Raw genomic sequence first — 57,671 nt, 5'->3', positions numbered from 1 at the left:
ATATTAAACAACGCGGACAATTGCCGGTATTTATTCCGAACTATTACCGTGGTTCCTATCGTCAAATCCCACGCACAGCCGGTCGCTCAAGTCATCTATTCAACACTGGAACTGTCTCATGGGTATATCGTACGTTAATCGATGGATTATTTGGTTTACAAGGGACAAAGGAAGGTCTTCGCATTAAGCCGCAACTTCCGTCTCATTGGGAGGAGGCTTCTATCCAACGCTCGTTTAGGGGAGTAGAACTCACAATTGATATAAAGAGAGAAGATAATGTTGATAGTATAGAAGTCTATTTAAATGGTGAATATGTTGAAGATGGAGTCATTAAAGATTTAAAATCCGATTCTGAATATAACATAAAGGTGAAAATTCCGTTAGCTAAATAAATGATAAACAGAGAAAGTGTGTGCATTCTATGTTCAGGTACAAACATGTGCAACATCAATTTTTATAAGAAGCTGTAATGTTAACTCATGCAGAGGGAAATTTTATGACCTCTGCTTTTGTATTAAAAGAACCGCCAGTTAAATAGGTGGGGTGATGCTTACCACACCGAACCATAAACAAATATTTATCGATTTTAGTTATTACGTAGAGTTTGTTCTGTATATGAAAAATGGTGTTATAACCAAAGTGAAGCGGTCTGTATGAAAGGCTAAAAGGTGACTTTATTAGGTCACCTTTTATTTGTGGTAGGGCTGATTATGTAAGATGCGATATGCTCGGTAAATCTGTTCAAACATAATCGTTGTCTTTAATCCAATATCAATTTCCATTGGACTATTGTTAAATATCTCATCAGCAGTTATATTCTCTGTTCCGATTATAATAACAACATCCGACTTTCCTGAAATACCAAGGATATCTATTTTCGCCGAAAGACCCTCAGAGCTAATCATCCCTTCCTTGTCAGTTGACACAAGGATTTTATAATATTTATTGGTGATTTTCTTTAAGAGTGATTCCTCATTTTTAAACTTCTGTAATTTTATTTTAAAGTACCTACTCAAACGCTTTTCATATTCCTTTATTCCTTCTTGATAAAACTTTTCTATATGGCACTTACGATATAAAGTTTAAAGTTCATCTGCAAAACCTCAAATATATTAAGAATTATTAAAATTTATGCTTTGTGCTTTCAATTATTATTCAGCATAGCCAAGATCATTTAATGTTAGATCTTGAAAGTTCTCTCCTAGTTTATAAGACGTAACTCGTTTGTTGCCACTTGCCGGTTGAATAATTCCATTTTCAATCCATTGGTTAGACCATTTAGAGATTGTCCTTGAATGAACTTGAAATAATTCTGCTATTTCTTTTGGTTTTACAGGCCTATTTTTTTCTATTAGATAACGCAACAATGTTTTTTCATTTGGTTCAAGACGGCTAATCTTAGGATCTATCTCATTATTAGCATAACGTTTTGATAGATTTGCAACTTTTTCAAATGCAAGGGCCATGATTCGAACAAAGTATTCAATCCACGGGGCCAGATCTTTAGGTGCATTTCTTCCATTATAATAAGTGGGGGGAAACCCCATTTGTAAATTTTGATAATATCCTTGTAGGTCTTCAACATAATATTCTTCCATAGAATGAAATCCTTTTACATCATAATCAGCTAAAGACAAAATGTAAGAAGCAAGTGCTCGGGCAGTTCTTCCGTTCCCATCTTCAAAAGGATGTATTGTTAAAAACTGATAGCTTGCAATAGCAGCTTTAATTGGAGCAGGCAGTTCGTTCTCAATTTTTATCCAATCTACAAATTCTGACATCAGGGAAGGAACATCCGAATATTCTGGTGGTATGTAATCTGGTTGTCCACTGATATTATCAAAAACTGCAAATAAAACACCAGGTGGAGTAGGCCCTCTATATTCACTTTTAAATGGCTTCCTTCCTACTCCTTGCTGAATAATAATAGAATGGAGTTTCTGTATAAAAGTTTCTGTAATTTGAGTTCCTTTTTGCTTTTCTCGGGTTAAATAGGAAAGAGCTTCCCAATAATTTCGTACTTCCTGTTCAGCAGGAATACGTGCTTGATTCTGTTTTTGTTTGACCACACGCGATACTTGTTCGATGTCTAAATTGTTTCCTTCAATTCTCGTGGAATAATGAGTCATTTTAAGCTTTGCTTGTTCTTTTAATTCACGCTCAATATGAGCTGGAATGGGCATTACTTCAACTATTGCACGAGAGTGTTGAATTGACATCAAATCTCTAACCATAATATTAGTATATGAAAACGACGGATGATACAATAGATTTCCCATCCTTTACAAAATTTTTTCTACACTAATTATACCTTATTGGTACTTAAAATGTCTTTAAATATTCCTTATTTGTTCCTTAATCATTCTCTATTCGTTCTCTAATTTTTCTTTAATTGTTCCTTAAAATTGAATTATATATCAATAATAATAGAAAACATTATTTCCAGTTCTTATGTCACGGTGATGCCTACCATAAATAGTGGTAAAGCAGAAAGCTAAAGTCGTCTTAGATAAGGAGTTATTATTTAGAATCTTTAAAAAACAAGGATACCGTACTTAATTAGTAAAATAGTAAGGTATCCTAAGTGAACTTGTTATACAAATTGGATTGAAATTAGCCTTCCGCAAACCTGCCATATTGTTAATTTTAAATGCTCTAATGTGAAATGACATAGATATGACCTTACCCAAAAGTCAGGGAATACTTCTTCAACTAGTATTCAGAGGTGGAAGAAAGAATTAGCACCTCTGAATAGAGATTCATTTTACTTATTCCAGCGCCTGAGATAAATCCTCCTTTAGATCATCCACATGCTCGAGTCCGATTGATAGGCGCAGGAGATTAGGCGGAGCCATCGTTGTGCTCCCTTCAACTGAAGCACGGTGCTCAATGAGACTGTGCGTTCCACCCAGACTTGTAGCACGGGTAATCAATTGCACCTTTGCAGCAACAGCCATTGCCTCATCCTGACCGCCTTTTACCTGAAAGGATAACATACCGCCGAATGAACTCATTTGCCGTGCTGCAATATGATGTCCCGGATGTTCATCAAGACCGGGATAATGAACGGCTTCGATATTCGGGTGCTGTTCCAAAAAATCCGCAATTGCCGATGTATTTGAACAGTGAGTCTCCATACGCTGGGCAAGCGTTTGAACGCCGCGCAGAGCAAGCCAGCATTCGAATGGAGAAGGCACAGCACCTTTTGAATGCTGCCAAGCCCGGAGATTGTCCAACATAGAGCTATCAGATTTTGCGATTGCTGCGCCAATCATTAAATCACTATGCCCCCCGATATATTTGGTCACAGCATGGAGTGAGAAATCAACTCCAAGGTTGAGCGGACGCTGTAGAACTGGAGTAGCCCACGTATTGTCAACAACGGTGTACGCACCGGCCTCTTGTGCTATCTGTGCCACTGCTTCAATATCGATAACTTTCAGAAGTGGATTAGAAGGTGTCTCCATCCAAACCAGCCCGGTTGGTGCACGTTTTATCACTTTCTCAACCTCATGAAGATCTGTTATATCAACAATCACAATGTCAAATTTTGATCCAATATCCGTTTTCGAAAGAAGGGAACGAATACCAAAATACATATCGTTTGGCATAATAACTCGACGTGGTTTATCCGAAGGAAGTGCCTCGATTAATGAAGTGATTGCTGCCATCCCTGATGCGAATGTGACGCAATCATACCCATCCTCGAGCGATGTGAGGCAGTCTTCCAGAGCATGACGATTGGGATTACTTTCACGGCTATATTCGAATTCATTTGGATATGAGCCATCTTGAGCTCTTTCGAATGTCGTAGAGAGATGGATTGGCATGGTGACTGAGCTCGTTGATTTGTCAATCGAACGCCCGGAGTGAATGGCTTTTGTTTCAAAACGCATACATATTCCTCGCTTTCAAAGATTATTGTCATGATGTGTTATCCATGAGCTTTGTTTGCTTCAATTGAGATAATTTAAAAAGTTTTGTTCAACCTTTAAGCTTTCTTTCTAAGAATAGTTTTCATATGAGATGCAATTTCCCTCTCATCCTCACTTGTGGATTGTTCAAGTTGTGAAATAACAAGCTTTAATCGCACAGGGGAATGATTTTGACTCAACTTTGCCTTTCCTTCGATTTTATCGATTTTGATTTTAAACCCAACAATGCCTTTTGCTTGTCCATCTAAAAAATGGGCATCCAATTGGTCCCATTGATATGAACTATTTGGATCTTCATATTTCAATACCTTATGATGAAGGGAATCCATCATTTCTTTCCCGTTTATGATTTCGACCTTTCCGTATACATGAGCTGTTATGTAATTCCATGTCGGAACAGCTTTATTTGTTTCATACCAGGAAGACGAGATATAACAATGCGGCCCCTGAAAAACGGCAAGTACCTCCTGTTCCTCTATATCTTTCCACTGCTTATTCGGTTTTGCAAAGTGACCGTACAAATATCTGTTTTCTTTATCTAAAATCAAAGGAAGGTGGGTCGCATACGGATGACCCTGATGTTGGGAAAATAGCGTAGCAAATCCATTTTCTTTCATAATCTCATAAATCACTTCTTCATCTTTGATTTCAAAGTGCTTTGGAATATAGATCATTATCACTCCTTATCTTAATTAATGTTTGAAAGTATATTATCGCTCATATAAAATATATTATGATATAAACTGACATTTATAAAGATACAATTTAAAATAACAAAGCATGTCAGGAGAGACATATATGAAAAATTATCTTTTTGCCTTAAACGAAAGATCTCCTAAATACAAACAAATCTACGAGCAGTTTAAATCAGTTATTGAACAGGGTAATGTGAAAGCTGATGAACAGCTACCATCCATTCGGCAACTTGCTGATTCTCTTCAAGTAAGTCGTAATACAACCCTAATGGCGTATAACCAACTTGTAGTGGAGGGTTATATACGCGGAGAAGGACGAAAAGGTTATTTTGTCAATCAATTAGAGCCATCGTTATACCAGGAATCACCAATCCTCCCTAACAAAAAGAGGGCGAGCAAGAAAGAGTCCGTTCGTGTCGATTTTAGGACAGATGCTGTTGATCAGTCCCATTTCCCCTTAAAAATATGGAGGCGAATAGCGAATCAGGTCTTAACGTTACCTGAGAGCTTTCGGTATGGAGAACCCTTTGGAGAGGTGAGTCTGCGCGAACAAATTGCCGCATACTTACTCCAATCACGTGGGGTAAGAACAGATGCAGATGCCATTATAATCGGTAGCAGTACACAACAAATGCTTATTAATCTAGGCCATATACTAAAGGAAGATTATTCATGTATTATCGTAGAAGATCCAGGGTTCCATGGTGCAAGGGAAGCTTTTCAATTCCATCACTTTTCACTTGAATATTTGCCGGTGTATGTAACAGGTGCAGATCTCTCGCAAATTAAACAAATGGATTCAGATTTAATCTATGTAACACCTTCTCATCACAGTCCGTACGGTGTGAACATGTCTATTCAACAACGACAAACGCTCATTTACTGGGCAAACAAGGTACAGGGATACATTATTGAAGACGATTATGATAGTGAGTTCCGATATACGCAACGGCCGTTTCCAGCGCTCGCTTCTATTGATGCAACAAGGGTCATTTATCTGGGAAATTTCTCAAAGTCTTTTCTACCGGGACTACGTATAAGCTATATGGTGTTACCAAAGCAACTTATAAATCGTTATAAAAATCAGTTCCTGAATTTCGAAAGCTCAACGTCACTTTTTAGCCAATTTACAATGGCTAAATTTATGGAAAATGGGGAATGGAATCGGCACATTAAGCGAATGCGCCTTGTTTATAAACGAAAAATGGAACACCTCGTCTCATTATTAAAAAAACATTTTGGGCAAAGTATATCCATTATTGGCGAACAGTCTGGTTTGTACGTTTTAATCAAGGTATATCTAGGGCATTCAGAAGAATGGCTAATCGAGCAGGCTTCCCTTTATGGTGTTAAAGTGCGTCCAACTTCGATCTATTTCATAAAAAATCATCCGGAAACTCCAATGATTAAATTAGGGTTTAGCGGTCTTTCTTATGATGAAATCGAACTTGGTGTAAATCTTTTAAGAAAAGCATGGTTATAAGAGTACCTTTTTAGAGATTCGTCAACTCACTCAAGGATGTTCTTCAGCAATACCAGCTTTAGAGCTTAATGGACTATATAATCCTACAGAGGAATAAAAATATTCGTTGTTTATATTCCAGAATAGAATTGTCACAAAGGCAATGAGTGGGTGTGGCAGAATTTTAGGATGCTTTACCATGAATGCAAAGTGAACCGTACCATAAATAGTGGTAAAACAAAAGGTTGAAATTGAGTTTATTAAAAAGTATTAGATCAAATTAGTATCAGTTAATAATTGGATGACACAAAAAGGAATAGCAGAGCTATTCCAAAAGGAGTAAATACGATTAATGAACACATTAAGAATATCCTTAAACACTTAGAAGAGCAAAGTTGTTTTATAGATCAGACCTAGCTGGAAGAATTGCAATGTGCTTTAATTTAAACTGAACCCTTTTTTAGAGGAGTGTTAACATGAGTTTCCAAAAAAATCAAACACATGAGGTTAAAAGAAATAAATCTTTTGAGGAAAAAGCAGAATCATTGAAACCAACTCTATTTCGCCATGTGATAGAACCAACAAACTTAATAGATGTTGTTGAAAATAAAGAAAAAATTCATAACTGGGAAGCAAAACCTCTAAAGCCAGCGAATGAATTATCGGAGGAAGTGCTAGGAAAAGGCGATAGAGTGATACTTGACTTTGGTGATCATCAAGTGGGCTATCTGCAACTTCATATTGTACCTGTTGGCAGCCCGCCCGATGCACCGCTTCATATGCGGCTTACTTTTGGTGAAATGCCTGTAGAGATGGCTGAGTCTTTTTCTAGTTATGACGGATGGATTAGTAGCTCATGGCTACAAGAGGAAACAATACATGTTGATGTGCTACCGAATCAACTGTCCTTACCAAGACGCTATAGTTTCCGCTATTTAAAAATTGAAGTACTTGACACCTCACCAAAATATAAAGTCTCATTTAAAAAGGCAACTGTTGAAGCTGTCACTTCGGCGGATGTATGTAAGGTAGGGAGCTTTAGTCATGACGATCCAGAGTTAGTTGAAATTGACCGGGTAAGTATAAAAACATTACAAGATTGCATGCAAGATGTATTTGAAGATGGCCCCAAACGTGACCGTAGATTGTGGTTAGGCGATTTACGTTTACAAGCTTTAGCAAATTATTCAACTTTTAAAAACAATGATTTGGTGAAGCGTAATTTGTATCAATTTGCCGCAGTACCTAATCAAGATGGACAAGTTTCTGCAAATCTGTTCAACGAGCCATTCTTGATCCCGGACGATACGTTTTTATATGATTATTCTTTGTTTTTTACCACAACGTTATATGACTATTTTCAAGCAACAAAGGATTATGAGACATTAGAAGAATTGTGGCCAACAGCTTATCGACAAGTGGAAATAGGATTAAAAAGGTTAGATAATCATGGGATTTTGAAAGATGATGAAAGTTGGTGGTCTTTTATTGACTGGCATCAGGATTTAAATAAACAAGCACCATCACAAGCCATTTTGATATATACCTTACGAAGAGCAATATCATTAGCAGATACACTTGGGAAAAAGGAAGAGCAAGAAAAGATGGAAAAGCACCTCAAACTAGTGCTAGAGGCAACGATTATACATTTATGGCAAGAGGACTTAGGCTTTTTTGTTAGTGGTGAAAATGCCCAGGTTTCTTGGGCAACACAAGTGTGGATGGTCTTAGCAGAAGTACTACAGCCAGAAAAGAATCAGGAACTATTAACAAGATTGTTAGAAAATAAACCTAATATTGAGATGAATACTCCGTATATGCATCACCATTTGGTAGAAGCGTTGTTAATGGTAGACATGAAGAAAGAAGCTTTAGATTGGATGAAAATGTATTGGGGCGGTATGCTTAAAGAAGGAGCAGATACATTCTGGGAGTTATACAATCCGAAAGATAAAGAATTCTCACCGTATGGTAACCATTTAATTAATAGTTATTGCCATGCTTGGAGCTGTACACCAACCTATTTGTTGAGAGAGTATCTATAAAATAATCTGTAGGTTTTAGGTGGAGACAGTTGCGGAGGTAGTTTTAAAAGAGGATGATTCCAACTAAATAGATTTAATCGTTAAAACAGGATTAGGTCTGCTATGAGCAATAATAGTGGTATAATAAAAAGAAGTATCCCAAAAACATTAGGGATACTTCTTTTCTATGTATAAAATAAATCAACTAGTTTTGTCTGATTCAAGAAGTGAGGGATATTATGAGAGCTTTTTGGCGGAAATGCTTGTCACGATTCCAAAGTGCATATATACGTACTCGTTTTCTTACGGTTATGATACCTTTAACAGTAATCCCATTAGTTTTGTTAGGTTTTATTTCTTTTAATATTGCTAAAAGTACCCTGATAGATAAGCATGTTGAAACCAATCAAGATTATTTACAGTCCACAAATGAACTAGCGGAATTAATGTTTGAAAATGTTATAAGATTACACCGGTTAATTCTTGGTAATCCCTCCATTCAAGAGGAATTACGATTAAGTGCCCAATCTGATTTGGGAGAAGAAGGTGTCATAAGTGAAGGGGATCAATCTTTTCACATTCAGCGGATTATGTCCCAATATTTCATTGACCAAAATAACATTAGCTCCGTTTGTCTGTTAGATAATCGTCTTCGAGCGGTTTGTTATGGAAGATCGAACAATATTGGGAGATACGAGGGGAAGTCTTATGAAATTATTGACTCGGATTGGTATCAAAAAATTGTCGATGCAGATGGAAAAGAAATATTCTTTCATTATAATGTACTAGAAGATACTGGCGATTCAATCCATACGTTTTCATCAGTAAAGCTGCTACTAGATCCAAATAACTTTCCACATCAAAGATTAGGGATTTTAATTGTTAACCTTAAAAAAGATATGTTCGCAAAGATGCTACCGAGGGGACCAAATAGTAACTTTATTGTTCAACATGATAATAATGCAAAGTCACCAGTTTTTTATTCGCGGAGTAGTACGGATATTGGGGATGACATACAAAGCTTAGAAAAATTAAATGATAATGGCTACTTAATTACTAGAATTCGCAATCAAACAACGGGATGGACATTTGCTACAGCTGTTGCTCCTGATGTATTTTTTAAAGAAACAAATGAAATAAGCGGGTTAACGATAACAATCGTCTTAGTGATCTCAATCGTATCCATTTTGCTATCGCTAATTTTATCTAAATCAATTACCCAGCCATTGAAAAAAATAAGAAAGATGATGCTAGACTGGGCGAAAGGAAAGAGTACATTTGATGATAAATTCAGTAATGATGAAATTGGAACTATTGCAAATACCTTTAAGACAGTTTCAAAAGAAAATGATGAATTAAATAAACGGGTTACTGCGCTGCAAGTAAAGGAAAGAGAAGCTGAATTGCAAATATTACAATCACAAATTAATCCACATTTTTTATATAATACGTTAGATTCTATTTATTGGATGGCAATGATAGATGGTAATGATAAAATCGCTCAGATGTCCATTTCTTTATCAGAGAGTTTTAAATTGGCATTGAACAGAGGAAAAGAAACCATGCCAATCGAAAAAGAGTTAGAACATATCAAACATTATATAAATATTCAGAATATACGTTATGGAGACCGGTTTGAGTTTATTAAAGATATTGATCATGATTTATTGGATAAGGATATTCTAAAATTGCTACTGCAGCCACTTATCGAAAATGCTGTCTATCATGGAATTGAGCCAAAGGTAGGCAAGGGAACAGTAAAAGTTACCGGAAGATTAATTGACAATAGCGCAATATTTACGGTTTGCGACAATGGTGTAGGAATAAAAGATATGGACAGAGTCAACCAGGGTTTTGGTATGAGAAATGTTAGAGAACGATTGAAATTATACTATGGATCGGCAAGCATGTTTAAAGTGGAAAGTGAAGAAAACAAGGGTACAAAGATTACAATACGATTTCCACTGAAAGGAGGAGAGGATCGTGCTTAAGGCAGTAATATTTGATGATGCACCAATTGTCATTAAAGGCTTACAGCAAATGATTGATTGGTCGAAATATGGAATTGAAATCGTTGGAAGTGCAACTGATGGAAACACAGCAATGGACGTAGTGAAGAAGAAGCAACCTGAGATTATATTTACAGATATCCGTATGCCTGGATTAGATGGACTGCAGTTAATTGAATATGTAATGGATGTTGCACCAGAAACAATTTGCGTCGTGTTTAGTGGCTTTAAAGAGTATGATTACGTTAAAAAAGCACTTAAATTAGGTGTTATTGATTATTTAGAAAAGCCGATTACTATTAAGAATATAGAAGAGGTTATCGTCAAAACCTTAAATAAAATAGAAGAGCAAAAGCAATCTGAATTGAGTCAAACGGAGCAATTAGAAAGAGCAATGATAGAACTTTTATTTAAAGGTGACAAGGCAGAGGGCAAATGGCAAAAGCAAATTGACCAAATATCACTGAACCCTATTTTAGGCGTAACTGTTCTTTCCTCAACAAAAAAGCTTTCATGGAAAGATGGTGACCAAACCACTTATTTTGTACAAGAACTTTATCTTGAGAATTATTACATCTATGTAATCTTGGAGTATGATATCCTGACCTCGTACTCAGAGATACTCGCAGATGAACTTGATCTTGTGAAAGCAATTATAGGGGTGGGAAGAACATCAATCAAGAAAGAGGGAATAACGAGAAGTTATAATGAATCTGTTAAAGCACTTCGGTATGGCCAGTATATGAATCTGTACGGCTTTTATTATTACGAACAAATTAAAAGTGAGGACTATATTTCTGATGATAATGTAACCATTATTTCTAAGATTAGGGAAGGGGTTACGCAATTAGATAGGGAGAGTGTTTTACAATATTTTGATAGTTATATAAAAATGTTGGAAAATAAATGGTTAGAACCGGATATCGTCGAAAGAGAAGTCTTAAAGGTTATCTACATGGTTATTGAAACAGTTCAAGAAAAAGGGTTAGCAAAATCTAAATATCTTTTTATGAATTATTTTCCTCACGTAGAGATACGGCAAATCAAGACGAAGGAAGAAATGAAAGAGTGGTTTAGACTTCAGATTGAAGGAATCATGGCTGGATTAAACAATGAAAATATGAATATCCATCCATCTATTAAACAAGCGATCGATTATATAGAAAAAAATTTTGGCAAATCCATTACGTTAAGTGAAGTTTCTGAACAAGTTGACATGAATCCTACTTATTTTAGTTATTTGTTTAAGGAAGAACTGGGACTTTCTTATATTAAATATTTAACAGATATAAGAATTGAAAAAGCGAAAAAGATGCTGGAAAAAGGGGAGAAGGTAACAGAAGTTAGTGAAAAAGTAGGTTACCACACGTATAGACACTTTTCTGAAGTCTTTAAGAAAAAGGTTGGTGTAAGCCCTGGTCAGTATAAAAAGTGAAGATTATGAACGGAGTTGTGTCTTTGAATATCCAAAAATAGACACAGCTTTTTTTTCTAAAAAAAACGTATATTAAAGGGAAAAATCCAAAAAAAACAGACAAGATTCTAAATAATGAAGCGATTACATTTTAAAATAAATGCGCTTACAATTAAAAGTGTCATAATAAATAGAAAATTGAAAGGGGTAATCAAATGAATAAGAAATTACTTCAACTACTATTAGCAATGATGATTTCATTATTAATTGTTGGTTGTGGAAGTAACAATGAAGGCAACAATGCTGAAGGAAAAGAAGGATCATCTTCCAATGAAGCAAGTGACGATAGTGTTCATTACTTATCTACAAACAATGCAAGTGGCGGGGAAGTTCCAGTATATGTTTCATTAACAGAAGAAAAAACAGATTATGAATTAGACATAGAAACAGTGCCACAAACAGATTTAGTTAAGAAGATTCAATTGTTATCGGCAAGTGATGATTTACCGGAGGTTTTTGATTATGAATCTGGTAAACCTTTACAAGAACTAATCGATGCAGATGCAGTTCTTAACGTAGAAGATGCGTTTAAAGAATTAGGAATTTATGAACAATTAAATCCAGGTGCAGTTGATTTATTGAAGCGTTTAGCTGGCGGTAAGGGATTATATGCTGTTCCTACTGAGTTAAACCTTGAAGGATTTTGGTTTAACAAACAAATTTTTGAAGAAAATGGCCTAGAAGTACCTACTACTTGGGATGAAATGTTAAACGTTTCTGAAACCTTAAAACAAAATGGTGTTCAACCGTTTGCGGTTGCGGGAAAAGAAAAGTGGCCGATTACACGATTAATTAATGCGTATGTTATGCGTTATTATGGTGTAGAAGCTATGGAAAAAGTTAGTCGTGGTGAGCTTGATATCACAGAAGAAGGCTTTGTGAAGGCAGCTGAACAAGTGAAAAGCATGGCAGATAAAGGATACTTTGGAAAAGGTGCTAATACACTTGATGCTGATGCTGCTGTAGATATGTTCCTTCAAGGACAAGCTGCTATGTATTATATGGGAACATGGGCAATTGCAGACTTTAGTAATGAAGACCGAAATCAAATAGGTATAGATAACATTGGTTTCTTTAATGTTCCTACTGTTGAAGGCGGCGTTGGAACACTAGATGAATACAACATGAATGCTGGGTTAATCGTTGCTTTCTCTAAAGACAAGTACAATGACAAAATGAAGGAATGGACGAAAGCGGTATTCTCTGATTATGGTGACAGAGCGATGAAGGACCTAGGTTTAATTTCTGGTTTTGATGTGGCAGAAATGCCTGAAGATGTTAATCCATTAACTAAGTTAATTAGTGAAGAAATTGCAAATGTAAAAGATGGAGCATTATGGTTTGAAGCTAATTTCGATGCAAGAACAAAACAAGTTTCAGAAGATAATGCACAGTTATTAATCTCAGATGGTATAAGCCCGGAAGAGTATATGGAAGAATTAGCAAAAGAAATAGAGTAATAAAATATTAGAGGGAGGTCTGGGTATCGGACCTTCCTTGATTTACTAAAGTAAGAAGGAGGGATACTAATGCAAAAGGTTTTACGAGATAAACGAGCTATTTTTCTATTCATACTTCCATCATTATTAGTTTATATCGCAGCTGTATTAGTACCTACAGTATGGTCCATTGGTTATTCTTTTTATGAAGGGTCGCCAATTGGTGGATTTGAATTCATCGGATTAAACAACTATATTGAAATCTTTTCGGATCGGCAATTTTTTAGTAGTTTTTGGCTAAGTATAAAATATGCTTTGGTTGTAACTACGGGGCAAGTATTCTTAGGATTAATATTAGCTATTTTTTATGTTTTAGTACTAAAACGTTTTTCTGTCTTAATTCGAACGCTAATCTTTTTTCCGATTGTGTTGCCAGCGGTAGCCGTTGCACAATTGTTTTCTAAATTATTTGAAATCACCCCTCAACTTGGTTTGGTGAACAGCATACTAAGTGCATTGAATTTAGAAATGTGGGTGCAAGCTTGGCTTGGAAGTGGGGATACCGCCTTCTGGGTGATTGTTATTATGGATGTTTGGCGTTCCATGGGATTCTATGCTGTTTTATTATATGCTGGATTAATTGATATTCCAGAAGAACTTTTAGAAGCAGCTAGGTTAGATGGTGCAAGTGGCATTAAGCTATCCCGTTTCGTTATTATTCCAATGATCCGTCCAATCTTAATATCTGCAATTATCTTTAGTTTAAATGGTACACTTAAAGTTTTTGAATCGATTGTAGCCTTGACTAATGGGGGTCCAGGAACAAGTACGTCGCCATTGACAGTATATATGTATCATTCTGCTTTCTCATATAACGAATACGGCTATGGTAGTACAGTAGCAGTATTTTTGTTAGTACTATGTTTAATTGTAACATTACTCATCTACAGATTTTCGCGTAAAGATATTGACTAAAAGGAGGGGAATAGAATGTTGCAGAAAGCGTTTAGTAACTTTATAGGAAAAGCGTTTATTTTTACGTTTTTGTTAATAACAGTTTATCCAATCGTTTGGTTAATACTATCATCGTTTAAAGACCCAGGTGAGTTTTCTAATCCAATGTATAGTTTACCTGACGGGGTTTATATTCAAAATTACATTGATGCATGGACAATCGGTAATATGGGTACTTATTTTAAAAATAGTATTCTCGTAACCTTTCCTTCTCTATTTTTTATATTGATATTTGGGGCAGCAGCAGCTTTTGCAATTGAAAAAATGAAATGGAAACTGAATAACGCAGTAATGCTACTTTTTCTTGCAGGGATTATGATTCCAATGCAAATCGTTTTATTGCCGTTGTTTTCGATTTATCATAGTACTGGTTTACTAAACAATCTATTAGGATTAATTATTGTTTATATTGCATTTGGATTACCTCTAACAATTTTTTTGTTTAGCGGTTATTATAAGACATTACCAAATGAATTAATTGAGGCAGCAATTATTGATGGTGCAAGTATTTATCAAATTTTCTTTAAAATATCGATACCAATGATTCTTAATGCCTTTGTTTCTGTCGCATTAGTACAATTCTTCTTTGTGTGGAATGACTTAATATTTGCTATGACATTTATTAGTGATTCTGAACTAAGGACAATCCAGACGGGCTTAATTAACTTTACAGGACAGTATGGACAGAGGCAATGGGGGCCAACATTTGCTTCTATCTCATTAGCGATTATCCCGACATTAGTCTTATATCTAGTTTTGAATAAGCTTGTTATGAAGGGTATGACAAGTGGGGCAGTAAAAGGTTAACATTCGTTTAAATAGAAAGAAATAGAGGCTGTCCCAAAAAACAAAGGGTCAGCCTCTCTAAAAATCTAGATGACATTTGGTATTTATGGGATTGCACATATCGAATGCGGATTAAGTCTGGCTATAAAAAGGAAGGTTAGTACAATGAAAATAAGTAACTATGAACTGTATAAGGTAACACCTAGATGGTTGTTTTTGAAAATTGAAACGGATAATGGAATTGTTGGCTGGGGAGAGCCTGTCATCGAAGGAAGAGCAGATACGGTTAATGCTGCGGTCAAGGAATTAATGGATTATTTAATTAATAAGGATCCATTACGAATTGAAGATCACTGGAACATGATGTATCGCTCTGGTTTTTATCGCGGAGGGCCAATCCTTATGAGTGCAATTGCTGGGATTGATCAGGCACTCTGGGATATTAAGGGTAAATATTATAATGCCCCTATTTATCAGCTAATAGGTGGTGCGGCTAGAGATTCTATTCGTGTATATTCATGGATTGGGGGTGACCGTCCTTCCGATGTTGGCCAGGCTGCTAGGAATGTAGTAGATTTAGGATTTACTGCTGTAAAAATGAATGGTACTGAGGAGCTACAATATATTGATTCCTACAAAAAGATAGATGAAACAGTGGAACGTATTGCAGCAGTACGAGAGGCTGTTGGTAATGACATCGGAATCGGTATTGATTTTCATGGCCGTGTACATAAGCCAATGGCAAAAATACTAGCAAAAGAACTTGAGCCATATAGACCGATGTTTATTGAAGAGCCGGTCCTGCCTGAAAATAATGAAGCACTACGGGATATTGCTAACCATACGCATATTCCTATCGCAACTGGGGAGAGGATGTTTTCTAGATGGGATTTTAAAACCATTTTATCAGATGGTTATGTCGATATAATCCAACCAGATTTATCCCATGCAGGTGGAATAACCGAAGTAAAGAAAATTGCTTCAATGGCTGAAGCTTACGATGTGGCGCTTGCACCACATTGTCCATTAGGGCCAATTGCTTTGGCTGCTTGTTTACAAGTCGATGCGACCTCGCATAACGCTTTTATTCAAGAGCAAAGCTTAGGCATTCACTACAACAAAGAAAATGACATCCTGGATTATGTGAAGGATCGAAGTGTGTTTGATTACAAGGACGGTTACGTGAAAATTCCACAAGGACCGGGACTTGGCATTGAAATCAATGAGGAATACGTTAAGGAAAAGGCTAAAGAAGGCCATAACTGGAAAAATCCAATTTGGAGACATAAAGACGGAAGCATCGCCGAATGGTAATTGATGAGAGACTGAGAAGTTAGATTAAGTTTAATCAAGTTGTCTATATAACATGCTAATTTGTCCGGATTAGCTATCTTATAGTTGTTTAATAAATACTATAATTTATTTAGATAAATTACTAATAAACTTGAAGGTTATTTATTGGGGAGGGAAAGGTTTGAATATACAAAAGGATAATTTAAAGAGCAAGGTAAAGATTAATAACTTGAAAGTTGAAGGTTCATACAACCCACTGGGCATTGATGAAGAAAAGCCACGATTTAGTTGGATGATGGAATCAGGTTTACATGGACAAAAACAAACCGCTTATCAAATACTTGTTGCGTCAAGTCCTTCAAAATTAAATGAAAATAGTGCAGATATATGGAATAGCGGTAAAGTAGTATCAGATGTTTCCGTAGCAATTAAATACAATGGGGGTTCCCTTAAGCCATCAATGAAATATTATTGGACAGTTATTGTGTGGAACCAAGATGATAAACCGATTCAGGCTGAGGAAAATGCTCAATTTGAAACAGGTTTGAAAAGCACGGATGGTGTGAAAGGCTGGAGTGGTGCCAAATGGATTTCAATGGATGGAAAAGCTTCTGATAGTCCTGGTGCTCCTTTTCTTAGAAAGCAAGAGAAGTTAACCGGTGCGGTTAAAAGAGCAAGACTATATATATCCGCATTAGGAGTCTATGATGCTTATATAAATGGTAATAAACTTGGGGTCATTAATGAAGGTAATGAGAGTCCTAAGATAGAATTCATGCCTCCAGGATGGACGAATTATGATTCCAATATAAATTATATGACCTATGATGTAACGCCTTATATGAAGGGTAACTCTGTAACCCTTGCAGCCGTACTGGGAAATGGCTGGTGGAATTGTCGTATATCAAAGGGAGACGTAAAAAGTGGCCAAACAAAGTATTATTCGGATGAAGGGAATGAACTCGCTTTATTTGCTAAGTTATTCATTACTTATGAAGATGATTCTGTTCATTCGGTGGTAACGGATATCAATTCTGGTTGGAAGGCGACAGATTCTGGCCCAATACGTTCAGACGATATATATGATGGAGAAACATATGATGCAACCATGGAGATTCAGGGTTGGAATGATAACGGATTTAATGATTCAGAATGGAATGAAGTTAAAGAACATGATTTTACAAAGGTATTCCCTAATGCAACCGTTACTGCATTTCATGGTGATACAGCACAAATTATCGATGAATTAGATCGATTTCCTCAATCCATTACTTATTATACAGACGTAATCAATAAAGGCTCTAGTAAAAATGGACGAGGAACGATCAATACTGATTCAAATCGGACAATTCTCGATTCAGAGCGAGCTAAGAAAAGCGATGTTACAATCTCTGATAAAGATACGGTTATTTTTGACCTTGGCCAAAACATGGTGGGAGTTCCGAAAATCACTGTTCAAGGAGAAAAGGGAAGTCAAGTAAAATTGCGTTTTGCCGAGATGTTAAATGACGATAGTGAAGGGGCTGATGGTCCTCAAGGGTCAATATATACCGCAAACTTACGGACAGCAAAAGCAACAGATTATTATACGCTAAAGGGAGACTTAGAAGGGGAAACATACCAACCTACTTTGACATTTCATGGTTTTAGATATGTTGAAGTTACAGTAGTTTCAACGAATACTACAATCCATGTGAAAAGCTTAACCGGTAAAGTTGTAATGTCTGCACTTGAGGAGACCGGAAGTGTCGTCACGTCACATCAAGATGTCAATAAACTATTTTCTAATATTTTATGGGGCCATCGAGGTAACTATCTATGGATTCCAACCGATTGCCCACAAAGAGACGAGAGAGTTGGATGGTCAGGAGATACACAACTTTTTGCGAATACTGCTTTATATAATATGGATGCTGCCATTTTCTTGGAAAATTGGATGGAGATGCTTACAGACTCTCAAGAAATTTATGGTGAGGGCAACTTCCATTCCGCTTCGCCAAGTGGAAGGTACTCAGATTTTATGGGTGTTGTCGGAAATAGTGGTTGGGCTGATGCTGGTGTCGTTGTTCCATGGACGGTATGGCAGATGACTGGTGATACGACGATTATCGAAAAAAACTACAATGCCATGGTTAAATATATGGATTGGATCTATCGCCAAACAGGAGAAACATATCGAGGGCCTGGTAGTATAGGAGATTGGTTGAATTTTGAGGGGACAGCTAAAGAGCTAATGAGTGATGCTTATTATGCTTATGATGCGAAACTGATGGAGAAAATGTCACTAGCCATTGATAAACAAACGGAAGCAGAAAAATATCGTAGGTTGTTTGAAAAGATTAAAAAAGAATTTATCAAGAACTACATTGAGATAGATGAAAATGGGAAATTAACTTTGAAGTCTACGAATGGTTCTCCATTTTATATGCCTAATTTTTATGCTTCCGCTGATGTAGCAGATAATAGTCAAGCTGGACTGCTTTGGAGTATAAAATTAGAGCTGTATGAAAACGAAGACCAGAAGCAGCAAATGGTTGATTTACTTGTTGAAAATATAAAAAATGATAAAGAATATAAGCGAACACATCCGAATAGTAATCGTGTAAATTATGCCGAAAATACATTGGCAGTTGGTTTTCTTGGGGTAAATGTGATTGCTCCAATATTATCAGAGGTTGGTCATTCGGAAGTTGCTTATTCCTTATTGTTACAGGATCAAATGCCTTCATGGTTATACTCTGTGAATAATGGGGCAACAACAGTTTGGGAACGCTGGAATTCATACTCTGTAGAGGATGGCTTTGGCGACGTAGGCATGAATTCATTTAACCACTACGCTTACGGAGCTATTGCCGAATGGATGTACAAATATATGGCGGGTATATCTAATGATGAGGAAAGACCTGGATTTAAGCATATACATTTACAACCAAATATTGATAAGAATAAGCGTCTTACATCAGTAAGTGGAGAGTACAAGTCAGTCTATGGCACCATAAAAAGTGAATGGAAGATTCAAGACGATACGCTTCATTATAATGTTTCCATTCCGGCGAATACAACTGCCACAGTTTGGTTGCCTACTAGTAATCAACATACGGTAAAAGTAGATGGAAAACTGGTTAGTGAGCATGATGAAATGGAAGTTATCGATTATAAGGAAGGAAAAGCAATTCTTCAAATAGAATCGGGGTATTATGTGTTTGAGTCAACTATTCAGAACAATAAAGTAACTAATTAATTTTTGCAAATTATATAAAACCCTTTCAAATAGTCATTAAAATAATGAAGATAATTAATCAAAGATTCTAATTTAGGCATGGTGGATTTCAATTAGCTGTTAATCGAACCTACAGTTATGTGCAAATTAGTAATTGAAAAATGGCATTGGTGAAAAAACACCAATGCCATTTTTGCCTTTTAAATAACTACGGTGTACAGAATACACCTGTACGTACGAGAAATTAGAAATAAGATTGATTCTATTATCATTTATAATGAATTTCATTCCACTTTAATCACTAAGTAATTAAATTAATGTGGGGAAGCTAAAAGGATTCTATAGAATCTTACAAATTTTGTTAGTCTATTATTGAGAAAATAGTAGATTTATAGTACTCTTATTTAGAGAAGTACTTGTTTATTAATTTTATGTAAGCGGTTCACTTCTTGTAAGTACGAATTATAAAAAAGGGGGTAGGATTTAGAAAGCATGTAACAAATGATGAAAAGAATGGCAATGTAAAACAATTGTAAGCGCATGTAAAGGCATCTGTTTTTCAGTTTCTTATATATAAGAATACTTGTTGTTCTCAACACCAAGAGATATTTCCTATCGGGACTTTCAAAAATTTTTTAGCCAAACGATAGGAATTTTTAAGATTTAAAATGGATGCGCTTTCACGTACTATAATGAAAGGGGAAATGAAATGTTGAAGAGTTTTACTAAAAAATGTTCATTGATTTTTCTTATATTACTCTTATTCATACCAAGTACTGTTCTTGGTAATGAGCAAGCTAGTAATTCGGAACCAATAGAATTTGAGCGTGCTTCTGTGCATGATCCATCTATTATTAAAGCAGATGATGGCTCCTATTATGTATTTGGTTCACATATTGCAGTTGCTGAATCAGAAGATTTAATTGATTGGAATTCTATAGTGGAAAGAGAATATCAAACTCCTGAAAATAACCCAATATACGGTGACTTATCCGCAAACCTTGCTGAGTCATTTGAATGGGCTGGAGAAGATGATGCAGATAGTACGGGTGGCTTTGCCGTATGGGCTCCTGATATTTTCTGGAACAAAGATTATGTATGGGAAGATGGTTCCACTGGTGCATACATGCTTTATTACAGTGCGTCCTCTACGTATATTCGTTCTGCAATAGGTGTTGCAGTATCCAAAGATGTTGAAGGCCCATATGAATATTTGGATACCATTATGTATTCTGGTTTTACTAATTATGAAGCTTATGACAACAACAGTGATGTTAATAAACATTGGGAAAATACGAATATTGCAGATCTAATTGATGAAGGTGTGATGGATGAGGCAAATCCGGATTGGTTTACGGATGAAGGTAATTTTAATAATGCGCTGTACACCAATGCGATTGATCCAAATATTCTTTACGATGAAAATGGCGATTTATGGATGACATATGGTTCTTGGTCTGGTGGTACATTTATTTTGCCATTGGAAAAAGATACTGGTCTACCTGTTTATCCTGGTGAAGACGGAGAAACTGCTGATGGCAGAATGATTGACAGATATTATGGTACAAAGATTGCTGGTGGTTATGGAAGATCAGGTGAGGGAACGTATGCAGTGTATGATGAGGAAACTGGCTATTACTATCTATATATCACATATGGTGGTCTAGCATCTGATGGTGGATATAATATGAGGCAGTTTAGGTCAGAAAATATCGAAGGCCCATATGTAGATGCAGAAGGAAATCAAGCTGTTTTCCCAGAAAGCTTTGATATTGGCGTAGGGAATTTCCCAGGCAATGACGATCATAAAGATATTGGGAACAAAATGATGGGGAATTTTTTATTTAAGAGAGATCTTGGGGAGGCAGGTACTGGAATCGGTACTGGTTACATGGCTCCAGGTCACAACTCTTATCTAATTGATGATGGATTAGGTAAAGAATTTATCGTTACGCACACTCGGTTCCCACAACAAGGAGAAATGCACCAGGTTCGTGTACACCAAACGTTTAAAAACAGTGATAACTGGCCAGTGCCAACACCATATCACTATGCTGGTGAAACAATTGAAATCGTTTCCGAAGCGGACGTAACAGGTGATTACAAGTACATTAACCATGGAAAAGAAATTACTGGTGAACTTACTGAATCAACATGGGTGAAATTAAATGCAGATAAAACGGTTTCTGGTGCTGTAACAGGTACATGGGAGCTATATGATGATTACAGAGTAGAGCTAACCATTGATGGTGAAGGTACTTATGATGGTGTATTCATTCGTCAATATGACCCTACTTCCGATAAATGGGTAATGACTTTAAGCGCAATGTCTAATGAAGGTGTCGTTATCTGGGGTAGTCATGTAGAAGCTAAGGCAGATCAAGAAGTTGTGGATGGCATGAAACAAGAGCTAAGTACTGCAATCCCAGAGAATGCCATTAATAACATTTCACTACCAACAGTGGCTACACAAGGAACGCAAATTACTTGGGAATCTTCTAATCCGGAAGTTATTTCTAATGAAGGTGTTGTTGTACAACCAGAGTATGGTTCTGGAGATGCGACTGTTGATTTAACAGCAACAATCTCACTAGGAGTTGTAACAGAGACACAAACGTTAACTGTTACTGTACCAGAACTAGCAAAAGCTGGCTTATCCGCATCCTATGACTTTAATGATGGATTCAAAGATAGCTCTGGTAATAGCGCTGATGCAACTGTAACCGGAAATCGTTTCAACAATGAAGGTGGAGAGATTACTTTCGCTGAGGGTGTTGTAGATCAAGCTGCTAAGTTTGATGGAAACGCAGGACTTCGTTTAGATGATGGGTTAATTACAAGGCACACTTATTCCGTATCCTTATGGGTGAAGCCTGAAGAGATTACTGATTTCACTACTACATTCTTTGGTAACAGAACCGAGAATAACTGGATTAGCATTGTTCCCAAAACAGGATTTGCACAAACAATGGTTTGGTCACACAATGGCGATGATTGGTATGATGCAATAACGGATATGACGATACCAGTAGGAGAATGGTCACATCTAGCATTTACAGTTGAAGACGGTGATGCAACATTTTATATCAATGGTGAAGAGAAATTCTCAGGGGACGGCTTCCCAAATGTATTTACTACGTTAGATGCAGGATTTGGTTTAGGTGTTAACTATTGGGATACACCTTTCAAAGGTCTAATGGACGAGGTACGTGTTTATGATGGAGTTGCTCTTCCTGCCGATGAAGTTGTCTCACTTTATGAAAAGCCAGAGGAAACTGAAAATCAAACAGAAGACGACAGTCAAACTGGAAATGATGGACAAGCAGGAGATGAGAACCAAACAGGAAATAATGAACAATCTGGAAATGACGATCAGCAAGGAGAAGAAGGTCAAACCCTGCCAGATACTTCTACAAACCAATATAATTGGTTAGCACTAGGACTATTATTAATAGTAATTGGTGGTGTTATCTTCTTTATAAGGAGTAGAAAAGGCACTATTAATTAAGAGCTAATTGAACCCCCTTTGTCTAATGATGGCAGGGGGTTCTTTTTTTGTTCTAGTATAGCCAGGAAATTATAAAATGGCTGGCTTGTGGATAATTGGCTTAGGTTAGCGACGTCCAGCTCCAGAGCCCAGTGAGACTTCCCTCGCTGTACGATAAGTCAACATCGGTTCCAACTTAAGGAAGGCCGACTAAAATCGGGCTCCTGAGCCCAACGTCGGCATACCCCTATGAAGGGGCATGTTTCCTTTATTACCTGCGGTTAAGTCCAAATGTTTTCGGTGGGACGAGTAACCGCAGTCCCAGTCCATACGTCGCTACCAGGGCGCTTGCGTTTTTGTTCTAGGATATAATCAAACGTATAACGATTAACTAAATTTGACGGGACAAAAATTACCAAATGGTCATTAAAAGATGCATTTCACCTTAAGTAGAGGCAAAAAAAACAATTTAGACGAAATTCATTAGAAATTTACATTGTTTTTTCATGATAATTTTATGATATAAGTCCCGGATAGATTACAGTTTTTGGTAATTATTTTAAATTCCCTTGTATGAATTTATGTTTATGTCATTTATGAATGCCCTTTCTTAATCAAGGAAAATATACTTTCTCCTACAACAATAAAAAAGATGAATTTTTACAATATATTTAAAAAAATTTTAAATATTAATGAAGGATTTGTAAATTGATTAAGTAAAGAAAAAATTGTTACAGCAAAAAAGATATAAAAAATGCATATTTTTTCATTTTCTAATTGTTCTACTCTATTAATGGTTCCGTTTTATTTAGTTATTAATTATTACAAGTTTATTGCATCCTTGTGATATGTATAAGCTTTTATTGGCTTTTCTACTATCAAAATGATAAGGGTAAATCACCTGCGTCAAATGGGGAGTTATCTGACTATCTGCATATTACTTTAGCACCTTTTTCCGTTATATAGAGTATGATAGGCTTGTTTTGCAATTGTCATCTACGTACTTAATAGAAAGAGAGGTGACGTATGGTATTAATTCCAAAATATTCACCGGATGAAATAACAGAAGTTATGCTTAGAGTGGTGAATATTCATTTGGATGATAATGATCTCAAAGAGAATGCTATTCCTTTCATACTGTATAAGAGAGAGGAGGGTTTTTCATTCTCGGAATTAACTCAGATTCATTATCATATGGATAACGATGAGAAAAGCCCTGGTATGCTACCTGTTTCTGCGGCTGTAGAGTTCTTAATTTTGGCTTTGGATATACTGGATGATTTGCAAGACCAGGATGATATGGAAAAACCTTGGTCAAAAACCCCATTTTCCACTTCAATGAATATATCAACAGGTTTTTTAATGCTAAGTGTGCTTATTCTAGAGCAAGCCCCTTATGAAGAAAAGTTGAAGTCGACTGCACTTCAGCATCTGCATGGACAGGTTTTGCAAGCAGTCAAGGGGCAGCATCAAGATCTTAAACGCTCCAATACTATCGAAGAAGATTTTTTACGAATGATTGAAGATAAGTCAGGGTCACTAATGGCTTGCTCGACTCTCATCGGAGCAACGCTTAATCATTCAACACAGCAAGAAACCATTCGTGATTACTCCCGTAGCTTTGGGGTTACAGCACAACTAGCCAATGACATAAATGGACTACTGCGTTTAGATACGAAGAATGATTTGCTGCAAAAGCAATGGACGCTTCCAATTATGCTACTTTCTAAAGAAAAAGATGAAAAAGCGCAATGGATACGAGATTATTACAATAACAAGGTAAATCAAAAGTTTTTGGTAGAGAGAGAAGAGTCTTTGTTTCAGTGGATACATCAATCTCCAGTTATATCATACGTGCGCATAATAAAACGATTGTATCAAAGAAAAGCAATTGATAGAATGAGAGATTTGCATGTAAGTCAGGAATGGAAGTCCTGTATGGAAGAGTATTTAGAACATTTATAAAAGATATTCTAACAGTAAGGAGGATAATAATAATGTTACAGAAAGTAGTTGAAAAATTAATTGAACAACCGAATCTTTTGGAAGAGTTTAAAAAAGGTAAGCTTAATTTTGGAATTTCAGAAACAGAAAAAGCCGCTGTACTTGATGTGTTAGGTAAAGAGGATGTTCAAGGCATTGATGTACAAAAATGCTACTGGCAATAACGATTTGCGGTGCGATACCAGGCATTACTTCGACGGCATCTGGTTTAAATATAATAAGTATTTGATGTTAAAAAGCCAGAGTTACTCTGGCTTTTGTAGTTTTTGATAAATAAGGGGAAAGGAGAATTGCATGGAATTTATCAAATGCAATAAGTTTATTGTTTTTTTTTAATCATTATTAAACTAGTTGCTATATATATGGTTTATGTGACAGTGGCTGAAACCTATGTAGGACTAGATGTAAAGAAGAATACAAATGGAATGTGGGAAGTTACAAAAGTAGACTCTATTGGTTGGGCAGGACAAAGGAAGATTCAATTAGGAGATATCATTACAGAAGTTAATGAACAATCTCCCGACTTGTATCATTCTATTCAACAGTATGGAGTGATTGGTAACCTCGATCAAGTGAAGGTTCTGCGAAATGGAGATCAGCTTGAATATAAAGTTCAAATTCCAATTAACTACAATACTCTTTTGTACCATACGTTATTACCTTTGATTGTATTCATGGTGCTCTTTGGATTCTCGTTTTATATTTATTGGAAGGAACGAGAGAATAAGGTCGTTTTAATCTTAATTGCGTTTCTATTAGCGGTTGGACTTGGTTATTTGAGTGCGGGAGCTTCAGCTCGGGCAGATCCATTCGCCCGCTTTATTAATAGTCTCTCTCTAATGATGGTACCTTTACTATTTATTCATTTCCATTATCGTTATTTTTTGAAGTATCAGTTCCAATTAATTAAACGAAAAATTCTTGCGATGCTTTATGCGGTAAACTTGTTCGTGGTTTTAATCGGCATGCTAGCGAGTTATTTATATATCGGCGGTATGTATGAATTTATTAGGAATGCGCAATTAATCCTATTTTCTTTAGAATTTTTATTTGGTTTCTTTGTACTTATTCACTATTATATAAAGTTCCGAAAAACGGTTCATAAGCCGATTTTTCAGAATGCGATTTTTGGTATTGCAGTCTCATTCTTCCCATTTATCTTTTTAACTGCATTACCAAGCACTATATTTGGAGTGGAATTGCTTCCTGCTCCAATTACGGCTGCATGCCTTGTTTTTTTACCAGTATTCTTTCTTTATTTAGCTTTGATGAATCAAGTGTTTGATATTGATTTTATTAATGGTCGGCTTCGGTACTATTCTTTTATTTCATTGATATTGACAGGAGTGATTATCGGATTAGTTATATTCTTTACAAATTTATCGTATTTGCAGTGGGCAAGACTAACGATGTTAACTTACGGATTGCTAATTCTATTTTTCTATTTAGAAGAGAAATTAAATGTTCGACGCAAATTATTTAAAGAACAATTCAATCTCGATCGTTTCTCTTATGATATAGCTAAAATAGTAAAGAAAGAAGAATTAGATGAGAGGTTAATCCAAGAAATCAAAGAAGTTATCCCTGTTGAAAATGTCTCTCTTGTAAGGTTTGATAAGGATGAGGCGATTGTGCACTCTTCTGCTGGTGATGAACATTATTCAAAAGACTTAATAGAGATGTATATGATTTATCACGAATCAATGTTATCAATAGGTTCTCAATTTTTAATTGAAGGTAATTTGTGCTACATCGTCAGTGAGCAACATGATTCTATTCATATTTTATGGATTGAGCAGAAGGCGAATTATACTTCATTTAACCAAGATGAGCAACGATGGATAGAGACGCTTGTTCATTATACGAGCATTGTGTATGAAAACTTTCAGCTGATAGAAGGTGTTACTGAGGATTTGAATCAATCGTTACACAATGATCATGCTATGCCATCCTGGATTCTGAGGTTATTATTTAACCTATCTGAAAAAGAGCGAGCAAGATTATCTTCTGACTTGCATGATTCCGCTTTACAAGAGCAATTAATATGGTATCGCAAAGTGGAGGACTTATTGGAAGGAGATCAAATACCTATTCAAATTAGAGAACAATTAACTGATTTACGAGAAGGATTGCTGGGGGTTGTGGAGCAAATTCGAGAAACTTGTACACTATTAAGGCCACCATTTTTAAAAGAAACGGGTATTGTTGAAGCATTATCTTACTTGATTCAGCATTATCGGGCTCGTGAATGTTTTGACATTCAATTTATCTCTCGGGATTTTAAAGTTGATTTGGGAGATGATCAAGCTTTGGCCATTTATCGAATTGTCCAAGAATTATTAAATAACGCATCGAAACATTCGGAAGCAAGTCTCATTAACATTGAAATAAAGAGTGCAGGTGATCTTGTTATTATAAGTTATATAGATGACGGGGTAGGGCTGCCATCGAATAAGCAATACAGTCCTACTCAAAGTATGGGACTTGCAGGAATAAGGCAACGTGTCCATAGTATGCAGGGAAGTATGGAGATATATTCACCGGAAAATTCCGGTGTCGAAGTTGCCATTCTACTTCAATCAGAACTAGAAATTAGAAACTATTTTGAAGTAATGTAATGGGAGGAGCAGACATGATTAAAATTATGTTAGTGGATGATCACCCAGTCATTGGAGAAGGTTCTAAGCTAATTATTGAGAAAGAGGAAGATATGAAAGTGACCATCGTTGATAGTCCAGGAAAAGCCATCGATATTCTAAAAAATGAAGACTTTACGATTATGCTGTTTGATTTGCGTATGAAAGGGATGAATGGCATTGAATTGACAAAGCATGTTCGTTCGATGGGTAAAACTGCTCCCGTTTTAATTTATACTGGTCATGAAGTTGATCCATATTTTAATACATTAATTGATGCTGGGGTGTCTGGTTTTATTAGTAAAACATCTTCACGCGAAGAACTGATTCAAGCAATTCGTTATGGAGTGAAAGGAAAAGCAATTGTTCCTGTTTCTTTGTTTGAACAATTGAGGAAAAGTGAAGTGCGGGTAGATGAAACGGAAACAACCTCTGATGAAGTGGCAAGTGAAGTTTCAATCAATCCAAAAGAGCAAGAGATTCTAAAAGAAGTTGCCAAGGGGAAGAGCAATAAAGAAATTGCTGAACTCTTTTATAAGAGTCCTCGTACGATTGAGTATAATTTGACAGAAATATTTAAAAAGCTTCGTGTGAAAACAAGAGCGGAGGCTGTGTTGAAATCAAAGCAATGGGGCATTATTACAGATGAAATCCAATGAACTACTCATCTATTCAACACTGGTTTTTTCATCCTTTCATGATTGATTGGATCTACTCACACTTAACAGATAAAAAAGAAGCAGCCAGAGAAGAAAAGTAACTTCCCTTGGCTGCCTTTTTTTATTGGTTTTTCCAATAGCGATAGGCGTGAACGGTATAGCCATTATATGCGGAATTAGAGTTTAACTCTTTGTCCACGATTTGTAACTGTTCTTCCATTTTAGCTTCTCCTTCTTCATGAAAGGAGATGTGTGGGTTGTCTCTGTTTTCTTTTAATTCCACAGAGATAATGATATTTTTATCGATGCTTTCTGCAAAATCAGTTTCATTTTGAGCCATGTCTAGTATACCACCGGATCCTTTGGCATAATCGCGAAAGGCCATTATTGAAGTATGGTCCATTTGATTGATTACCCATTCGTGAAAGGGGGTGTCGGGATAACCTGGAGTTTCCGTGTCATCAAACCACATGGCTAAGTCCATACTGGCTTCCAAATTCGATTCTCGTTTGGTTTCTTTAACAAACAACTCGATATTGTCCATCCATTCAGATAGCACCTCATTTTGATTTTCGGTCCATGATGGTGTGACGTAGGGTTCGATATCAAGGTGGATTCCTGCAAATTTCTGATTTTCATTGGCCGAATCATTATATTTTTTGACGTAGTCTACGAGTCTTAGCACGCGCGATTCTTCTTCCTTGAGTGCCCAGGCTGGGTGACCTCCCATAGCATGAACCTCAATACCAGCTGCATTTGCCTTTTCAACAAAGTCAGAATATGCACCGAATGGTTGAGTTAGGTCTAGTCGTGTGTATAAGAGGTTAATATTTTTATCGATCGCGAACTGAATAATTTTGTCTTTTTCATTGATTAGTGTTTCAGCTTCCCAAATATACGTACCTCGATATTTCTTTTTGTCTTCTGACTGTGTTGAAAGCTGTTCTTCTTGATCTTTCCAACTGGATAAGTCATCAACTGCTGTTCCTATATACGAGTTGTACTCAGCTAGGTGCTTATCAATAAGCCTTAAATGCATATTCATATCAACAATGCCTTCTTCGAAAAAAGTGGTATGATCTTGTCCTGTATCTGCTATTGTCACTCCAATGATAATTTGTTTATTGTGCTTATCAGCGGTTTGAAATTCACTTTTTGTTAGATTCACAATGCCATTTGGACCCTCTAACGTATCGCGATAAGCGAGAATGGTAGTATGGTCAAATTGACGTATCAACCACGTATTAAATGGCGTATCCGGGTCACCTGGTGTCTCAACATTGTCTAGCCAGAAAGGAATGGAGCTACTTATTTCTAGCTGACTGTCTTCTGGTATAGCATTTAAAGAAGCGGTCAGGTTTTGTTTCCATTCCCTAATAACGGATGTTTGATCATCGTACCATTCAGGTAGATATTGTGGCTGTATTTTTAGATGAATTCCAACGAATTGTTCCTCTTTAGAAACCCCTTCATTGTATGTTTTTACCCATTGAATAAAGTTAAGAATTTGTTGTTGATTTTCCTCTTGTGTCCAGGATGGCTCCCCGCCTAAAGCATGGATTTGAATTCCTTCTTCATTCGCCTGCCGGATGAAATCAGTATAAAATTCAGTGGCTTTTTCTTGATCAATGTTTAGATATAAGACGTTAAACTCATTTTCCTTTGCAGTTTTAATGATTGCTTCACTACTTTTATTTATGTCTGAATTTTCTACCCACATGACTTTCTTCAATTCATTAGAATTTGAGAACCCTGTGATTAATATAAGGGCGGTAATAGCCAGTACGAATAGAGATAATTGTTGCTGCTTCATTTATAGACCTCCCATGTTTTTTGCTACATTGTATTAATTTTGTCCTATTTTCTTATTAGGCAAAAATAAAAAACTAAACAAATCCAGGGGTGTGAACCCAGGGATTTTAGGGGATTCCGCAATTCCGAAACTAAATAATATGGAAGCGTTTTATACATCCTTAGTGTCTACGTTTTTTATAAAGACCTAGTAAGTAAAGTTCGGGGTAAATGTTTATTCATGTAAGAGAAATACTGTGGTACCACAAATAGAAATTCGTTCTTCCGAAATATAGTTTTCGATGAACATTGGTAAACTCCGTGTTACTGTAAATGGCGAGGAAAACAAATCACATTTTTAAATTAACTGTTTGAACCAATTTTTGCAAGTGGTAAAATATTTTTCCTTAATACAAAAAATAAAATATAAGGAGGGATGATACAGAATGAAATGGAAAGGTAAAGGGCTTCTGATGCTATGTTTAATGACAATTCTGGGGGGATGTGTATTTTACTCAACAACACACTCAATGAATCAAGCAGAAAGTAAAGAACTAGAGAATGGAGCACAAATAAAATTCCGGACGAAGAAAGATCAGGTCGAAATTTACAAAGATGAAAGGTGGTCCCCCTTTTTTGTTAAAGGTGTTAATTTAGGAGCTTCTTTACCTGGACATTTTCCTGGTGAGCTATCAATTAAGAAGGAGGATTATCTGCGTTGGTTTGAGATGATCCAGGAAATGGGGGCCAATACCATTCGTATTTATACGATTCTCAATCCTGAATTTTATCAAGCATTAGTTGAGTACAATCAGGAGAATGTCAAAAATCCCCTCTTCTTTATGCAAGGGGTATGGTCACCAGTCAATTTACTGCATAAGACAAATGATGCATGGTCTCCTGAAGTAACAAAACAATTCGAAAAAGAAATATCCGACGCCATAGGGGCCGTTAACGGAGAAATAACACTTCCAGACCAACCTGGAAAGGCAAGTGGCAAATACACAGCAGACGCCAGCTCATATTTAGTTGCCTGGCATATAGGAACGGAATGGGATCCGGAAATGGTGGAAAACACGAATAATCAACATAGCGATGATCCAGTTTTTCAAGGCGACTTTTTTAAAAGTAATAAAGATGCTTCTCCTTTTGAAAGCTGGTTAGCTCATCTAATGAATCATACAGCAAAAGAAGAAGAGAAAGCAGGTTGGCAGCATCCGATCACATTTACCAATTGGATTACAACAGATCCACTGGAGCATCCAGATGAACCACTTGTGATGGAAGATCTTGTAAGTGTTGATGCAACCAATATTCAGCGTATAAATGGAGAAGCTGGTTATTTTGCTTCCTTTCATGCTTACCCATACTATCCGGATTTTTTAAGATATACCGACAAGTATAAAGATGTGAAGAATGATAAGGGACAAATGGATACATATAAAGGGTATCTTCGTGAACTCAAAAATTATCACAGAGAGATGCCGGTTATGATTACGGAGTTTGGTGTGCCTGTATCACGTGGAAATGCGCACATTGGTCCACTTGGACGAGATCAAGGGGGACATACCGAAGTCGAGCAAGGTCGGCACATTACGGATATGCTTAAACATATCTACCGGGAAGGTCATGCGGGTGCTGTTATCTTTACTTGGCAGGATGAATGGTTTAAGAAAACATGGAACACGATGGCGTTTGAAAATCCTGATCGACGGCCTTTCTGGTATAACGCTTTATCTGTCGAAATGTCCTATGGCCTGTTAGGAATGTATCCAAATAAACATAACGATCTAAAGATAGATGGTAAGTTAGAAGACTGGTCAACGATTGATGGTAGTGAAATCAGAACAGTTTCAACTCCACTGGCTGATTTAAAGGTTACGAAGGATGAGGGTTATGTCTATATATCAAGCCGATTACCTGGAGATTTTAATCCTAAAGAAAACACATTCTACCTTGGTGTGGATACACTTTCCGGGGGTATAAAGAATCCTGATTTCCTAAAAGGGAAAATGCTTGATGAAGGACTAGAGACAGTGGTTCGGTTAGGTAATGACAACGAAAGTGAAGTACTGGTTGCTCCAAGTTACGATTTTCATCACCGTCTGTATGTTCATGCACCAAAAAGTAATCAGGACAATGCTATCCATTCGTGGAAGTTAGCGGTAAGTCGTAAACTTGAGTACCCCGATGCAAAAGTAGAATTACCTTTTGAAGAAGTGGTTGTAGGACATATGGAGCGAGCTTCACTATCTAATGATTCAATGGCCGAATGGGCTGTTCAAGGCAATGTCATTGAGATAAAAATTCCTTGGGCTTTACTTGGATTTTCAGATCCCAGCTCTAAACAGGTGGTGAGCTACAGTCCTATAAAAAAAGGAGATATAGAAATGCCTACAGAGAAAATAGACGGAATACGTTTTATTCCATGGATTATTGATAAAAGCTCTAAAACTGTCCACGGATTAAAAAGTGAATCTTCACTCATTGCTATAACAGATTATCCCCTTTATAACTGGGATGATTGGCAGGAAGTTGAATATGACGAACAAGTCAAAGAAAGCTACTACATTGTTCAAGACGCTTTTAATGATATTGAATAAGGAAGGGGGGAAACACCTTGTTTATCAATTTACAAGCTGCTTATTGGATGATAGGGATTTTACTTATGTTAATGCTCACCGTAGCTGTGATTACGTTAATCATTAAATTGAACAAAAAGAGATTTAAGAAAAAAGAAGAAAAATGCTTGTCCGGTTTTCGAAGTTATTTGGACTACCTTCAGATTCAGTTAGATAATGAAGCCCGTTTGCGATCACCAAGAAATCCATTAAGTTATTTTGAAAAAGAAGTCCTACAAAAAACATTATTACAATGGGTGGACCGGTTGGATGGAATTCATAGACAAAAGCTTCTCACATTATGTGAAGATATAGGTTTAATTGAACATAACAGAAAGCGGTTGAGAAGTCGTTGGACGATAACTCGTATTGATGCCGCATATCATTTAGGAATATTAAGAGATAGTGGATCAACACCAGAATTATTTTCAATGCTATATCAGGAAAAGTTTAAATCTTCCGTTTATATTATCGCTCGTTCGATTGCTCAAACATCAAAGGAACCAAATGAAATAAAAGGTCTTATTCAATATCTTGTTGAGAATGGGAACGAGAATATTCACCTGATTGCAGATATCTCGAAAGAATCATCATTGGACTTAAGATCGGTTTACGTCAGTTTCCTTTATGAAGAACAAGCACAATTAAATAAAGTAGGCTTAATAAGTTTACAAGATCAAATTGAACTTGATCTACCGGAAAACATTCATTCGTTCGTTCAATCCGATGACAAAGGGATAAGAATTCTTGCTGCCAAACTATTAATGACCTCCATGGTTCTAAAGGAGCAAGATATTCGTGAATATCTTCAGTTTCCGGATTGGGAGATTCGTAATCTTTTTACTGAGTGGATCGGAAACTCGGAACTCATACAATATGCTGAATTATTGAAAGATCGAGTTCAGGATTCCAATTGGTTAGTTTCCCGTTCTAGTGCAAAAAGTCTCGTTCAACTAGGATCTCGAGGTTTTGAAATTCTCTGCGAAATAGCAGTCGGTCTCTATGGAGAGCGTGGAAGAAAAGTGGCTAACGAATTTATTGAAGAAGATCTGAAACAATCAATCGATAGGTTTTCGCAATTAAATGATATGACTGTTTATAACAACAAATTATATACCTATCAAAAATACTTTGGAAAAAATGATGATTTAACAAAGGCGATATAGAAAGGGGGGGCAGTAGTGAGAGAGTTACTACTAGCTTATGGGATATTTGCTATGTATTACGTAATGACAATCAACACGATTTATTTAGGAATTATCACGTTTTCCTTCAAGAAAATTGTTGAAATCATTAAGGAAACCTTTTATTCAAGGTATGAACCTCTATCAGGTTCTAAGTATGTGCCGCCCATTTCGGTTCTTGTGCCGGCATTTAATGAGGAGCTTACTATTAAAGAAAACGTTCGTTCTTTGTTAGCTTTACATTATCCAACTCATGAAGTCATTGTGGTTAATGATGGTTCTGAAGATGACACGTTGAAGGTTTTAATTGATGAATTTCGATTGAATTACTATAAACCGACTTTTATGAAAGACACCATTGCTACAGCAGAAGTCAAGGGGGTTTATTACAACCCTGAATATCCTAATTTATATCTTGTTGATAAAGAAAATGGAGGAAAAGCAGACTCCTTGAATGCAGGTATTAACTTGTCCCATTATTCACTTATTTCTTCGATTGATGCGGATTCGCTTCTGGAAAATGATGCACTTATTCGAATTGCTAGGAAATATATGGAGAGGCCAGATGAATACGTAGCGATTGGTGGAAATGTCCGAATTGCAAACGGCTGTGAAATTGCAAATGGTATGGTGAAGAAAGTCCAATTACCAAAAAAATTGTTGCCGATGATGCAGACCGTTGAATATATTAAGGCATTCCTTGGAGGAAGAATCGGCTGGAGTGAAATCAATGGATTAATTATTGTATCTGGCGCATTCGGTGTTTTCAAAAAAGAATATGTTATTAAAGTAGGAGGCTACCGCGGAGGTTATCCAGGTGAAGATATGAATATAATTATCAAGCTACATCGCTATATGCTGGATAACGACCTCTCTTATAAAATTGACTTTTGTCCGGATGCGGTGTGCTGGACACAGGCCCCCGATACCTTCAAAATTTTGGGAAGCCAGCGAAAACGTTGGGGTAGAGGGAATCTGAAGAACATGATTGAAGAGGGAATGTACATGTTCATGCGCCCGAAATACAAAATAATGGGTTGGCTTACAATTCCTTATAATATTATTTTTGAAACATTAAGTCCTTATTTTAGAATTACTGGTTTTCTATCTCTTATTGGCTATAGTTTGTTAGATATGACGGGATGGAAGATTATAGCTGTCTTTATGCTGATTAATGTATTGTATGGAACATTGCTGGGACTAGGGTCATTATTGCTTGAAGAAATGGCCTTCCAACGTTATCCGAGAATTAGAGACTACTTTAAAATGGTACTCTATACCATTCTAATGTTTTTTGGGTACCGACAACTCGGTATTGTGTGGAGGTTCCTCGGACACATTGATTTCATGCGAAAGAATAACACCTGGGGAACGATGACGAGGACCAGTTGGAATGAAGGTGTCGAAAAAGATCAAGCTGCGTAAAGCATTTATTTATTAGGAGGAATCAGAAAATGACTGAAGCACATATTGATTCTAGTATTTTACAATCCTTTCATCACTTTCTTTATTATTATCAAGCGAGTAATTTACCTTGTGGAGTAATTGTCGCACGTGCAGACCTTGATAAATCGTGGATTAGTAAGCTAAAAGAACATTTGGAAAAGGAAGAGCCTGCTACGGCTGTTCAAGTTAACTATGACGCGAAGAAAGGTATTATTGGATTATTGTTGGATGGTTGTAACCTTGGTTACACTCACTTTTACGCCTTATACGTAAAAGAATTCTTAAAGGAACATGATCGATTAACGGGAACCATGATTGTGGGGAGTTTTCCTGAAAACAGTGATGACGCTGAACAAATGCTTTTCCATATGATTAAGGAAATTATAGATAATAAGCGTGATGGAAAAGAAATTCAGGTTTTTAAAAATCCAACCCTAAAGAAAACTGAAACAAGTTCCATACTCATTGTAGATCAAGATGTTCACATTCTTCAGCTTTTGAAAAAATATTTAGAGCATCATACAAAATATACCGTCCATACGGCAACAGACGGAAAGAGTGGTCTTGATCTATATAAGAAACTGCTGCCTGATTTAGTCATTACAGAAATCAATCTGTCTGCTGTAGATGGCTATCAATTTATTAAACAAATAAAAAATATGGATGAACAAACTCGTGGTCACTCAGAAATTATCGTTTTAACTAATAAACATTTGGAAGAAGACATTAAACGAACCTTTGAATATGGGGTTGCGGAATACATGACTAAACCCTTTTCACTCATTGAGCTTCAAGCTCGAATCAAAAGACTCGTTAAAGTGACTGAATAAATTCTTTTAAAAGAGAGGGGAATTAATATGGGGTATTTTGAACAGTTAAGCCAAAAGATTGAAATGAAAAAAGCCAACATCGGGGTTATTGGTATGGGGTATGTCGGTTTACCACTCGCTGTTGAAATGGTAAGAGTAGGATTTTCAGTATGCGGAATAGATTTGAATGAGGGAAAAATTAAGTCCTTAAAGGAGGGAAATTCATACATTAATGATATTTCAGATCAAGATTTGCAAGAGTGTTTAGATACGAATCGTTTTTTCCCTACCAATAACTATGCAATTGTGAAGGAACTAGACGCCATAAGTATCTGTGTTCCGACTCCACTTAGTGAGAATCAAGATCCAGATACTTCTTATATCACTAGTGTAATAGAAAGTATTAAGCCGTATATGAAGAAAGGAATACTTGTCACCTTAGAAAGTACAACCTACCCAGGAACAACAGAAGAGTTAATCTTGAAAGAATTTAAGCGAATGGGATATGAACCTGGGAGCGATATTTTCCTTTGCTATTCCCCGGAGCGAGTAGACCCAGGTAATCAGTCTTTTCATACAAATAATGTGCCTAAGGTAATGGGCGGAATAACAGAAAAATGCAACCAAGTTGGCGAACTTCTTTACAGTAATTATATCGAAAAGGTCGTTCCGGTATCCTCACCTAAAGTCGCTGAAATGTCCAAGCTTTTGGAAAATACTTTCCGTAGTGTAAATATTGCATTCGTTAACGAAATTGCAATGATGTGTGAGCGAATGGATATCGATGTATGGGAAGTAATTGATGCGGCAGCGACAAAACCTTTTGGTTTTATGAAGTTCCAACCTGGTCCAGGAATCGGTGGTCACTGCATTCCATTAGATCCGATGTATTTATCCTGGAAAGCGAAGGGCTTCCGCTTCTACAGTAAATTCATAGACCTTGCCCAATCTATAAATAATAATATGCCGGATGTCGTCGTTGGCAAAACATCACAAGCACTGAACATTTATGGGAAATCTATTAATAGCTCGAGGATTCTTATTCTAGGCATGGCTTATAAGCCAAATATTAGTGACTTACGTGAATCTCCTGGTCTTTATCTTTATGAATTGTACAAAGAAAATGGGGCGGAAGTGGACTACTATGATCCTCATGCTCATAGCTTCATTGATGATGATGGCTTTATCATTCACTCCATATCGTATAGTAAAGACCAGTTGAAGCAATATGATTGTTTGGTATTGGTTACAAATCATAGTGATTTTGACTATGATGAACTGGCGAATTTAGGTGTTCCGATTGTGGATACACGGAATGCTTTCAAGGATTATGATCAACCACACATCCACAAGTTAGGTACTACATCAAAAGTGAACAAGAAACAAAACGAGTTTATTGCTTTGTAAACTAATTCAAAATAAAGGAGAGGAAAAATATGTGCGGAATCATTGGTTATATAGGAGAAAAAGACACGCAGCAGGTGTTAACGACAGGATTAAGAAAGTTGGAGTATCGTGGGTATGATTCAGTAGGCATCGCAGTTTTTAACGGTGAGTCCGTTCAAGTAGAAAAATCAAAAGGTAGACTTGAAGAATTACAACAACAACTTGATCAAGCACCTGTTCTAGGTAATATGGGCATCGGTCATACACGCTGGGCTACCCATGGTCGTCCATCTGATGAAAACTCTCATCCTCATACAGACGATAAACAAGAATTTGCGGTTGTTCATAATGGCATTATCGAAAACTATTTAGAGATTAAAAGAGAGCTAATAGAAGAAGGGTATACATTTCGTTCAGAAACAGATTCTGAGGTCATATCTCATCTATTTTCTCATTTATATAGTGGAGATATGGTTACCACCATACAAAAGGTTGTTCAACGATTAGAAGGCGCATATGCATTAGGAATTGTCTCTAAGCATGAACCAAATCGTCTTTATGCAGTACGTGAAGCTAGTCCTCTCATTATAGGGTCGGGAGAATACGAAGCATTGATCAGCTCAGATATCCCGGCTGTTCTTGAACATACACGCGACATTTACATTTTAGAAGATGGTGAAATGGCAATTCTCACGAAGGAAAATGTTACTCTTCTACAAACCGAAACGGGAAGAGAGTTGAGTCGTGATATGTTCCGTGTGAATTGGGATATGGAGCAGGCGGAGAAAAACGGGTATGATCACTTTATGCTGAAAGAAATTCATGAACAGCCGGCTGCATTGCTAAAAACGATGACAGGAAGGTTTAATAAAGAATCAATGACGGTAGATTTTGAAGAACTACAGTGGTCTGATGAATTTATTGCACAATGGAATAAAATTACAATCGTTGCTTGTGGAACGGCCTACCATGCTGGGTTGATAGGGAAGCATGTGATTGAAGAATTAACTCGCATCCCTGTCGATGTTGAGGTAGCTTCTGAATTCCGTTACCGTCGACCGATTGTCAATGAGAAAACGCTGGTTATCGTTGTCAGTCAATCCGGAGAAACCGCTGATACACTGGCGGCACTACGACAGAGCCAACATCTAGGAGCAAATGTTCTTGCAATTACCAATGTAGTTGGAAGTTCCATTGCTCGCGAAGCGGATGAAGTAATCCTGACTATGGCAGGACCTGAAATTGCGGTGGCATCTACGAAAGCTTATACTACACAGGTTCTAACGTTCTATTTACTAGGTATCTACCTTGCTCAAAGAAAACATACCGTATCCGAAGACTATAGTCGCCAACTGCTTCAATCTGTTATCGAGATTCCGAGTAAAATAGAAGAAATCCTAGAACATTCGAAAGGGATTCGTTGGTATAGTGAGTCAATTAAGGATGCTACAAGCGTGTTCTTTATTGGAAGAGGATTGGATCATGCGGTTTCTCTTGAAGGTTCCCTGAAACTCAAAGAAATTTCTTATATCCATTCAGAAGCTTATGCAGCCGGAGAACTGAAGCACGGGACACTTGCATTAGTTGAAGAAGGAACACCGATTATTGCACTTATCACTCAGGACGAGATAAGTGAGAAAATGCTAGGCAATATTCAAGAAGTAAAAGCGCGTGGCGCCCAAGTTCTTGGAGTTGCAACAGAAGGAAATGTGAACATTTGGGAGTATGTCGATCAAAGTTGCTACATTCCTTGTACCCATTCGGCTGTAACTCCTTTATTGACGGTGATTCCTTTACAACTAATTTCTTATTATACTTCTTTAGCTCTTGGCAACGATGTGGATAAACCGAGAAATCTCGCTAAAAGTGTCACGGTTGAATAGGAGCTCCTGTTAATAGGGAAGTTAAGAAACCATTCATTATTGTAGCTAGATTGATAACTACTGTTGATATGAATAAAGAAGTTTTTTTACCAGTGAAAAGAATGGAGGGTTATCAAAAGATGAATCAAACGTTTGCTATCGTATTAGCCGCGGGAAAAGGAACTCGAATGAAATCAGATTTGCCAAAGGTTCTTCACGATGTTTGTGGTGAACCGATGGTACAGCACGTCATCGATCAATTGAAGCGTATTTCTATAGATCGAATTATTACGGTTGTAGGTCATCAGTCAGAAATGATTAAACAACAATTGGGCTCATCTTTAGAATATGCGCACCAAGAGGAACAGCTTGGAACTGCGCACGCAGTGAAAATGTGCCATAAAAAGCTTGCTGACCAACAAGGGTCGACGTTAATTATTACTGGAGATACGCCATTAATTACAGAGCAGACTCTAAGAAAATGTCTAGAACATCATTGTAGTACAAACTCAGCTGCTACTATCTTAACGATGTTTCCGGAAGATCCAGCGGGCTATGGTCGTATTGTGCGGGAAAAGAATGGAGAAGTTATTAGAATCGTAGAGCATAAGGATGCGTCTGAAGAAGAACAGTTAATTCATGAAGTAAACTCTGGCATTTTTTGCTTTGACAATTACCTGTTATTTCAAGCTCTTGAGAAAGTATCAACTAACAACCAGCAACATGAATATTATTTACCTGACGTTATTGAGATTTTGAAACGTCAAGGCGGAAAAATATCCGCTACGAATGTGGATAACGCAGAAGAAGGGTTAGGTATTAATGATCGCTCACAGCTCGCTCGAGCAGAGAAAATTTATCAAAAACGGATCATAGAGTATCATAGGCGTAATGGTGTTACGATTATTGACCCATCTTCTACCTTTATCGAGGTTGGGGTTTCAATAGGTAAGGGTACCGTAATAAAACCACGGACCCATTTAAAAGGAAATACGCAAATAGGAGATAATCGCATTGTTGGTCCTGATATTGGTCTATGGGATTATAAATCTATAAATCTAACAAAATATCAAAACTCCTCTACAACCAACGATGTAAGTGCTATGCCTTATGTTGAATAAATATAGAAATAAAGGACCTTTCACTCATGAAAGGTCCTTCTTTAGAAAAAAATCATTATTCTTTATAATAACAGGATTTGTTGCAATCACTATAATAGTAATGGTCTTACTATCAATAGGAATTAATATGAATAAAAAAAATTATGTAACAGCGACTTGGATTTGGGACCTTGATAGTCTCGAAGAAAATTATGAGGATGTCATTTCATTTGTAAATGAACAAGGCGTGAATTTAATTTATTTACATGTCAGCTTAAGATCATTCGATAAAGTAAACTTTCAATCGTTTATCAAAAGGGCATCAGAGGAGGATATAGAAGTCTATGCGCTTGGTGGTGACCCGAACTGGGCTTTAACCAAAAATCAGAAAAGCTTAAATGAATTTGTTTCGATCGTTAAAGGTTATAATCGTCAGGTAACCGAAGAGGAGATGTTTCAGGGAATACATGTCGATATTGAGCCTTATCTACTACCAGATTGGGAGAACAACAACGATGAGATAATTAATCAGTGGATAAATAACATCAAACATCTTACGAAACAAGCAAAGTTCGGTACAGAACTTAACATAAGTGGAGATTTCCCATTTTGGATTGATGAAGTCAAAATACCTGGGGAAAGTCAAAGTGTTGGTGAATGGATGATCTCAAAATTAGATTCCATAACCATCATGGCCTATCGAGACTACACAGATGGGAAAAATGGAATCAGATGGATTTCATCTCCTCTTGTTGAACAAGCTGCAAATCACAATAAATCCGTTGTTGTTGGAGTGAATGTTATTAAAACCAGTGAAGGCAGTCACACTACCTTCTACGATACTCCTCCTAGAGTTATGGAACAGGAGTTACGATTGCTTAAAGAGCATTTTTCAGGGCATCCAGGATTTGGAGGTATTGCTGTACATGACTACAGTTACTGGAAATCCAAGTTACTTAAATAGACGTAAAAGGAGAAAGGACTGAATATACTTAAGTCCTTTCATGTTACTTTAGAATTTATAAGTTTTGTTGGAGTTATCCCTCCTCATTAACATAACATTCTAAAGAATTATGAACATTGCTTCAAGCTTAAGCACAAGATGAATATTACGATAGAATGAAATGTAATTACTTAATTATTTTAGCTTCTTTCTGAAACTGAGATGGAGTAATTCCAGTCCATTTTTTAAAGGTGGTACTAAAATGTCGTTCGTCTTTATAACCAACCTCATCAGCAACTTCATAGATCTTAAAATCCTGTGATAGCAGAATATTGGCTTGTGAAATACGGTACTGATGTAAATAATCCAAGAATTTAATTCCTAACTCTTGTTTGAACAACGAACTTAAGTATGCACTAGAAACAAATACTTCATTAGCAATCGATTCTAAAGTTAAGTTTTTGTCATAATACCGATCCTGAATAATAGACTTTGCCCGTTGAACTGTCCGATGAACCGGTCGTTCTGAAGTTAAAATCTCAAAAACGTTTTGAAATATTTTTTTCAGTATGGATGACATATCATCAAATGTTCTCATAGTAGGCATCTGTTCGATCCAGTTAATGAAGTCATTTTCCCACTTAATTTTTGTATGTGTTTTTCCTCGTACAAATTTTTGCATTTCAATAATAAGGGCAATTGCCTTTAAGTTCACTTGATCCTTCGGGTAAAAAGTACTTTCTTTTAGATAGGTTAACCAGCTCTCCAACATATCTAGAGCAGCATCATATTGCTTATTATATATAGATTTAACCAGGTCATCTTCCAGTTTTAAAAGTTGTCTGTCATGAAGAATTAACTTATCATCACGATCAGTTAATTCTATAAAGAAAAAAGCATGCTTCTCTTTGTGGTAATAATGTTCATCCAAGGCTTGCTTAGCTTCTTTATAAGTTTGATGTAAATCATTAATTGTTTGTTTGGGATTGCCAATACCGATATAAATGGGTAATTTTAAATATCGTTTGAAGTTATCCATTAACTGAGAGAGATACGGCTTAAGCTCACTTGGTTTGTATTCAGTATCAGTATTTGCCACCCAAACTAATAATTCATGATTAAATAATACCTCCATATTCCCTTTATAAAAGGGGGATAATGTTTCTGATGTGATGTTAAGGCACGCAAATTTAAACAGCTCATAATCATCCATATAATAAGAACTTGATTGATTCGTACATCTTACTATTCCAATTTGAATATCCTGATTAGTATTAAACCGCATTTTTAAATCGTTAATACATTCTTCTTTGTTATCCGTTCGGGACTGTTCTGGGAAATGAAACCAATAGTTTAGTTTCTCAACTTTATCTAAGTAATTTCTTTTATCCGTATACTGTTCTAGTAGTTGAACTTGTTGATCCATAAGCTGTGCTTGTTCAATCTTTTGTTTTGCTTGAAGAGTTGTTTCTAAAATTTTATCTGGTAGAGCAGGTTTCAATATATAATCAAATACATTAAGCCGGATGGCATCTTTTGCATAGTTAAAATCCTCATAGCCTGTTAGCACAATTGCTTCAAAAGAAAAACCTTTATCTTTTGCCCGTTGTATAAAATTTAACCCGCTCATTCTTGGCATTTGGATATCTGTAATAACAATATTAGGATTTAGTGACTCAACTAAGTAAAGGGCTTCTTCTCCATTGCTAGCCTCTGCACAAACATCAATATTATGTTTCTGCCAGTCAATGGAAGATACAATTCCATCACGAATTGTTTGCTCATCTTCGGCAATTAATAATTTAATCAATCTTATCACTCCTTTTCCATTGAGCATCCTTTCAGCTATGCTGAAAGTCGTGTGAAATCTTGATTTCACACGATGAGTCAAAAATCAACACTGAACTTTAACATAGCCATTAAAAAGTACACTATTCAAATGAAGAATCATTTACTTAGAGGAATCCGAATTGTTACTTTTGTCCCCACTCCTTTTTTACTTTCGATCGTCATCTTCGACTTGCTGCCATATTTTATTTTTAAGCGTTCTATTATATTTATCAGTGCATAACCTGGTCGGCCCTGCCGTTCAGCCACTATCGGCTCCTTAAATTCGGTTGATTGTAGATAATCATTAAGACTTTTTAATTTGTTCTTGTCTATCCCAATTCCGTTATCCATAACTTCAATGAGGAGATCGTTTTCTTCCTTATGAACGTGAATATAAATAAAACCATTATCGTCAATAGAATCAAGTCCATGGATAAGCGCATTTTCAACAAGTGGTTGTATTAACAGCTTCGGTATCAATAATTCCTTAACTGAATCCAGCGCATTGATTTCAAAGGTGAATTTAGTAGAAAAGCGATTTTTTTGGATTGTTAAATAATTTTCTACCAAAGACAATTCATTCCCCACGGTCACAAATTCTTTTCCATCACTTAAGCTTAATCTAAAAAACTGTGATAGAGAGTAAATCATTTCAGCTATTTCCATATCGTTTTTCTTTTGGGCTTTCCAAAAGATTGTATCCAATGTGTTATATAAAAAGTGTGGATGAATTTGCGCTTGTAAAGATTTTAATTCAGCTTCTTTTTGACTAAGTTTTGATCGGTAAACGTCGTCAATCAACTTTTTAATTTGTTGTACCATCAAGTCGTAGCCTTTTCCTAGTTTACCTATTTCATCTTTGCCTCGAAATGCCACTTGTTGATTAAAATCCCCCATCTGTAATAGATACATTGATTTCGTTAGCTTTTTAAGTGGTTTTGTGATGACTAACGACACATACCACGAGAACCAAACACCTGCAAAAAAACAGAGTGCAGTCACAACTAGTGTCCAAACTTTAATCGTATTTAGTTCCGTAAGAATTTCCTTTCTAGGTTGTAAGAGGAGTACATCCCAACCGTTTTCAGTGCTTGATCGTGCTAACATCATTTCATCATTAGTAAGTGAAATTTTGTCATTCAAATCCTTAAAGTAAGGAATATCGTTCACACCTTTTCCAATCCACTGTTCGTCTGTTGATGTAACAACAGTGTTCGTGTTATTCAAAATAAACAGCTGTGCTTTATTACTTAATCCAGTCGTGTATTTGTTTCTCAATTCTTCTACGTTAATTCCAATTACTATAATTCCTAGATCTTTTAATGTGTATGAATTTTTAATAAATCTTGTAAGGATTATTTTTGTTTTACTATCTCCTTCAAATAAATTAACGTCTCCGGTTAATAATGTCCAGGATGGCTTAACCTCACGTTTTAAAGCTTCCTGGAAGTGGTATGTCTCTTTAAATTCATTAAAAGACATCGTACTAGTGACCCCTGTTTGGTTGATTGCTAGTGGCGGCACATCATCTCTAAAGCTATATAAAACGAGTGATTGAAAATCACGTTGGTTAATTAATAGACTAGAAACAATTTCGTTAATTTGTTTTCGTCTGGAAATCGAATCTTCCTGGGTAATAGGATTTAAAAATTGTTGAACACTGGAAAGAAGAAATAGGTAGTTTGTAAAATCAACAGCATCTCTAGAAATGGAATCTAATTCACTACTAATTTGGTCTGTATATTCTAGCTGTGCTATATTAATCTTCTCTAATACTTGATTTTTAGCCGTGTAATAAGAGTACCATCCGGTTACTGTAACTGTAATTAACAACAAAGGGATGAACCAAAGGAGAATCTTAAATCGAACGGGTAAATCTAGATAGGAGGTTACTAGCTTTTTCTTCTTCATAATAATCATTTCCTTGTAAATACATATGTTGTTATTCGATCGATCTCATCAAAATGTTGTCTTAAACTTCATAAAACTTATAATTTACTGTAATTGATTTTTTAAAAAATGTAAACGATATCTAAAAAATGCTACATTGTTATAATAGTCTCTATCCCATAAACTAAATATAGAAAGCGGATACAAAATTTAAAAGGTGGGAAAATGATGAAAAAACGGTTACTAATGCTAGTATCTATACTTGCTCTATCAATTACTTTAGCAGCATGTAATAGTAATGCTAAGGGATCAGAAAATTCAGATGGAAATGGGACTGACAAAGGTGATGGATCAGAGAAAGTGACATTAAACTTCTTTACACCAAATCCAGACCGAGAGACCGGTATGGGTGGTGTTGAACAACAAATTATCGATTCTTATATGGAAGAAAATCCACATGTAACGATTGAAGTGGAAGCGTTACAAGATGAACCATACAAAGATAAGATTAAAATTTATTCATCTACTGATCAACTGCCTGATATTTTGATGACATGGGGGCAATCTTCATTTATTGCACCATTAATTGATAATGGATTGTTACATGAACTTGATTCTGCTGAATTTGAAGGTATGGGATTTATCGAAGGATCTTTTGATGGATTTTCGAAAGATGGCAAACTTTACGGGGTACCAAAGAACACGGACTTTTTACCTCTTTTTATTAACAAACGACTTTTTGAAGAAAACGGATTAGAGCCTCCGAAAACAGAAGAAGAATTAATTGCAGTTTCTAAACAGTTTCGTGATTTAGGGATAAATCCAGTTGTAACGAATGGTATGGATGGTTGGATTCTGCCAATGTGGTTTGATTATGCATTACAGCGTGAAACAGGCAGCTTTGATTTGATGGATCAAGCACTTGCTGGTGATGCTTCTTATACTGACCCAGCGGTTATTGATGCAGCAGCTAAAATGAAGGGAATGGTAGATGCTGGTGTATTTGCAGAGGGCTTCTTAACTGCAGATTACGGTACTGCAAGAAACTTATTTGGACAAGAAAAAGCAGCAATGTATTTAATGGGTGCTTGGGAAATGGGACTTGCTACAGATGAAAACTTCCCAGAAAGTTTTAGAGAAAACGTAGGTGTTATCAATTACCCAGTTACTGACAAATCAGAACCAGGAGATTTATTAGCTTATAACGGTGCTGGATATTCCATTGCTGAAAACTCAGAACATAAAGAAGAGGCTGTTAAATTTTTAAAGTATTTCTATAGCTCTGAAAATTGGCCTAAACTTGTTTGGGAAAGTGGAGCAGGAATGCCAGCTCAAAAATTTGATTTAACTGGCGATGAGTCCCAACTTCAGAAAGAAATGGTCGATATCTTTAATAGTTTAACATCTGCTAGTGGTACACCAATACTTGATGAATCAACACCAGAATTTAAAGAAACAATTATGAGCCTTCATCAAGAGCTATTTACAGGTGAACTTACACCAGAAGAGTTCGGTGAAGAGTTGGATGCAGCTGCACAAAAAGCTCGAGAAGCATCAGAATAATATCTGAAGTAAATAAAATAAAGGAAGGTGATGGTGCAGCTGTGCCATCATCTTCAACATAAAGAGGAATTTGTAGATGATATTTACAGATGAAAAGAGTGGTAGAAATGAATCAGTTGATGTCTGATAAAAGAACAATCTTCTTCCTTGTTGCGCCAGGTTCTTTAATTCTTATTTCAATGATTATCTTCCCAATTGGGATGAGTATATATTATGGGTTTACAGATTGGGGAGGAATTGGAGACTACAATTTTGTTGGTTTAGAAAACTTTAAGAATATTATTTTTAATGATGAAATTTTTAGTACATCATTGATAAATGCCCTGCTTTTAACAGTGGCAACAATTCTTATTCAACACCCAATAGCAATTTTCTTATCTATTTTAATTACACATTGTGGAAGATGGGAAAAAGTATTACGTACAATTTTATTTATTCCGGCAATCATTTCGATTGTTGTAACTGCAAAATTATGGGCTAGTATATACAACCCACAATACGGATTGCTAAACAATGTCCTAGAATCAATTGGCTTATCTGCATTAAAACAGGATTGGTTAGGTAATCCGGATATAGCTATATGGTCTATTATTGTCGTAACAATGTGGCAAGGTTTTGGTTACGCGTTTTTACTTTATTATGCTGGACTAAAAGGGGTCCCAGATGAACTTTATGAGGCTGCTAAGATTGATGGAGCCAATCCATTTCAGTTATATCTTCAAGTTGTCATTCCGTTGTTAGCACCTATGATGCGTGTTGCTGTTATTATAGCTGTTATTGCATGTTTAAAACAAATGGAAGTAGTTTATTTAATGACAGGTGGCGGTCCAGGAAATAGCACACAACTACTCGGTAATTACTTGTACCAAACAGCATTTTCATCTGCACAATATGGCTATGGTAATGCAATTTCTGTGCTATTTGTCATTGTTGTTCTAATAATCACAGTAGTTTTAAACAAATTTCTGAAAAGAGATGTTGGTGAATACTAATGGAAATTCAAGGACATACAAACCAAACTATAACTATTTTACAGAAGAGGAAAAGAAAGCCACTTGGAGTGGGAAAGGTAATCCTTTATACTTTTATGGCAATTATAGGATTTTTACAAATTTTCCCATTACTTTGGTTATTTAATTATTCCTTGTTAAAAAGTGGTGATTTTTTTGGGGATACAATCTTCCAATTGCCTTCACCACCACAGTGGGGGAACTATGTTAGTGCCTTTACTCAAGGGAATGTATTACCGTACTTTTTTAATAGTGTTTTAGTTACTTTTGTTTCTGTTGCACTTACTGCATTTGTGTCTATTCTCCTAGCCTATGCGTTCACAAGAATGAAGTGGCGATTTAGTGCATTGTTCATGAATATTATTTTATTAGGTATGATGATCCCTATTCATGCTACATTATTACCAAACTTTATTATCTTTAATGAAATAGGACTGTTAAACAGTTATTGGGCGTTAATATTGCCATATACTGCATTTAACATTCCAATTAGTATGTTTATCGTGACTGGATTTATGGAAACTATTCCGAGGTCCATTGAAGAGGCGGCTGTTATTGATGGTGCCAGTATATGGAAAATCCTTTTTAAAATTATTTTTCCAATTACAAAACCAGCTATTGCAACAATAAGTGTTGTAAATTTTATAAACTGCTGGAATGAGTTTATAATGGCTTACACATTTAACACCATGGATCAGTTTAAAACATTACCATTTTCTATCGTTCAATTTGTTGGACAGTATTCCTCCAATTATGGTGCGCAATTTGCTGTAATGTCTTTAATTGCGATTCCATCTATTATCATGTACTTAATCTTTACGGATGAAATCAATAAAGGTTTAATGGCTGGTTCTGTTAAGGGTTAATTTATAGAGGGAGGAAATAGAAATGCCAATGGGTAATTTGATGGGCTGGTTATACAAAATGTGCGATTGGGTAACAAGTCTCGTTTATGTCAACTTATTATGGATAGGGTTTAGTTTGCTTGGCCTCCTCCTTTTTGGTATAGGACCAGCGACATCGGCCATGTTTACCGTTATCCGGAAATGGCTGATGGGGGAGGAGGATGTAAAAGTTTTTTTAACCTTTTGGCAAACATATAAAAAAGACTTTTTGAAAACGAATTTCCTCATATTGATTCTTTTAGCAGTGGGAGGCTTGCTGTATTTAGATTTTCTATTCATAGGTAATTTTGAAGGTATGTTAGTTAGCATTCTATCAGGATTGCTAATATTACTAACTATATTGTATTTTTTAACATTAGTGTTTGTTTTCCCAGTCTTTGTTCAATTTGAGTTGAAACCGTTACAGTACATTAAATATGCCGTTCATTTGGGTATATATTCACCGCTATCAATACTAATCATTTTAGCAAGTATACTATTTATGTATTATCTTACCTTGTTTATTCCTGCAATTTTCCCATTTTTCTCTGGGAGCATTATTAGTTTAATTATTATGTATCAAGCGGAACAATCTATTGAAAAAATTAAAAATAAGTATATTATTTCTGCCTGAAAATAGGAAGATGGCTTTAATGCCTTGGGTAAAACTCATTTTAAAGATAGAAGAGGGAAAGAGGGATTGAGTGTTCAATAATATTAACCCCTCTTTCCAATTTCTAAAATCATCCGACTGGACTCTTATCTGATGACTTATTCCCAAGCTTTCTTTGTAGTAAAAAAACCGGCTAATTCTATGCTAGCTTTTCTGTAATCTTTACGTAATTCAGTTCTTTCCTGATTCATGTGATTTAATTTCTTCTTTCGTCTCCAGAATGACTGCCGGAACTTTGGAAGGTTTACCGTCATCATCTAGGGCAACAAATGTTAAAAAAATGCCGTAGCTTCCATTTTTCCAATCATTCATTAATTTACCTCCGAATAATGTATTATGATCATTAATATCGTTAGAAAAAAAACTGCTAGTTCTCACAACCCTTGTGATTCATTTACATATTTTGATTCCATGAGTCATTGATTGAATCAAAATTTCTCCAAATGAAACATATCTGATAAGAAAAGCAAGTTAATGGAGAAATCCGAGTAGTAATGTTAAGAATAAGTTAAGTTCCATCTACTACTCTTCTTCCTGGATTCATATTTCTGTATCATAAACAATAGATTAATGTCGAAAAAAGGGTGAATCTGAGGAGGAAGGAAATGAAGGTACTATCAATTTTACAAAAGATACGGTTTAAACAGCTTAGGGACGTTCATTTATCTATTCGCTCAAGACTAATAGTTAGTTTTGCAATGGTTCTTTTATTATTAGTTACTATGAGTGTCATTATCTTTAGTAAAATGAATGCTATTTCACAAAATGATAAAGAAATTAATCAATTGTCTCTTCCTATACTCATTGAGGCAACAAATATGAATAATGATATGCTTCAAATTAATAAATATGCAAATTTAATGGTTAATTCCACCATGTCGGTAACAATAAACCGAATGCAAAGTGAAATACAAGATACGATTGATCGATTAGAAACAAGTCGAAATGAACTAGAACCATTAATAGAACGGTTAAATAACGAAGAAATAAATCAACATTACAGTGATTTTACCAATCAATGGGAAGGATACAAAGAACACATTGCAAGTACCATTGAAAATTCTATAAGTGGTAAACACCTTGTTGCAAAAGATGAGTTATATAAAGGAAATGCTTTCTTTGACCGTTCTAATCATTCACTTTTATCTATCATTGATAACGCAAAAGTAAAAATAAGTGAAGGTGTAAATGATTCAGTTCGGTTAAATGAAGAAGGGATTTCTTGGATTTTTGTCATTGCTATTAGTTCGATTATTTTTACAGTAATCCTAATTTACATAACCATTGTCGTAATCACTAAGCCCATATCACTAATTTCTCATCAAGTAAATAAAGTAGCTATAGGTGATTTTACGGTTGAACCTTTAGAAGCAAAAACGAATGATGAACTAGGACAATTAACCTCCAATTTTAATTCAATGACTCAATCATTAAGTCAAGTAATTAAAGACGTGATGCAGAATGTTAAGAGTGTAACACATACGGCTGAACATTTATCGTATAATGCGGAAGAGACAAAAGCAGGGGTAAATCAGGTTGCAGTTTCTGTTGAGCAAGTTTCATCAGAGACAAAAGAGCAGTTAGAAGGAATTAGTAAAACAGATCTTTATATGAGTGAGATCTCAAATGATATTCAAGAAGTAAAGGATAATATTCAAGCTGTTACATCTTTATCAGAAACTGCAAATCAAAACGCACATGATGGTAAAGAGGATATGAATAAAATTATTGAAAAGATAAATGAAATGGAATATAAGGTAAAAGAATCGGTAGAAAAAATAAAAAGGTTAGTACAAAAAACTTCTGAAGTGGATAAAATTGTTGATTTGATTCATGGCGTTTCTAGTCAGACAAACTTATTAGCATTAAACGCGGCAATAGAGGCTGCGAGGGCTGGAGAATCAGGAAAAGGTTTTGCTGTAGTAGCTGATGAGGTAAGAAAACTAGCCACTCAATCATCGAAAGCAACAAAAGATATTCGCTTTATTATTGAAGAAATTCAATACGACACAAGAGAAACAATGGAGTCAATGGAACAGACGAATGAAATGACAGAACAAGGGAAAGAAATTATAATAAATGCTGGTAATAATTTCGGGAAAATTGTTGATTCAACTTTTTCTGTATCCGATGAAGTAAAACAAGTGTCATTACATATAGGTAGGGTTATGGAAAGAACAAGAAATGTATTAGAGACGATTCAACAAATAGAAGCAGTTGCAAAACAAAATTCAGCAAATGCTGAAACTGTGGCTGGGATATCAGAAGAAGCAAACGCAGCAATGGAAGAGGTTTCTGACGCATTGTTAAAGCTTTCTGAGATGAGCGATAACTTAAATGGTAAGGTACAAAAGTTTATTGTCGATTAAAAATGTAATGCTTTCTTATAACGAGTATGTTACAAAATCAAAGGGGGTCAGACCCCTCAACTAAGAGGGAGTCAGACCCTTATGGGACAGACTCTTCTCCATTTATTTATATGGATCAATGGTTTGAATCGTCCCATCATTGTTATATGTTAATTCAGTATATTTTACAGAACGTTTATGATTAATACCGTTGGATAAAGAACAGTCATGATAAAATAGATACCATTTATCTTTAAATTGAACAATGGAATGGTGGGTTGTCCACCCTATTACAGGTTCAAGTATTTTTCCTTTGTAAACAAAAGGTCCTTTTGGATTTTTACTCATTGCATATGCAATCGTATGTGTTGTGCCAGTAGAATAGGAAAGGTAATAATAGTCATTATATTTATGTACCCATGCACCTTCAAAGAATCTTCTATCCTCATCACCAGCTAGGATCGGATTTCCATCTTCGTCAATGATCGAAATTTCATGAGGTTCTTCTTTGAATGTGAGCATATCATCACTTAATTCAGCGACAATCGGCCCCAATGCTGGTTCATTGGCTGCAGGACCTTCCGCATCAGGAGTAAATGTTTCCGTTTGCCATTTTTCTAATTGTCCTCCCCAGAGTCCGCCAAAATAAATATAAGATCTGTTATCATCATCTACTAAAACAGCCGGATCAATACTAAAACTCCCTGGTATGTAGCTTTCTTGGGGTGTAAAAGGCCCTGAAGGATTGGAGCTAGTAGCTACACCTATACGGAAAATATCATCTTTATCTTTGGCTGGAAAAAACAAATAATAAGTATCATTTTTATAAGCGGCATCAGGTGCCCACATTTGTTTTTTTGCCCAAGGTACGTCTTTCACATGAAGTGCTTCCCCGTGATCTATACAAGGAGAGTTAAAGTCCTCCATTGAAAGTACATGATAGTCTTCCATCGCGTATTGGTCGCCATTATCATTAGAAGGACCATCGTGGTCGAGATCATGTGACGGATAAATGTAAATTTTCCCTTCAAATACATGGGCAGAAGGATCTGCCGTATAAATATGGTCTACGATAGGTTTATGTGGCTTTGGGATTTTTTCCATATTTAGCCTCCTCATATAATTTGTTTAAAAATCTAATCTATTATCTATTTTATCCGATGAAAGCGTTGTAATCAAAAGAATAGTTTCACATGTAACAACAGCCCATTGATAGATTACGTTTCGTTTATAGGTAGGTGAAATGTTGACCGTTTTCTAAATCGACAAAATCTTTAGAAAAATGCACATTGAAAAGGCTGTTAAATATTGATAAAATAAGCACAAAGATTATGTGTAACTGGCGAAACGCGGATAACCGCAAGGGAGCACATAACATGGATTAGTCGTTCGCCTGGGCAAATGAGGTAAGGAAATTGAATCCTTGCCTTTTTCTATTTACTACTAAAAAATAGATAGGATGTTGCGAAAATGAATCGAGTTTATAACTTCTCAGCTGGTCCGTCCATGCTTCCGTTACCAGTGTTAGAAAAGGCGCAAAAAGAATTGCTAAGCTATGGTGATTCTGGTATGTCCGTCATGGAACTGAGTCACCGTTCAGCACTGTTTACTGAAATCATTACGGAAGCGGAGCAATTGATTAGACAGGTAATGGAAATTCCCGATAATTACAAGGTGCTTTTTATGCAAGGCGGAGCATCGCAGCAATTTAGTATGGTGCCAATGAATCTTCTTGTAAAAAGTAAAAAGGCAGACTTCGTTAACACGGGTTCCTGGTCGAAAAAGGCAATAAGTGAGGCGAAGAAATTTGGTGATGTTCGAGTGATTGCTTCCTCAGAGGATGAAAATTTCACTTACATCCCAAAGGTTGATCAAGGTATGATTAATCCGGAAGCGGATTATGTGCACATTACAACGAATAATACCATTGAAGGAACGGCATTTTCAGAAATTCCAGATACAGGTGATGTACCACTCGTCGCAGATATGTCCTCGAATATTTTGTCAGAACAGATCGATGTTTCAAAGTTTGGATTGATTTACGCTGGTGCACAGAAGAATATTGGACCTGCAGGATTAACGGTTGTCATTATACGTGAGGACTTAATCGGACAAGCATCAGAAACGTGTCCTGCGATGCTAAATTATAAGACGTTCAGTGATAGTGGCTCTTTGTATAATACGCCACCAACATTTAGTATTTATATGGCCAAGCTTGTTTTTGAATGGATAAATGATTTAGGCGGACTAAAGGAAATGGAACGAATCAATCGTGAAAAAGCACAAATCCTTTATGATTATATTGAGGCTTCTGACCTATTTGATTCTCCTGTTAATAAGGAAAGCAGGTCAATAATGAATATTCCATTTATTATTCCAAACCGAGATTTGGATGCCGAATTTATCAAGGAAGCAAAAGCATCAGGATTGGAAACATTAAAAGGACACCGCTCTGTCGGCGGCATGCGTGCAAGCATCTATAACGCAATGCCAATAGAAGGAGTAAAAGAACTAGTAGCTTTCATGAAGGAATTTGAAAGTAAGCATTAAATATAAGGGTGGTGCCTCACCACCCTTATAATATTGTTACACAAATTGTTTCACGAAGCTTGCTGTGTTGTTGTCTACTTTTGACCCAGAAGCTGCCATTTTCTAAGTAATCCCATGTATTTTGGGATTTTTTTATAGTCACTAGGCCTGTCTATTGGATCCTCAATGCCATTAACAAGCAAAGTAATCTTAAAACGTTCACCAGGTTCATCAATAAAATAAGAGCCAAGCTTGAAGAGATCGGCCTTTGAAAAAAGATCATGAAGACGTAAGTTGATTTGACGAAAGGCCTCCATATCCATATCACGAGTATATCCAATGTTTAAAATTAATTGCTTGCCGTCGGTGAAGTCTTCTGGTAAATAAGGTGTTGAGATAAGATATTTTAAGGGTTCATCAAATGATTCTCCCTCAACAGTATGTAAAAATAACGGACCTTTATTTCCTTTAATGAAAGTTTGAATATCTTGAAAATCAATATTCATTTCACCTGTCATTTGAATCATTTCTTTTAAGGACTCAATCGTTTGTTCCTCAATTGCATTGAAGATTAGGTTTGCATCACGAATGGTTGTGTTCGTATCAATCGTTTCCATTAGACCATCACTATTAAAATAAATAACGGCATCACATAGCTCTTTCATCCGAAAATATTGTGTGGTAGCTGTTTGAAACCTTTTTTTACCCTCAAAGCGAAAAGGGAAGCGAAAGACTCCAATTAATAAAACTCTTTTCTCTTTCAGTTCATATAGTTGGTTGGTCAAATCATCTGTTTCACTAGAGTTACCACCAATAAAGCGATAGAAGCACATGTCGTTAGGTTCTAGCTTTGCTGCCATAGCTTCTTCTGTTTCAGAAAATCCACTATTCATTTGATAAATTCTAACAGCTGTCTCCATATTGCCCTTCTCCCCACTCTGCTTTTTCTCCATTATATAAGAATAATTACATAAAACCTGTCACAGTCTGTCGAGAATAATGACTAGTTTTGTTGAAAGTAGATGATTCGGCACAAATAGAGGAACGAATGTCTGGGAATCAATAGAATTAAACCAAAGGCGTACAGTCTTGAATAGACCGTACACCTTATTATTACTAGAATTTAAATTTCAATAGGAAACTTCTTTTGTCCACTCCCCTATAAATTCTACTTCATCATATTCGAAGAAATCCTTTAAAATCTTATCTTGATCATCTAAGAAAAGCTGATCCGCTACTGCTGATACAAGTCTTGGTACACCAAATCTCATACCTGAAAGTGCGGATGCCAAAATACCACAGCTAATCAAAGCTGAATAGTTAAAAGCAAAAATACCATGTAGCTTCCTTTTACCTTGTTCATCGCGGCTTAAAAATGAAAAGCCTGTGCTAAGATAAGGATGTGCGTCTAGTATAGGACTGGCCAATTCCTCAGGGGCATGATAGCGATCACCCCAACGAGCGATGTGATTATCAACAAGCTCTAACTCTGGGCGCAAAGCAGGATCAGTACGAAGACCTGTGCTAATGATCAAGAAATCAAATGTGAATGTACCTTCAGGAGTCGTTACTTCTGCTCCCTCTATTGTTTGCTTTACATCAAGCCACGGAGAACCTAAATGAAGGTTAAAGCCAGGCCATGATGAAGCACGATTAAACGTATCGTTAGTTGGCGGTTGATTATGCTTGAAAAAATGAGCAATAGCGGCATATTTATCTGCATCTGAAAGGGTATGAAAACGTTCAATCATCCCCGATACCTCCATCTGACGGATTGGGTTGATTCGTGGCAAATCCTTTCGACGAACAAAAACATGGGCTTCCCCTACTCCTTCTGAAAGTGCAAAATTAGCATTATCAAAGGCTGATGCGCCTCCTCCAAGAATGGCAACTCTCTTCCCTTTCAGTGCTTTAAAGTCAATTGTTTCAGAGGTATGGGAATAGAGATGACTTGGTAAACTTTCTGATATCATCGGTGGCACATGCCATTCACCGCCCCCCTGAATTCCAGTAGCGAGAATTACCTTTCGTGCTAGAACGGAATTGGATGGTGCACCAGGCCCTTTTATATGAAGACGATGAATCCCTTCTTCAATCGGCTCAATTAACTGTAGCTTTACTCGATTAATAACAGGTAAATCGAGAACCTTTCGATACCATCGGAGATAGTTCATCCAGTCGCTTCGAGGAATTTTTTCTATTTCTTCCCAGCCTTCTTCTCCATGTTGAGCTTCCCACCATGATCGAAAAGTTAGAGATGGGATACCAAGGTCGACTGAGGTCAGATGCTTAGGTGTTCGTAATGTCACCATACGTGCATATGTTTCCCAGGGCCCTTCAAAGCCTTCTGGGTTTTCATCAAGGACAAGGATATTGGAGATTCGTTCACGTAAAAGTCCAAACGCTGTTGCTAACCCACTTTGTCCTCCGCCTATAATTACTGCATCATAAACATGACCCTCAGGATGTTTGAGCGGACGTACCCAGTCCTTCCCACCGAAAGCAAGATAGGAAAGATCTTTTTTTACTCGTTCTTGTAATGCCTCTAAGCTCATGTTTTATCAGTCCCCTTCAACGTCGTCTTAAGTAAAAATGTGATAAATTGTTTATTACCCACTTAACTTTCATACTCACTTGTAAAAGATATTGTTAAAATATTCAGTTATTTTATATGTTAAGTTTCATTACGTTTTATGTGACTATATTCATCGTATCATTTTTTTATCGATTATCGTATGTTTAATATATCTAAATTTTCTTTTGTTAATTGTTCAAAGTCACTAGTACATAATTGTTATCATTAAATGAAGTTAAGGAGAATGCAACATGAAATTATTTCTACCTAAGTAGTAGCTGATCGGAGGGATAGGAGAAATATTGTCGAATTGCAAGGGAGATTCCCGTAGCAATATTCGTTGCCATGGTGTAAATGAGGTGAAGATTTGTGTAAACGATGGAACTTTTTTCTGTTAAATTATCTTCCAAAATGACACCCATCATACTGCAATCTCCAATCGATGGGAGATTATGTTCAAAAGCAGCACCTGGATGTAGTGCTCCTTCACTAACGACAATGGATTCGATATATTCTTGTTTACCGAAAACGCTGTCAATTGCAATGACAAAACTATTGTCAGGGAAATGGAGGTTTGAATAAGTGGGAACAAGGGTTGTAGCATCCAATGGAAACTCAAGATTTCCTAATACGGTAAGGTGCTCAGGGTATAAGTCACGAAGAAGTGTACCAACAAAGGGGCCGAGGCTATCGCCATTAATAAGGTTGGAGCCAATTCCAACTACAAAAATGTGCTGTGTCCCTTCTGGAATAAGAGAAAATAGTGTGTTTCTAATGAATAACGGTGCTAATTTATGGTTATATGGGATTATTTTTTGAAGCGGATCAGCTGTTTTTTCCCATTCTAAATGTTGAAGCATTACTCATTCCCCCCTCATCAATCGTTCATGAATACCTTATTAGATAACTATTCTTTTTTTCTCTGATAAATCCTTCTAAATGAACGAGGTAAATAATGGTAATTTTTAAAATAAAAAAGGATCGAGCATGAGGTTTAAAGTGGTCCCTATGTCAAGGACACTTTTAAAAAAAGGCCTTAAATTTTAATAATTAATAGCGTATTCTTCCGGTAAGGAGGAGATACGACATA

General features: G+C 36.2%; 41 protein-coding genes and 1 riboswitch (1 of these 42 running past the window's edge). Of the genes, 29 read left to right on the top strand and 12 right to left on the bottom strand.

The genetic code is table 11. From position 1 onward, the window contains the following. Positions 1-392: the final stretch of a GH36-type glycosyl hydrolase domain-containing protein gene (locus JOC48_RS17270; protein WP_204501663.1), read on the top strand. Its footprint begins 1,969 nt before the window's first position; 392 of the gene's 2,361 nt are visible here — the last part of the coding sequence; its start codon lies beyond the left edge, outside the window; the stop codon is at positions 390-392. Between the two features lie 297 nt (positions 393-689). Here the strand turns inward: JOC48_RS17270 and JOC48_RS17265 are convergent, their stop codons facing one another. From JOC48_RS17265 to JOC48_RS17250, 4 genes are all read right to left on the bottom strand, one after another. Next, the gene (locus tag JOC48_RS17265) at positions 690-1,016 is read right to left on the bottom strand and encodes a 23S rRNA (pseudouridine(1915)-N(3))-methyltransferase RlmH (protein WP_239584449.1); all 327 of its coding nucleotides are present in this window, start codon (positions 1,014-1,016) and stop codon (positions 690-692) included. 135 nt (positions 1,017-1,151) lie between these two features. Then, complete coding sequence (locus tag JOC48_RS17260; RefSeq protein ID WP_204501662.1) at positions 1,152-2,219, bottom strand: Fic family protein; 1,068 nt, start codon at positions 2,217-2,219, stop codon at positions 1,152-1,154. A gap of 549 nt (positions 2,220-2,768) precedes the next feature. Continuing rightward, positions 2,769-3,896 (bottom strand): trans-sulfuration enzyme family protein, encoded by a 1,128-nt coding sequence (locus JOC48_RS17255; protein ID WP_204501661.1) that lies wholly within the window; start codon positions 3,894-3,896, stop codon positions 2,769-2,771. Between the two features lie 95 nt (positions 3,897-3,991). Further along, positions 3,992-4,606 carry an FMN-binding negative transcriptional regulator gene (locus JOC48_RS17250; RefSeq protein WP_204501672.1) on the bottom strand — a complete coding sequence of 205 codons (615 nt, stop codon included), beginning with the start codon at positions 4,604-4,606 and terminating at the stop codon, positions 3,992-3,994. A gap of 127 nt (positions 4,607-4,733) precedes the next feature. Here JOC48_RS17250 and pdxR point away from each other — a divergent pair, with 127 nt between their 5' ends. From pdxR to JOC48_RS17180, 14 genes are all read left to right on the top strand, one after another. Continuing rightward, positions 4,734-6,113 (top strand): MocR-like pyridoxine biosynthesis transcription factor PdxR, encoded by a 1,380-nt coding sequence (gene pdxR, locus JOC48_RS17245; RefSeq protein WP_204501660.1) that lies wholly within the window; start codon positions 4,734-4,736, stop codon positions 6,111-6,113. Between the two features lie 455 nt (positions 6,114-6,568). Then, a complete protein-coding gene (locus JOC48_RS17240) occupies positions 6,569-8,137 on the top strand; it encodes an alpha-L-rhamnosidase-related protein (RefSeq protein WP_204501659.1) in 1,569 nt (522 codons plus the stop codon). Positions 8,138-8,379: 242 nt separating this feature from the next. Further along, positions 8,380-10,107: a sensor histidine kinase gene (locus JOC48_RS17235; protein WP_204501658.1), complete on the top strand. Its 1,728-nt coding sequence runs from the start codon at positions 8,380-8,382 to the stop codon at positions 10,105-10,107. Next, positions 10,100-11,560: a response regulator gene (locus JOC48_RS21700; protein ID WP_204501657.1), complete on the top strand. Its 1,461-nt coding sequence runs from the start codon at positions 10,100-10,102 to the stop codon at positions 11,558-11,560. Before JOC48_RS17235 ends, JOC48_RS21700 begins: the two co-directional genes overlap by 8 nt. Before the next feature lie 194 nt (positions 11,561-11,754). After that, the gene (locus JOC48_RS17225; RefSeq protein WP_204501656.1) at positions 11,755-13,059 is read left to right on the top strand and encodes an ABC transporter substrate-binding protein; all 1,305 of its coding nucleotides are present in this window, start codon (positions 11,755-11,757) and stop codon (positions 13,057-13,059) included. Positions 13,060-13,128: 69 nt separating this feature from the next. Continuing rightward, positions 13,129-14,013: a carbohydrate ABC transporter permease gene (locus JOC48_RS17220; protein ID WP_204501655.1), complete on the top strand. Its 885-nt coding sequence runs from the start codon at positions 13,129-13,131 to the stop codon at positions 14,011-14,013. Between the two features lie 15 nt (positions 14,014-14,028). Next, the gene (locus JOC48_RS17215) at positions 14,029-14,859 is read left to right on the top strand and encodes a carbohydrate ABC transporter permease (RefSeq protein WP_204501654.1); all 831 of its coding nucleotides are present in this window, start codon (positions 14,029-14,031) and stop codon (positions 14,857-14,859) included. A 144-nt stretch (positions 14,860-15,003) separates the two neighbouring features. Further along, positions 15,004-16,152 carry a galactonate dehydratase gene (gene dgoD, locus JOC48_RS17210; RefSeq protein WP_204501671.1) on the top strand — a complete coding sequence of 383 codons (1,149 nt, stop codon included), beginning with the start codon at positions 15,004-15,006 and terminating at the stop codon, positions 16,150-16,152. A gap of 160 nt (positions 16,153-16,312) precedes the next feature. Further along, on the top strand, positions 16,313-19,372 hold the full coding sequence (locus JOC48_RS17205; RefSeq protein WP_239584447.1) for a family 78 glycoside hydrolase catalytic domain: 3,060 nt from the start codon (positions 16,313-16,315) through the stop codon (positions 19,370-19,372). 688 nt (positions 19,373-20,060) lie between these two features. Next, positions 20,061-22,859 (top strand): LamG-like jellyroll fold domain-containing protein, encoded by a 2,799-nt coding sequence (locus JOC48_RS17200; protein WP_239584446.1) that lies wholly within the window; start codon positions 20,061-20,063, stop codon positions 22,857-22,859. A 1,005-nt stretch (positions 22,860-23,864) separates the two neighbouring features. After that, complete coding sequence (locus tag JOC48_RS17195; protein WP_204501652.1) at positions 23,865-24,803, top strand: polyprenyl synthetase family protein; 939 nt, start codon at positions 23,865-23,867, stop codon at positions 24,801-24,803. Between the two features lie 32 nt (positions 24,804-24,835). Continuing rightward, positions 24,836-25,006 (top strand): competence pheromone ComX, encoded by a 171-nt coding sequence (gene comX / locus JOC48_RS17190; RefSeq protein WP_204501651.1) that lies wholly within the window; start codon positions 24,836-24,838, stop codon positions 25,004-25,006. Positions 25,007-25,219: 213 nt separating this feature from the next. Continuing rightward, positions 25,220-27,460 (top strand): ATP-binding protein, encoded by a 2,241-nt coding sequence (locus JOC48_RS21695; protein ID WP_204501650.1) that lies wholly within the window; start codon positions 25,220-25,222, stop codon positions 27,458-27,460. Between the two features lie 14 nt (positions 27,461-27,474). Further along, complete coding sequence (locus JOC48_RS17180) at positions 27,475-28,137, top strand: response regulator transcription factor (protein ID WP_204501649.1); 663 nt, start codon at positions 27,475-27,477, stop codon at positions 28,135-28,137. 121 nt (positions 28,138-28,258) lie between these two features. On the opposite strand, the gene JOC48_RS17175 is transcribed toward JOC48_RS17180, so the two are convergent. Then, positions 28,259-29,950, bottom strand: a complete 1,692-nt coding sequence (locus tag JOC48_RS17175; RefSeq protein ID WP_204501648.1) for a hypothetical protein — start codon at positions 29,948-29,950, stop codon at positions 28,259-28,261. Between the two features lie 424 nt (positions 29,951-30,374). On the opposite strand from JOC48_RS17175, the gene JOC48_RS17170 reads away from it, so the two are divergent. The 8 genes from JOC48_RS17170 (at position 30,375) to JOC48_RS17135 (ending at position 41,300) form a co-directional block, all read left to right on the top strand. After that, the gene (locus JOC48_RS17170; protein WP_204501647.1) at positions 30,375-32,531 is read left to right on the top strand and encodes a hypothetical protein; all 2,157 of its coding nucleotides are present in this window, start codon (positions 30,375-30,377) and stop codon (positions 32,529-32,531) included. A 17-nt stretch (positions 32,532-32,548) separates the two neighbouring features. Next, the gene (locus JOC48_RS17165; protein WP_204501646.1) at positions 32,549-33,715 is read left to right on the top strand and encodes a hypothetical protein; all 1,167 of its coding nucleotides are present in this window, start codon (positions 32,549-32,551) and stop codon (positions 33,713-33,715) included. A 15-nt stretch (positions 33,716-33,730) separates the two neighbouring features. After that, positions 33,731-35,158 (top strand): glycosyltransferase, encoded by a 1,428-nt coding sequence (locus JOC48_RS17160; RefSeq protein WP_204501645.1) that lies wholly within the window; start codon positions 33,731-33,733, stop codon positions 35,156-35,158. Positions 35,159-35,187: 29 nt separating this feature from the next. Beyond that, on the top strand, positions 35,188-36,009 hold the full coding sequence (locus JOC48_RS17155) for a response regulator transcription factor (protein WP_204501644.1): 822 nt from the start codon (positions 35,188-35,190) through the stop codon (positions 36,007-36,009). A 27-nt stretch (positions 36,010-36,036) separates the two neighbouring features. Further along, entirely contained in the window at positions 36,037-37,395 is a 1,359-nt protein-coding gene (locus JOC48_RS17150) for a nucleotide sugar dehydrogenase (protein WP_204501643.1), read from the top strand. Between the two features lie 29 nt (positions 37,396-37,424). Continuing rightward, on the top strand, positions 37,425-39,257 hold the full coding sequence (glmS, locus tag JOC48_RS17145) for a glutamine--fructose-6-phosphate transaminase (isomerizing) (protein ID WP_204501642.1): 1,833 nt from the start codon (positions 37,425-37,427) through the stop codon (positions 39,255-39,257). 68 nt (positions 39,258-39,325) lie between these two features. Then, positions 39,326-40,357 carry a sugar phosphate nucleotidyltransferase gene (locus JOC48_RS17140; protein WP_204501641.1) on the top strand — a complete coding sequence of 344 codons (1,032 nt, stop codon included), beginning with the start codon at positions 39,326-39,328 and terminating at the stop codon, positions 40,355-40,357. 127 nt (positions 40,358-40,484) lie between these two features. Then, positions 40,485-41,300, top strand: coding sequence for a hypothetical protein (locus tag JOC48_RS17135; RefSeq protein WP_204501640.1), 816 nt, complete (start codon positions 40,485-40,487; stop codon positions 41,298-41,300). A gap of 166 nt (positions 41,301-41,466) precedes the next feature. On the opposite strand, the gene JOC48_RS17130 is transcribed toward JOC48_RS17135, so the two are convergent. Together JOC48_RS17130 and JOC48_RS17125 are read right to left on the bottom strand one after the other, a co-directional pair. After that, a complete protein-coding gene (locus tag JOC48_RS17130) occupies positions 41,467-43,089 on the bottom strand; it encodes an AraC family transcriptional regulator (protein WP_204501639.1) in 1,623 nt (540 codons plus the stop codon). Positions 43,090-43,226: 137 nt separating this feature from the next. Continuing rightward, complete coding sequence (locus JOC48_RS17125) at positions 43,227-45,020, bottom strand: sensor histidine kinase (RefSeq protein ID WP_204501638.1); 1,794 nt, start codon at positions 45,018-45,020, stop codon at positions 43,227-43,229. A gap of 207 nt (positions 45,021-45,227) precedes the next feature. On the opposite strand from JOC48_RS17125, the gene JOC48_RS17120 reads away from it, so the two are divergent. The 4 genes from JOC48_RS17120 to JOC48_RS17105 all read left to right on the top strand — a co-directional run bounded on the left by JOC48_RS17120 (position 45,228) and on the right by JOC48_RS17105 (position 49,090). After that, positions 45,228-46,562: an ABC transporter substrate-binding protein gene (locus tag JOC48_RS17120; protein WP_204501637.1), complete on the top strand. Its 1,335-nt coding sequence runs from the start codon at positions 45,228-45,230 to the stop codon at positions 46,560-46,562. A gap of 89 nt (positions 46,563-46,651) precedes the next feature. Continuing rightward, on the top strand, positions 46,652-47,554 hold the full coding sequence (locus tag JOC48_RS17115) for a carbohydrate ABC transporter permease (RefSeq protein WP_239584445.1): 903 nt from the start codon (positions 46,652-46,654) through the stop codon (positions 47,552-47,554). Then, entirely contained in the window at positions 47,554-48,438 is an 885-nt protein-coding gene (locus JOC48_RS17110; RefSeq protein WP_204501636.1) for a carbohydrate ABC transporter permease, read from the top strand. The genes JOC48_RS17115 and JOC48_RS17110 overlap by 1 nt, the downstream gene beginning before the upstream one ends. A 22-nt stretch (positions 48,439-48,460) precedes the next feature. After that, a complete protein-coding gene (locus tag JOC48_RS17105) occupies positions 48,461-49,090 on the top strand; it encodes a YesL family protein (RefSeq protein WP_204501635.1) in 630 nt (209 codons plus the stop codon). Between the two features lie 210 nt (positions 49,091-49,300). Here the strand turns inward: JOC48_RS17105 and JOC48_RS21690 are convergent, their stop codons facing one another. Next, positions 49,301-49,441, bottom strand: coding sequence for a hypothetical protein (locus tag JOC48_RS21690; protein WP_338024341.1), 141 nt, complete (start codon positions 49,439-49,441; stop codon positions 49,301-49,303). Positions 49,442-49,734: 293 nt separating this feature from the next. On the opposite strand from JOC48_RS21690, the gene JOC48_RS17095 reads away from it, so the two are divergent. Further along, positions 49,735-51,498, top strand: a complete 1,764-nt coding sequence (locus tag JOC48_RS17095; RefSeq protein ID WP_204501634.1) for a methyl-accepting chemotaxis protein — start codon at positions 49,735-49,737, stop codon at positions 51,496-51,498. 102 nt (positions 51,499-51,600) lie between these two features. On the opposite strand, the gene JOC48_RS17090 is transcribed toward JOC48_RS17095, so the two are convergent. Further along, positions 51,601-52,581 carry a glycoside hydrolase family 43 protein gene (locus JOC48_RS17090; RefSeq protein ID WP_204501633.1) on the bottom strand — a complete coding sequence of 327 codons (981 nt, stop codon included), beginning with the start codon at positions 52,579-52,581 and terminating at the stop codon, positions 51,601-51,603. 221 nt (positions 52,582-52,802) lie between these two features. Next, a riboswitch (ZMP/ZTP riboswitch) is annotated at positions 52,803-52,883 on the top strand. Between the two features lie 64 nt (positions 52,884-52,947). On the opposite strand from JOC48_RS17090, the gene serC reads away from it, so the two are divergent. Beyond that, complete coding sequence (gene serC, locus JOC48_RS17085) at positions 52,948-54,027, top strand: 3-phosphoserine/phosphohydroxythreonine transaminase (RefSeq protein ID WP_204501632.1); 1,080 nt, start codon at positions 52,948-52,950, stop codon at positions 54,025-54,027. 74 nt (positions 54,028-54,101) lie between these two features. Here serC and JOC48_RS17080 read toward each other — a convergent pair whose 3' ends face one another. The 3 genes from JOC48_RS17080 to yyaC all read right to left on the bottom strand — a co-directional run bounded on the left by JOC48_RS17080 (position 54,102) and on the right by yyaC (position 57,441). Then, positions 54,102-54,959 (bottom strand): FtsZ/tubulin family protein, encoded by an 858-nt coding sequence (locus JOC48_RS17080; protein ID WP_204501631.1) that lies wholly within the window; start codon positions 54,957-54,959, stop codon positions 54,102-54,104. A 177-nt stretch (positions 54,960-55,136) separates the two neighbouring features. Continuing rightward, on the bottom strand, positions 55,137-56,561 hold the full coding sequence (locus tag JOC48_RS17075; protein ID WP_204501630.1) for an NAD(P)-binding domain-containing protein: 1,425 nt from the start codon (positions 56,559-56,561) through the stop codon (positions 55,137-55,139). A 283-nt stretch (positions 56,562-56,844) separates the two neighbouring features. Next, on the bottom strand, positions 56,845-57,441 hold the full coding sequence (gene yyaC, locus JOC48_RS17070; protein ID WP_204501629.1) for a spore protease YyaC: 597 nt from the start codon (positions 57,439-57,441) through the stop codon (positions 56,845-56,847). Between the last annotated feature and the right edge of the window lie 230 nt (positions 57,442-57,671).

It is taken from the genome of Aquibacillus albus (assembly GCF_016908325.1).
GTDB lineage: Bacteria > Bacillota > Bacilli > Bacillales > Amphibacillaceae > Aquibacillus_A > Aquibacillus_A albus.
The sequence above is the reverse complement of the archived record's forward strand: the minus strand, read 5'-3'. Positions and strand labels throughout refer to the sequence as shown.

Bases quoted from the DNA above. Each gene is read 5' to 3' on its own strand.
- JOC48_RS17260 (WP_204501662.1), bottom strand. From the start codon at position 2,219: ATGTCAATTCAACACTCTCGTGCAATAGTTGAAGTAATGCCCATTCCA.
- JOC48_RS17255 (WP_204501661.1), bottom strand. From the start codon at position 3,896: ATGCGTTTTGAAACAAAAGCCATTCACTCCGGGCGTTCGATTGACAAA.
- pdxR (WP_204501660.1), top strand. From the start codon at position 4,734: ATGAAAAATTATCTTTTTGCCTTAAACGAAAGATCTCCTAAATACAAA.
- JOC48_RS17240 (WP_204501659.1), top strand. From the start codon at position 6,569: ATGAGTTTCCAAAAAAATCAAACACATGAGGTTAAAAGAAATAAATCT.
- JOC48_RS17225 (WP_204501656.1), top strand. From the start codon at position 11,755: ATGAATAAGAAATTACTTCAACTACTATTAGCAATGATGATTTCATTA.
- JOC48_RS17220 (WP_204501655.1), top strand. From the start codon at position 13,129: ATGCAAAAGGTTTTACGAGATAAACGAGCTATTTTTCTATTCATACTT.
- JOC48_RS17215 (WP_204501654.1), top strand. From the start codon at position 14,029: ATGTTGCAGAAAGCGTTTAGTAACTTTATAGGAAAAGCGTTTATTTTT.
- dgoD (WP_204501671.1), top strand. From the start codon at position 15,004: ATGAAAATAAGTAACTATGAACTGTATAAGGTAACACCTAGATGGTTG.
- JOC48_RS17200 (WP_239584446.1), top strand. From the start codon at position 20,061: ATGTTGAAGAGTTTTACTAAAAAATGTTCATTGATTTTTCTTATATTA.
- JOC48_RS17195 (WP_204501652.1), top strand. From the start codon at position 23,865: ATGGTATTAATTCCAAAATATTCACCGGATGAAATAACAGAAGTTATG.
- comX (WP_204501651.1), top strand. From the start codon at position 24,836: ATGTTACAGAAAGTAGTTGAAAAATTAATTGAACAACCGAATCTTTTG.
- JOC48_RS17180 (WP_204501649.1), top strand. From the start codon at position 27,475: ATGATTAAAATTATGTTAGTGGATGATCACCCAGTCATTGGAGAAGGT.
- JOC48_RS17175 (WP_204501648.1), bottom strand. From the start codon at position 29,950: ATGAAGCAGCAACAATTATCTCTATTCGTACTGGCTATTACCGCCCTT.
- JOC48_RS17170 (WP_204501647.1), top strand. From the start codon at position 30,375: ATGAAATGGAAAGGTAAAGGGCTTCTGATGCTATGTTTAATGACAATT.
- JOC48_RS17155 (WP_204501644.1), top strand. From the start codon at position 35,188: ATGACTGAAGCACATATTGATTCTAGTATTTTACAATCCTTTCATCAC.
- JOC48_RS17150 (WP_204501643.1), top strand. From the start codon at position 36,037: ATGGGGTATTTTGAACAGTTAAGCCAAAAGATTGAAATGAAAAAAGCC.
- glmS (WP_204501642.1), top strand. From the start codon at position 37,425: ATGTGCGGAATCATTGGTTATATAGGAGAAAAAGACACGCAGCAGGTG.
- JOC48_RS17140 (WP_204501641.1), top strand. From the start codon at position 39,326: ATGAATAAAGAAGTTTTTTTACCAGTGAAAAGAATGGAGGGTTATCAA.
- JOC48_RS17135 (WP_204501640.1), top strand. From the start codon at position 40,485: ATGAATAAAAAAAATTATGTAACAGCGACTTGGATTTGGGACCTTGAT.
- JOC48_RS17125 (WP_204501638.1), bottom strand. From the start codon at position 45,020: ATGAAGAAGAAAAAGCTAGTAACCTCCTATCTAGATTTACCCGTTCGA.
- JOC48_RS17120 (WP_204501637.1), top strand. From the start codon at position 45,228: ATGAAAAAACGGTTACTAATGCTAGTATCTATACTTGCTCTATCAATT.
- JOC48_RS17115 (WP_239584445.1), top strand. From the start codon at position 46,652: ATGAAAAGAGTGGTAGAAATGAATCAGTTGATGTCTGATAAAAGAACA.
- JOC48_RS17110 (WP_204501636.1), top strand. From the start codon at position 47,554: ATGGAAATTCAAGGACATACAAACCAAACTATAACTATTTTACAGAAG.
- JOC48_RS17105 (WP_204501635.1), top strand. From the start codon at position 48,461: ATGCCAATGGGTAATTTGATGGGCTGGTTATACAAAATGTGCGATTGG.
- JOC48_RS21690 (WP_338024341.1), bottom strand. From the start codon at position 49,441: ATGAATGATTGGAAAAATGGAAGCTACGGCATTTTTTTAACATTTGTT.
- JOC48_RS17095 (WP_204501634.1), top strand. From the start codon at position 49,735: ATGAAGGTACTATCAATTTTACAAAAGATACGGTTTAAACAGCTTAGG.
- JOC48_RS17090 (WP_204501633.1), bottom strand. From the start codon at position 52,581: ATGGAAAAAATCCCAAAGCCACATAAACCTATCGTAGACCATATTTAT.
- serC (WP_204501632.1), top strand. From the start codon at position 52,948: ATGAATCGAGTTTATAACTTCTCAGCTGGTCCGTCCATGCTTCCGTTA.
- JOC48_RS17080 (WP_204501631.1), bottom strand. From the start codon at position 54,959: ATGGAGAAAAAGCAGAGTGGGGAGAAGGGCAATATGGAGACAGCTGTT.
- JOC48_RS17075 (WP_204501630.1), bottom strand. From the start codon at position 56,561: ATGAGCTTAGAGGCATTACAAGAACGAGTAAAAAAAGATCTTTCCTAT.
- yyaC (WP_204501629.1), bottom strand. From the start codon at position 57,441: ATGCTTCAACATTTAGAATGGGAAAAAACAGCTGATCCGCTTCAAAAA.